We start from the raw sequence: 47986 nt of genomic DNA, 5'->3' as shown, positions 1-47986 counted from the left end.
GTCCAACTTTCGGGGTTCACTTCATTCATGGCGCCCGCTAATGGCTTACAGCTTCGCAAAGCTGCGGCGTGCCGCATCAATGGTGCGCTGAATATCTTCCTGGCTGTGTGCCAGTGACATAAAGCCTGCTTCAAAAGCAGAAGGTGCGAGGTAAACGCCTTCTTCCAGCATCAGGTGGAAGAAGCGCTTGAAGCGCTCAACGTCGCATTTTGTCACGTCGGCATAGCAGGTTACGCTCTCGGCATCGGTGAAGAAAATGCCGAACATGCCGCCAACGTGGTTGATTACCAGCGGAATGTTTTCTGCTTTTGCTGCTGCCAGCAAGCCTTCAGACAGTTGAGTGGTGAGGTCGGTCAGGGTGCTGTGCGTGCCTGGTTGAGCAATCTGCGTCAGACAAGCAAAACCGGCCGCCATGGCAATCGGGTTACCGGAAAGCGTACCCGCCTGGTAAACCGGACCCGTTGGCGCCAGTGCAGCCATCACATCACGACGACCACCAAATGCGCCCACCGGCATGCCGCCACCGATGATTTTGCCGAGGCAGGTCAGATCCGGCGTCACATCGTAATAAGCCTGAGCACCACCCAGCGCCACGCGGAAACCGGTCATCACTTCATCGATAATTAGCAGTGCGCCAAATTCATCACAGAGTGCGCGCAGGCCCGGCAGGAAGTCTGGCTGCGGAGGAATGCAGTTCATGTTGCCGGCAACCGGCTCAACGATGATACAGGCGATATCGTCAGGATACTGCTCGAAGGCTTCGCGCACGGACGCCAAATCGTTATAGGTGCAGGTCAGGGTGTGTTTAGCGAAATCAGCGGGAACACCCGGAGAATTTGGCTGGCCCAGGGTCAACGCGCCGGAACCGGCTTTCACCAGCAGGCAATCTGCGTGGCCGTGGTAGCAGCCTTCAAATTTGATGATTTTATCGCGATGGGTGAAGCCACGGGCCAGACGGATGGCGCTCATGGTGGCTTCGGTGCCGGAGTTCACCATACGCACCATGTCCATACTTGGCACCAGCTCACACACCAGCTCGGCCATTTTCACTTCCATTTCGGTTGGGGCACCGAAACTTAAACCACGAGATGCCGCTTCAATCACCGCATTGCGGATATTGGCGTTGTTATGCCCCAGCACCATTGGGCCCCATGAACCGACATAGTCGATGTAGGCTTTGCCATCGGCGTCATACAGATAAGCGCCGTCGGCGCGTTCGATGAACAGCGGCACGCCGCCCACACCGGTAAAAGCACGTACCGGGGAGTTCACACCGCCAGGGATCAGGCGTTGCGCTTCGGCATACAGGTTTTCTGACTTACTCATTGCTCGGCTCCTGCTGTTCTGGAAAAAAATTCTGGCGCCATTCTAAGGGAAGAGTCGCCTGATTAGAAAGGCAAGCGGGTGCGAAAGCCTTTTAAAGCTATACTTTAGCGCAGCGCAGGCGGCACACAGTGTCAAGCGCAGTACTTGATTGCACTGGGCGGCTGGCAGATAATAGCGGAATTAAGGTCGTTTTCTGACCTGGACGTTTACCCGGAGTAAAACATGAGTGACGACGTAGCAGCGCTGCCTTTGCAATTCACTGAAGCAGCAGCGAAAAAAGTAAAAAATTTGATCGCGGATGAAGAAAATCCAGAGCTGAAACTGCGCGTGTACATCACCGGTGGCGGTTGCAGTGGATTCCAGTACGGTTTTACGTTTGACGATCAAATGAATGACGGCGACATGACCATTGAAAAACAGGGCGTGGCGCTGGTTGTTGATCCAATGAGCCTGCAGTATCTGGTGGGCGGTTCGGTTGATTACACCGAAGGTCTTGAGGGTTCACGTTTTATCGTGACAAACCCGAACGCGAAAACCACTTGCGGTTGCGGCTCTTCCTTCAGCATCTGATCCCTTTTCTGACCGCCGTTCTGGCGGTCAGAACTTTACCACTCAACAGTCACTAATCGTGACGTCTCACGACGCTTCGCATCGCGTTTAAGCACGCTTTCGGTCACGCGCGGCTGTGCACTGAAGTGACGTCCACAATCAATCGATGGCAATGTTTGTTCGCTTTGGCGCGAGATATCGCAGCGGGAAAAGAGTGTCAGCGTGACGGCAATAGAGCCGGTGGAGGTCGCCGCGCCAATTGGCGCAGCCATCGCGAGCCCTATGGCCAGGAGCAGTGCTCTGGTCATTGATAATTCCTGGTGAAGTCAAAAGTTGCGCGTTGCGCAAAAAGGGCACCGAGCATACGTGGCCGCAGTGCCTTGTATTTTGATTTTCGACAATTTTTGCCGAATCTTTAATCTTTTTTGGTGCTATTTTTCGCCGGATGTAAATCTGCACACAGCTGTTTGGCTGCCAGCAGGATACGCGGACCCGGTCGGCTCAGCCAGTCATCGTTAATGGCAATCACCGGCACCGCCAGTTGTGGTTGCCAGAATTTCACAATATTCGCGGCTTGCGCACGGTCACCGCCAATCACAATCGCCTGGGGATGACGCGCCAGCACTTGCTCACGGCTCACCTGTGGCCAGCTTACGCGACTGTCAGCAAAGATATTTTTACCGCCACACAGCGTGATCACTTCGTTTTGCAACGTATTACGCGATGCAGTAAACAGCGGCTGTTGACCAAACTGCAAAAACAGGGGGATCGGCGTGCGTTGTTGATACTGTTGACGCAACTCATCCTCTTGCTGGCGCAGCGCCTGTGCGGCAGCCGCCGCTTGCTGAGGCTGTGGACTCCACGGTTTGAGCGCTGCTAGCGCATCAATCATCTGATCAATGGTCTGCGGATCAATCCATTCGACTTTAATGCCCAGACGTTGCAGTTGATCGATCTGCCGCTGCGGATTGCCGCCGCGCCAGGCCAGCACCACATCCGGTTTCAGCTGCAGGATGCGTTCAACGTTGATGCCCTGCCAGTTTGCCACCTGCTCTAGCTGTTGGGCCTGCGCCGGAAAATCTGAATAGGCGCTGACCGCTACCGGCGTAATGCCTGCAGCGAAAGCCAGTTCGGTGAGATGGGGCGATAGCGTGATAACGCGCGGGGCAGCGGCAAACAGGATATTGCCGATCAGCAATAGCCCCAGTAGCCAATATTTAGCCACGCGCCAGTTGTGCCAGCAGGTTTTCAACCATCAGCGACGATTGCTTAGCGGCAACAACCAGGAACTCATCAAAGCTCAGGTGGGATTCTTTGTCCGCGACATCGGAAATTGCACGCACCACTACAAACGGCACCTTGAACTGGTGGCAAACGTGACCGATGGCGGTGGCCTCCATCTCCACGGCGATCGCCTGTGGGAAGGTGGTGCGAATGCGTGCCAGTGGCTCAGCACCGTTGATGAAGGCATCACCGCTGACCACTAAACCGCGCACCGCGTTGAGATCCAGCTGCTTAATCACCTGCTCTGCAGCGGCGATCAGTTTTTCATCCGCCACAAAGGCTGCCGGGCAACCGGCCATCTGACCCGGTTCGTAACCAAATGCGGTAACGTCGGCATCGTGATAACGCACTTCATCGGAGACCACGATATCGCCCACTTTCAGTGAAGCGGCCAGACCACCCGCAGAGCCGGTATTGATCACCAGGTCGGGTTTGCACAGCTCCAGCAGCAGGGTCGTGCCGAGCGCCGCCGCGGTTTTACCGATGCCTGATTTCAGCAGAGCAACCTCAACACCGTTCAGCGTGCCGGTATAAATTTCACAACCAGCCAGCGTCAGCGTCTGACGGTTTTCGATTTTGTCACGCAGCAGGGTGACTTCCTGCTCCATCGCGCCAATAATGCCTGCTTTCATAAAGAATCTCGCTGTAGTTATGGATGTAAAGCTTAAAAGTGAGGCATAGTCTACCATGGCTGGCAGAGGATGAATTCACCAAAAAATAAGGGGTAATGATGGCGCCGATCAATTTCAAAAATAAGATCAGTTTCACCCGCCCTTATACCAGCCGCAAAGATCCTGAGGGCGAATACTTTATTACACGGCACTTTGAGAGTGACCGTGGCCGCATCATCAATTCTGCCGCGATCCGCCGTCTGCAACAAAAGACTCAGGTATTTCCACTGGAGCGTAATGCAGCGGTGCGTTCGCGTTTGACCCACTCGCTGGAAGTGCAGCAAACCGGGCGCTATATCACCAAAGAGATCCTGCAATACCTGAAAACGCAGGGCGGCGGACTGGCACATTACGGGCTGGATGAGTTTGAAGGCGCGTTTGAGAGTCTGATTGAGATGGCCTGCCTGCTGCATGACGTGGGTAATCCGCCGTTTGGTCACTTTGGTGAAGCCGCCATCAATGACTGGTTTGACGACAATCTGCCTCTTGAACTCGTGGACCCGCTGGTGGCGGGCGTGGCAGATGAGCATCAGCGCGCCGATTTTAACCAGCTAAATGCAATGATTCGTCAGGATTTGTGCCACTTCGAAGGCAATGCACAGGCGATTCGCCTGGTGCATACGCTGCTGCAGCTCAATCTTAGCTATGCGCAGGTGGCCTGTATTTTAAAATATACTGCCCCCGCATGGTGGCAGGGCGATAAGCCGGCAGAATTTAGCGTGCTGATGAAAAAACCGGGTTTTTATTTGTCCGAACGTGAATATGTGGCTGACTTACGCGCAGCCACCCATATTAAAGAGCATCATCGCTATCCACTTACCTGGATTATGGAAGCCGCTGACGATATCTCATACTGTATTGCCGATTTAGATGACGCGGTCGAAAAAGACATTTTTGATGTTGAGACCTTGTATAAGTCTCTGCTTAAAGCCTGGGGGACGGTAAATAGTGGTGATGCGTTCAGTCGCACAGTGAGCGAGGCATGGAAGGAAGCCAACCAGAAAAAACGCCGTAGCCTGAGCGATCAATTTTTCATGTCATTACGAGTTAACGTGCAAAATGTGTTGGTTAGCCATGCCGTGCGCCGTTTTGTCGATAACCTTCCGGCTATTTTTGAAGGGAATTTCAATCATGCGCTGCTGGAAGATGACGGTGATGAAGGCCGTCTGTTGAAATTATTTAAAACCGTGGCGCGCCAGCAGGTATTTAATCATCCAGAAGTTGAACAGCTCGAATTACAAGGCTATCGGGTGATAAAAGGGCTGTTGGAAATCTATCAGTCATTAATGTTGCTGGATTATGAACAATTTACTACGCTGATGAACGACGATTTTCTGCCGAAATATCCGATTGAAACGCGACTGTTTCATAAGCTTTCAGGAAAACATCGAAAAGCTTATCAGCAGCAGATGCGGGCACTGATTGTCGAGCATAAATATCAACGCTTGTTGTGGGAGCGTTATTATCGTTCGCGGTTGATTCAGGACTATATCAGCGGGATGACAGACAATTATGCGTGGGATGAGTATCGTCGTTTGATGGCCGTGGAATAAGCTGAGTTTTGTAAAGATGAAGAATAAATTTTTACCTTTGCCCAAAACTTCATTAGGAACTTCGCGCTAAAAAATTAATCTCACCATCACGACCACAGCAATGGTCTGGCCGTAAATCTTAGAGAGACACAGACAAATGAAAAAAAGCACATTAATGTTAAGTGCGCTGGCGCTTAGTCTGGGCATGGCATTGAGCCCTGTCAGTTTCGCGGCGGAAAGTGCTTCCTCCTCGAACCAACAGTTGCCAAGCCTGGCGCCGATGCTGGAAAAAGTGATGCCTTCCGTGGTGAGTATTAGCGTTGAAGGCAGCACCACGGTGAAAACCCCACGCATGCCGCAGCAATTCCAGCAATTTTTTGGTGATAACTCGCCATTCTGCCAGGACGGTTCGCCATTCCAAAGCTCGCCAATGTGCCAGGGTGGCGGTGATGGTAGCCAGGGCGGTGACAACGGCGGCGCCAACACCCAACAGCAAAAATTCCGTGCGCTCGGTTCGGGTGTCGTGATTAATGCCGATAAAGGCTATGTCGTCACCAACAACCATGTGGTGGATAACGCCACCAAAATTCAGGTGCAGCTGAGCGATGGCCGTCGCTATGACGCCAAAGTGATTGGTAAAGATCCGCAGTCTGATATCGCTCTGATTCAACTGCAGGACGCGAAGAACCTGACGGCGATTAAGATCGCTGACTCCGATGACTTACGCGTCGGTGATTACACGGTCGCGATCGGTAACCCGTATGGCCTCGGTGAAACGGTGACCTCCGGTATTGTTTCTGCACTGGGTCGTAGCGGCCTCAACGTCGAGAACTACGAGAACTTCATCCAGACCGATGCCGCCATCAACCGTGGTAACTCTGGTGGTGCGCTGGTGAACCTGAACGGTGAGCTGATCGGGATTAACACCGCGATTCTGGCACCAGACGGCGGCAATATCGGTATCGGCTTTGCTATCCCAAGTGCGATGGTGAAAAACCTGACGGCGCAGATGATCGAGTATGGCCAGGTTAAGCGTGGCGAGCTGGGCATTATGGGTACCGAGTTAAACTCGGAGCTGGCGAAAGCGATGAAAGTCGATGCCCAGCGTGGTGCCTTTGTTAGCCAGGTTCTGCCTAACTCAGCAGCGGCAAAAGCGGGTGTGAAAGCCGGCGATGTCGTGGTGTCGATGAATGGCAAACCGTTGACCAGTTTTGCCGCGCTGCGTGCAGAAGTGGGCTCACTGCCAGTGGGCACCAAACTGCAGCTGGGTCTTTTACGTGACGGTAAACCGGTGACTATCACGGTTGAACTGCAGCAGAGTTCGCAGGAAAAAGTGCAGTCCGCCACTATCTACACTGGCATTGAAGGTGCCGACCTGAGCAATATCGACAGCAACGGCCAGAAAGGCGTGCGCGTGGATAATGTGAAGGCGGGCAGTGCTGCAGCGCGTATTGGTCTGAAGAAAGGTGACGTGATTATGGGCGTTAACCAGCAGGCGATTGCCAACCTTGGTGAACTGCGCAAAATTCTCGACACCAAACCGTCTGTGCTGGCCCTGAACGTGCAGCGTGGTGACAGCAGCCTTTATCTGCTGATGCAGTAAGTCTTAGATAATTGAGTACAGGCGAGCTTCGGCTCGCCTTTTTTGTTTTTGTCAGCAGAACTGCGCCATTGGCTAGCATCAACACCATTTTAGTGTGGTCCAAATTGTGCAGATGTCCGTTTCGCAATGTGACGCCTGCCGCAATTCCCGTATTCTCTATCCGGCTATGTGCAGTTGCACAATGCCAGGCGTGCGTGGGATGCGTATTCTGTCAATTCTTCCCTTTCTCTGGAGTGATTGATGGCCACCTATCATCTCGATGCGCGACTGGCTCAGGATATTGTTGCCCGCACCATGCAAATTATTGACAGTAATGTCAACGTGATGGATGCACGCGGCCGCATTATTGGCAGCGGCGATCGTGAGCGTATTGGCGAATTGCACGAAGGTGCGCTGCTGGTGTTATCGCAGGGAAGGGTAGTGGACATTGATGAGGCCGTGGCGAAACATCTGCACGGCGTGCGTCCTGGCATCAACCTGCCGTTGCGTATTGATGGTGAGATTGTCGGTGTAATTGGCCTGACCGGCCAGCCGGCAGCGCTGCGTCACTACGGTGAACTGGTGTGTATGACCGCCGAAATGATGCTGGAACAAGCGCGGCTGTTGCACATGCTGGCGCAGGATAGCCGTTTGCGCGAAGAGCTGGTGCTGAACCTGATTCGTAGCGATACGCTTTCACCGGCGTTGAGCGAGTGGGCGCAGCGCCTGGGCATCGATCTCAATCAACCGCGCGTGGTGGCGGTGGTGGAAGTCGACAGCGGCCAGCTTGGCGTTGACAGTGCGATGTCGGAATTGCAGCAGTTACAAACACTGCTGACAACGCCGGATCGTGACAACCTGATTGCTATCGTCTCACTCACTGAAATGGTGGTGTTGAAACCGGCGCTCAACGCCCACGGCCGTTACGATCAAGACGATCATCGCCGTCGCGTGGATCAGTTATTACAGCGTATGAAAGAGAGTGGGCAGGTGCGAATGCGCATCGCGCTGGGTAATTTCTTTACCGGTCCCGGCAGTATTGCGCGTTCCTACCGTACGGCGCGCACCACCATGATGGTGGGTAAACAGCGCATGCCGGAACAGCGAAGCTTCTTCTATCAGGATTTGGTGCTCCCCGTACTGCTGGATAGCCTGCGCGGTGGCTGGCAAGCGAATGAACTGGCGCGTCCGTTGGCGAAACTCAAAGCCAATGATAATAATGGATTATTGCGGCGTACGCTGGTGGCGTGGTTCAGTCATAACGTGCAGCCCAGCGCCACGGCACGCGCACTGTTTATCCATCGTAATACGCTCGAGTATCGCCTGAACCGCATTTCCGAGCTGACCGGATTGAACCTCGGCAATTTTGACGATCGATTGCTGCTGTATGTGGCGCTGCAACTGGATGAACAGAGCTAACCCTTAGCATGGCCAGGAGAGGAAGATGTCCCGATTGAATGTGCGCCTGGTCTGGCTGTTGGCCGCCTTGCTGGTGACCGCGACCTGTCATGCCAAAGCTGTTTCGCTGGCCTTTTTATCTGGCGAAGAGATGCAACAGACGCGAACTGCGCTGCAAAATCATCAGGCTGCGCCACAAACTGAGCAGGCGTGGCAGCAACTCAAGCAGGCTGCCGATCGCGCGCTTAAACAGCCCAATCCCAGCGTGACGCAGAAAGGGATGTTACCTCCCAGCGGTTCCCGCCATGATTATCTCAGCCTGAGTGCTTACTGGTGGCCGAATCCCGACAAGCCCAATGGCTTGCCATGGGAACGTCGTGATGGTGCGGTCAATCCGGCGAGTAAAAACGATCAAAGCGATGGTGTGCGTCTGGCTCGTTTCACCGCAGACGTGCAGGCATTGGCGCTTGCCTGGTATTTCTCCGGCGAAACCCGTTATGCAGCCAAAGCCCAATCGATGATTCGCAGCTGGTTTATCGATCCCGCCACCCGCATGAATCCCAATCTTAATTATGCTCAGGGCGTGCCGGGTAAGGCTGAGGGCCGCCACACCGGTGTGCTGGATGGGCGTTACTTTGCCACGCGCATAGTGGATGCACTGCAGCTACTGCAGGATTCGCCCGGCTGGCGCCAACAGGATCAGGCTGCACTGCAGGCATGGTTTAGCGATTATCTCGACTGGCTATTGCACAGTAAGCTGGCACAAGGCGAGCGTGATGCGCCCAATAACCATGGCAGCTGGTATGCGGCTCAGGTGGCGGGTATTGCGTGGTATTTGCATCAACCTCAGGTCATTCAGCAGATGGTGGTTTTAGCTCAGGATAAAATCGCCGGGCAAATTCGTGCGGACGGAACGCAGCCACTGGAATTGGCACGCACGCGCTCGTTCCATTATAGCTATTTCAATTTGCAGGCACTGACGAGTCTTGCGCAGTTGTCACAGCGAAGCGGAACCGGCGATCTCTGGCACTATCATCAGCAGGGTGGTTCGCTGTTGAGTGCGCTGGATTACATGGCGCCTTTCAGTGATGACAGCAAAACCTGGCCATGGAAAAATCGCGATCGTGTCAGTCTGCGCTTGATTCCGCTTCTCAAGCTTACCGATAACAGCCTGAACAGCGACCGCTATCAGCGTTGGATCCATCGCGCGATCGAAACGCAATCGACGGCCAATAGCAGCCCCGCAGCGCGCGGTGCGGAAAGAGAAGCGCTGCGTGATGTGTGGTTGTTATCGCGGCCACCCACGTATCGGTGATGGGAAGGTTATATCCGAGGCTGCGTGCTGTTAAGCATTAGACTCATCGATGCCCTGTGCGCAGCATCGGCATCGCCGATCATGATCGCTTCTTAAATCTTACGGTGTTCGTCCAAAAAAATATCCTGCGCGCTGGAAGGCCAGGTAAAAAAGCATTTAAAGATGGTTTCCAGCAAATTACCGAACGGGATGTAAAAACAGTTGTCCGTTGAGTGAAAGATCAGGCGATGAAAGGCACTGTCTGCCTCCAGCCAGCGAGCAAGATCGAATTTACTCGCCGCGCAAACAGCGATCATTTCGCGAAATAACAGAGAAAGTTCGGTGCGTTGTGCCTGCGTGGCGTGTAGCGCAGCCAGTCTGGCAGCCTGCGGTTCGATAGCCTCACGGAAGGCCAGAAACTGTTGATACATTTCTGCTGTAGATTCGATGCCCTGCATCCATTCCAGCAGCTGCACATCAAGCAGATTCCAGTATGTGCGGTCGCGCACGTGTGTACCGAGTTTGGGGCGCGATTCTATTAATCCCTTCGAAGAGAGCAGCTTGAGCGCCTCACGCACGGCCGTTCGGCTGACGCCAAAGTGGCTGCACAGTTCCACTTCACTGGGCAGAACATCACCGGCTTTAAGCGTTCCTGAGAGAATTTTTTGCGCAAGGTCACCGGCGATATGAACATCCAGACCGCGCTGTCCTGAGGTGATGGCTGCGAATTGCATAGTTTTTGTTATACCTGAAGTCAGACATAACCCGATACTAGCCAGGGATTATGAATTCAGATAGGTGAAACAGGCCCAGATAAAACTGAAACAAGGCAAAAAAAAGGCCAGCATAAGCTGGCCCTGGGAACGCGGAGGGAAATTAACGACCGTTGCGGGTCAGTTGATCCAGATCGGATTCAATTTCAGCGATCTTATTCGATACCACGTTTTCCAGATGACGCAGATCGGCGAGGATTTTGCGCTTCAGATCGACTTCAACCTGATCGCGCTGGCAGATCTGGTCCAGTTCATCGATCACGTAACGCAGGTTCGGGCTGATTTCCTGTACTTCTTTATAGCCCTGGCTGGTGTGATCGGCCACAACGGTTTTACGCTGACGCGGATATTTGAATTTCACGCTTTTGGCGAAGAATTCACCTTTGTCTTTGCGGAAATAGATTTTCAGAATGTCGTTGCTGGCTTCCTGACGCAGGCTGTAACGGTCGATGTCTTCAGGAGAGCTGATACCTAAGCTTTTCAGGTTGTCGTACATAGCGTTTATATTCCATCTAAGAGTGGGTGAGCGCGCAGGACTATCATCATCATTCGGGATGCGGCAGATACGCAGCAACCGGAACGCTTACGGCATACTTAATCAACTGTAGACACAAAAACCGGGATGAACAGTGCGCGACCGGAGTTAACTGGCGCGGATTATGAACTGTTTGAAAAATAAACGCACCAGATAATTCGCGGCGCGAAGCAGGTAGTTAAGACAAGAGTGTAAAGAAAAAATTACGGGCCTGAATACAGGCCCGTTGGCGGGTGTTTTGACTCAATTCTGACTTAGTCGATGGTACGCAGCAGTTCGTTGATGCCGGTTTTCGCCAGCGTTTTAGCGTCCACTTTCTTCACAATCACGGCGCAGTACAGGCTGTAGCTACCATCTTTAGACGGCAAGTTGCCCGATACCACCACTGAACCCGCTGGCACGCGGCCGTAATGCACTTCACCAGTTTCACGATCGTAGATTTTGGTGCTCTGACCGATGTAAACGCCCATGGAGATCACTGAACCTTCTTCAACGATCACGCCTTCAACGATTTCAGAACGTGCGCCGATGAAGCAGTTATCTTCGATGATGGTTGGGTTAGCCTGCAGTGGCTCCAGAACACCGCCGATGCCGACGCCGCCAGACAGGTGAACATTTTTACCGATCTGCGCACAAGAACCTACGGTGGCCCAGGTGTCAACCATGGTGCCTTCATCAACGTAAGCGCCGATGTTGACGTAAGAAGGCATCAGCACGGTGTTACGTGCAATGAACGCGCCCTGACGCACGGCAGCAGGTGGGACAACGCGGAAGCCCGCATTTTTGAAGCGTGCTTCATCCCAGTTCGCGAACTTCATTGGGACTTTGTCGTAAAAACGGGTTTCAGCGCCTTCCATCACCTGGTTGTCATTGATGCGGAACGACAGCAGCACTGCTTTCTTCAGCCACTGATGCGTTACCCACTCTCCGTTGATCTTTTCAGACACGCGCAGTTCGCCGCTATCCAGCAGGCCGATAACCTGTTCAATGGCTTCACGGGTCACGCTGTCCACGCTGGCTGGCGTGATATCGGCGCGGCGCTCAAAGGCAGATTCGATAACGCTCTGTAACTGTTGCATATTTTTTTCCTGATTCTGTCATAACGGAATGCACGCAAAAAAGCGTACATAGTAAAATTGCCTGGCAAACATCATTCACGTTGCGGGAAAGCCAACGCACCTGCAGCGTTAAGGATGGAAGCCAGGTCACAGTTTATCGTTTGGATTAAGGGCCTCTGTCAACCGTTGTTGCAGCACATTGCGCATTTCTACATCAAGTGCGCGCCGTTCGCTGTCCGCCAGGATGAAAAGATCCTCAACTCGTTCGCCAATCGTACTGATGCGCGCGCCGTGCAGAGAAACGCCGAGGTCGGCAAACACTTCCCCTACACGCGCCAATAAGCCTGGCTGATCCAGCGCCACCAATTCCAGATAACTGCGACGGTCAGTGTGCGTCGGCAGGAAATTCACTTCGGTATCGACGCTGAAGTGCTTAAGCCGTGCAGACTGGCGACGAGTGCGCGGCGGCACCCACTCGGTTTGGGTAATCGCTTGCTCCAGTGCCTGCATAATCATCGGATGACGATCGGCGGCCAGCGGACTGCCATCTGGCTCCAGCACAATGAAGGTATCCATCGCCATGCCGTCGCGGCTGGTAAAGATCTGGGCATCGTGCACGCTCAGGTTTCGGCGGTCCAGTTCACCGGCTACTGCGGCAAACAGGTGAGGGCGGTCCGGGCTCCAGATAAAGATTTCAGTCCCACCGCGTGTGGCCTGCGGGCTGACCAGCACCAGGGGTTTAGTGAGATCGTGGTCGATCAGATGACGCGCGTGCCATGCCAGCTGATTCGGCGTGTGACGCAGGAAATAGTCAGCACGGCAGCGGCTCCAGATATGGTGCAGGCGCTCTTCGTTGAGGTTTTCCATCCGCAACAGCGCGAGGGCCTGTAAGCGATGATGACGTACGCGTTCGCGCAAGTCCGGGCTGTTTTCCATGCCACGACGCAGCTGTTTTTCGGTCGCAAAGAACAGTTCACGCAGCAGGCTCTGCTTCCAGCTGTTCCACAGGCTTTCGTTGGTGGCGCAGATGTCGGCCACGGTGAGACACACCAGATAACGCAGGCGGTTTTCATTCTGCATGACTTCAGCGAACTGCTGAATCACGGTTGGGTCCTGAATATCGCGACGCTGGGCGGTGACCGACATCAACAGATGGTGGCGCACCAGCCAGGCCACCAACTGCGTTTCCCGCGAGTTGAGCCCATGCAATTCGGCAAAATCAAGCGCGTCCTGCGCCCCCAGAATCGAGTGGTCACCGCCGCGCCCTTTGGCGATATCGTGCAGCAAGGCAGCCATCAGCAGCAGTTCGATCTGTGGCAAACGCGGCCAGAGTTCTACACACAATGGGTGCATCGGACGCGTGGCTTCGTTGGCGAAGCTTTCCAGCTTTTGCAGGACGCGAATGGTGTGCTCATCCACCGTGTAAGCATGGAACAGGTCAAACTGCATCTGGCCGACAATATTGCCCCACAGCGGCGTATACGCCCAAAGGACACTGTGGCGATGCATCGGCACCAGCGCTCGCTTTACCGCGCCCGGATGGCGCAGAATCGCCATAAAGGTGTCACGCGCTTCGGCAATCTGGCACAGCGGCTGCTTCAGATGACGACGCGCATGGCGCAAGTGACGTAGCGTGGTGGAGTAAATGCCGGTGATGTTCTCATTACGTACCATCACATAGAACATGCGCAGAATGGCCTGCGGTTCACGTTCGAACAGCGTGGGGTCACGCAGATCGATTAAATTGCCGCGCAGCTGGAAATCATCATCAATGCTGCGTGGTTTCTCGGTGGTGGAGAGTGCGAGGATCGCTTCATCAAACAGCTGCAGCAGCATTTGATTGAGCTCACCAATGCGGCGCGTCACCCGGTAAAAATCTTTCATCATGCGCTCAACCGGCTCATTGCCTTCGCCGAGATAGTTGAGCCGCTGTGCCACAGTGAGCTGGCGATCAAACAATAAGCGGTTGTCGTAGCGTGGTAACGTTAAGTGCAGCGCAAAGCGAATCCGCCAGAGGAACTCCTGGCATTCATTAATTTCATTGCGCTCGGCCTCCGTGATAAAGCCAAACCCCACCATCTCATCCATGGTGGTGGCACCGAAGTGGCGGCGCGCCACCCACTGTAAGGTGTGGATGTCGCGCAGGCCGCCGGGACTGCTTTTGATATCGGGTTCGAGATTGTAGCTGGTGCCGTGGTAGCGCTGATGACGTTCCTGTTGCTCTTCAATCTTTGCCGCAAAAAAGCGAGAGGACGGCCAGAAGCCATCGCTGAAAATGTTCTTCTGCAACTCAAGGAACAGGGCGACATCGCCTGTCAGCATGCGGGATTCAATCAGGTTGGTGGCGACAGTAAGATCGGACAAGCCCTCCAGCAAGCACTCTTCCAACGTGCGCACACTGTGGCCAACTTCGAGTTTTAAATCCCACATCAGCGTCAGGAGTTCGCTGGTGCGTTGCGCGGCCGCGTCATCCAGTGGCTGGCGGCTGAGTATCAAGACATCGATATCGGAGAGCGGATGCAGTTCACCACGGCCATAACCGCCCACCGCAACCAACGCAATCTCTTTCATTTTATCGAAGCCGTAGAAGCGCCACAGTCGGCGCAACAGACGATCGATAAATAGCGTGCGGGCATCAATCAGTGATTCAACGTCAGTACCGGCATCAAAGGCCATACCGAGATGCTGCTGGAATTGTTCCAGATAGAGTTTTAATTTGTCACGCGTCAGGGCTTCATCGGGCCAGCTGGCGGGGGAATCAGTCAGGCCTTTGTGTACTGCTTCGGTCACGCTACCACTCATCGACATGCCTCGTAAGCGCCATAAAAAAGGCCGGCATTATGCCGGCCTGGTACTGTCCTGAAGAACGTTACGCGTTGTTTTCAAGCACCGCAGTAATGGTGTCATCTTCACGCAGCGTAAGAATCTCACAGCCGTTTTCTGTCACCACAATAGTATGCTCATACTGCGCGGACAAGCTGCGATCTTTGGTTTTTACGGTCCAGCCATCCTTCATGGTGCGGATACGATAATCACCGGCATTGACCATCGGCTCAACGGTGAAAGTCATCCCCGCCTGCAACACCACGCCGCCGTCATCGGCATCATAGTGCAACACCTGTGGCTCTTCGTGGAAACCTTTGCCGATGCCGTGGCCGCAGTATTCACGTACCACAGAGAAATCCTGTGCTTCAACATATTGCTGAATCGCACGGCCCAACTCACGCAGGCGGATGCCCGGTTTAACCAGACGCAGCGCAATGTAGAGGCTTTCCTGAGTGACACGGCACAAGCGCTCGCCTTGAATAGTCGGTGTGCCGACGATGAACATCTTCGAGGTATCGCCGTGATACTCGTCTTTGATCACCGTGACGTCGACGTTGACCACATCGCCATCTTTTAATACGCGATCATCGCTCGGGATGCCGTGGCACACCACTTCGTTAACCGAAATACACACTGATTTCGGGAAGCCGTGATAGCCAAGGCAGGCTGAGATAGCCTGCTGCTTATTCGTGATGTGATCGTGGCAGAGACGGTCGAGTTCACCTGTGGTCACACCCGGCACCACGTGCGGGGCGATCATTTCCAGCACTTCAGCAGCCAGACGGCCCGCCACGCGCATTTTTTCGATTTCTTCAGGGGTTTTGATTGAAATGGCCATTAAATAATCCGCAATTGCCGACATTTTCGACAATAATGAGTTCTGTGGCAGTCATGTTAGCAGTCAGTCATTAGGCTGCCAAATCGGGATGACTCCTCGCTCAAGCTGCTAACAACTGTTGGCTTATTCCTGCGCATTATGGTATAAAGCGCGCCGACGATTCTCTGTCACCTTCGTTTCGTTGGCTGGCAGGAAACGCATAAAACTCATTATGTGTACTAAAACACACATGTATCGACACATACGCCGGGGTGCCTTGAAAGAGGTCGGTTGTATGGGATACATGGAGGCCCAACCCCAATCATACTTTAGAGGTAATCATGGCAACTGTTTCAATGCGCGACATGCTCAAGGCTGGTGTTCACTTTGGTCACCAGACCCGTTACTGGAACCCGAAAATGAAGCCATTCATCTTCGGTGCTCGTAACAAGGTTCACATCATCAACCTTGAGAAAACTGTACCAATGTTCAACGAAGCTCTGGCTGAGTTGCAGAAGATCTCTTCACGTAAAGGCAAAATCCTTTTCGTTGGTACTAAGCGCGCTGCTGCCGAATCTGTAAAAGAGTCAGCTCTGAGCTGCGACCAGTTCTTCGTTAACCACCGCTGGTTGGGTGGTATGCTGACCAACTGGAAAACTGTTCGCCAGTCAATCAAGCGTCTGAAAGATCTGGAAACTCAGTCTCAGGACGGTACTTTCGACAAACTGACCAAAAAAGAAGCACTGATGCGTGCTCGTGAGCTGGCCAAGCTGGAAAACAGCCTGGGCGGTATCAAAGATATGGGCGGTCTGCCGGATGCACTGTTCGTTGTTGACGCTGACCACGAACACATCGCAATCAAAGAAGCAAACAACCTGGGTATCCCAGTCTTTGCTATCGTTGATACCAACTCTGATCCAGATGGCGTTGATTTCGTTATCCCTGGTAACGACGATGCGATCCGTGCTGTAAGCCTGTACCTGACTGCTGTTGCGACTACCGTGCGCGAAGGCCGTTCACAGGATCTGGCTGAGCAGGCTGAAGAAGCTGCTGAAGCTTAATAAGGTTCGCTCTTTCTAAGAGCCCTTAGACATCAGATGTTATCTGTTAAGGGGGCCGCACAGGCCCCTTTTATTTATCTAAGTTTGTCACGCTTCTTTCGGGTAAGCGGGGCAGAGTAAATTTTCCGCAACAAGTTTCTGACAGTGTTAACGCACACAGAGACGAATCGAGGATTCTGGAATGGCTGAAATTACCGCTGCATTGGTAAAAGAACTGCGTGAGCGTACTGGCGCAGGCATGATGGATTGCAAAAAAGCGCTGACCGAAGCGAACGGCGACATCGAGCTGGCGATCGAGAACATGCGTAAATCTGGTGCGATCAAAGCCGCTAAGAAAGCAGGCAACGTGGCTGCTGACGGCGTGATCAAAACCAAAATCGCTGACGGTTTCGCAGTGATTCTGGAAGTTAACTGCCAGACCGACTTCGTAGCTAAAGATGCTGGTTTCCAGGCTTTCGCTGACAAAGTGCTGGATGCAGCCACTGCAGGTAAAGTGACTGATGTTGAAGCTCTGAAAGCGCAGTTCGAAGAAGAACGCGTAGCGCTGGTTGCTAAAATCGGTGAGAACATCAACATCCGTCGTGTTGCTATCCTGGAAGGTGCACAGCTGAACAGCTACCAGCACGGCGCACGTATCGGCGTTCTGGTTTCAACCACAGGTGCTGATGAAGAGCTGAGCAAGCAAGTTGCGATGCACGTTGCGGCAAGCAAGCCAGAATTCGTTAAGCCAGAAGACGTGTCTGCTGATGTGGTCGAGAAAGAGTACCAGGTTCAGCTGGACATCGCCATGCAGTCTGGCAAGCCTAAAGAAATCGCAGAGAAAATGGTTGAAGGCCGCATGAAGAAATTCACCGGCGAAGTTTCTCTGACCGGTCAGGCTTTCGTTATCGATCCAAGCAAAACTGTTGGCCAGGCTCTGAAAGAGAAAGGCGCAGACGTGATTAACTTCATCCGCTTCGAAGTGGGCGAAGGCATCGAGAAAGTTGAAGCTGACTTCGCAGCAGAAGTTGCTGCAATGTCCAAACAGTCTTAATGCTCCGAAAGAACCGCCGGAAGGCGGTTCTTTTTTGTCTGCGTTTTGCGTGGACCACTTTTCAGTCTCATCCCAATAGCTTTTTTCGCTCGCTAAGCGGATGATCGATCAGATTTAACTTCTCATTCATCATATCTTCCAGGAAGAATTGACCATGGCGACCAACGCAAAACCTGTATATCAACGTATCCTGCTAAAACTGAGTGGCGAAGCACTGCAAGGTGCCGAAGGTTTTGGTATTGACGCGAGCGTGCTTGACCGTATGGCGCAAGAGGTGAAAGAGCTGGTTGAGCTGGGCATCCAGGTGGGTGTGGTTATTGGTGGCGGTAACCTGTTCCGTGGCGCTGGCCTGGCACAGGCAGGCATGAACCGTGTGGTCGGCGATCATATGGGTATGCTGGCAACCGTGATGAACGGTCTGGCAATGCGAGACGCATTGCACCGTGCGTATGTTAACGCGCGTCTGATGTCCGCGATTCCGCTGAATGGCGTGTGTGATAACTACAGCTGGGCAGAAGCAATCAGCCTGCTGCGCAATAACCGCGTGGTGATTTTCGCCGCCGGTACTGGCAACCCGTTCTTTACCACTGACTCCGCCGCTTGTCTGCGTGGCATCGAAATCGAAGCCGATGTGGTATTGAAAGCCACCAAAGTTGACGGTGTTTATTCAGATGATCCGGTGAAAAACCCGGACGCGACGCTGTATGAGCAGCTGACCTATGGCGAAGTACTGGATAAAGAGCTGAAAGTGATGGATCTGGCGGCCTTTACATTGGCTCGCGACCATCAATTGCCGATCCGCGTCTTCAACATGAACAAGCCTGGCGCACTGCGTCGCGTAGTGATGGGTGAAAAAGAAGGCACTCTGATTACGCATTAATACCCGACGCAAGATAAAATAAGGTATATTCTGTTGGCGCGATGCAGTGGCATCGCGCAGCTTTCAGGATGATCGATGTTTATCGATACCACTTCCGGGTTGCCCGGAAATGGCCAGGTCAAACCGAATCCAAGGGTTTTAACGTGATTAACGACATTAAAAAAGATGCCGACACGCGCATGGAAAAATGCGTGGACGCATTCAAAAACCAAATCAGCAAAGTGCGCACCGGTCGTGCTTCGCCTTCACTGCTCGACGGCATTATGGTGCCTTACTACGGTACACCTACGCCATTGCGTCAGCTGGCTAGCGTCACGGTAGAAGATTCTCGTACGCTGAAAATCAACGTGTTTGACCGCTCACTGAGCCCGGCCGTTGAAAAAGCGATTATGGCATCTGACCTGGGTCTGAACCCAAGCTCAGCAGGTACCGATATTCGTGTGCCACTGCCAGCGCTGACCGAAGAGCGTCGTAAAGATCTGATCAAGGTCGTGCGTGGTGAAGCGGAGCAGGGGCGTGTTTCTGTTCGTAACGTGCGCCGTGATGCTAACGACAAGATCAAAGCACTGCTGAAAGACAAAGAGATCAGCGAAGACGACGAACGTCGCTCGCAGGATGAGATCCAGAAAATGACCGATGGCTACATCAAAAATGTTGATGTCGCATTGGCCGAAAAAGAAAAGGAACTGATGGATTTCTAATTCCATCAGATTACCTATACCCAAAATAATTCAGGGTGCAGGAAGGCGGCAAGAGAATGAATTCCCAGGAGCTTACTCAGGTAAGTGACTGGGGTGAATGAGCGTAGCCAACGCACCTGCAGCTTGAAGTATGACGGGTATAAAACGCCGTTCAGAGACGTTGTGCGACTCTGGCGGCGTTTTACATTGTGCCTGGCGCTGTTGCAGGCACGATCCACGACGTCACAGGGATAGCATGATGAAGCGATTAACTCTGCTGGGTTCCACCGGCTCGATTGGTACCAGCACGCTGGCCGTCATCGCAGCCAATCCAGATCTGTACCAGGTCACCGCGCTGGTGGCGGGTCAAAACGTAGCGCTGATGGCTGAACAGTGTCAGCAATTTACCCCACGCTATGCGGCGATGTCTGATGAAGCCTCCGCACAAGCGCTGCGTGAGCGACTGAGAGCATTGAATCTTCCTACCGAAGTGCTCTCCGGCGTTCAGGCGGCTTGCGAGCTGGCTGCACTCGATGAAGTGGATCAGGTGATGGCGGCTATTGTTGGCGCCTCCGGGCTGCAACCCACGCTTGCCGCGATTCGTGCTGGCAAAACCGTTTTACTCGCGAATAAAGAGTCACTTGTCACGTGCGGCCGCCTGTTTATGGAGGCCGTGCGTCATCACAAGGCGCAGCTGTTGCCGGTTGACAGCGAGCACAACGCCATTTTTCAGAGTTTACCCGCTTCCATACAGCATCAGTTGGGGTACGCTGATCTGCGAGAGAATGGCATTGATTCTATTCTCCTTACGGGATCGGGTGGCCCTTTTCGTGACACGCCATTAGCGGATTTGGCCGCTATGTCGCCAGATCAAGCGTGTGCGCATCCGAACTGGTCAATGGGACGTAAAATCTCCGTTGATTCGGCCACCATGATGAATAAAGGTCTTGAATACATTGAAGCCCGCTGGCTATTTAATGCCACTGACGCACAGATGGAAGTCATCCTGCATCCGCAGTCGGTGATTCACTCCATGGTGCGTTACTGCGATGGCAGTGTGCTGGCGCAGCTGGGATCGCCTGATATGCGAACCCCCATCGCGCACAGCATGGCATGGCCAGCACGTATTTCGGCCGGCGTAACGCCACTCGATTTCACGCGAATGAAGTCACTGACGTTTGCAGAGCCGGACTATGAGCGCTATCCCTGCCTGAAGTTGGCAATCGATGCTTGCTCAACAGGGCAGGCCGCCACCACCACGCTGAATGCGGCAAACGAAGTGGCCGTCGCGGCATTTCTGCAGCATCAGATTCGCTTTACCGACATCGCCGCCATCAACAGCGAAGTGCTGGCGTCCTTGATGTGCCAGGAACCGGGCAGCATTGAGGATGTGATGGAGATCGATCGGTTAGCGCGTATCTGTGCCACAGAATTGCTACCACGCTTTCGTTTAGCAGGTTGATACTTCCCGCTATTTGTTCGCTCAGGGTGAAAATGGTATAGTCGCTCGCTCGCGTTTTTCGGCCCGACATTGTTTCGATGTCATCTGGTAGCGATGCCGGGGTTTGCCGCAGGCGCAATGTATTCAGAAACCACAGCATTTCTGATGAAAGGAATTATTACGCGTTATGTCGTCCAACAATCACAACACAATCGATGACGAGTCGTACTGCACGCCACGTCACGTGGCCATCATTATGGATGGTAATGGTCGCTGGGCAAAAAATCAGGGCAAACTGCGTATTTCAGGCCACAAAGCCGGGGTAAAATCAGTACGCCGGGCCGTCAGCTTTGCGGTCAGCCATAAACTGGAAGCGCTCACGCTCTATGCGTTCAGCAGTGAAAACTGGAGCCGACCGGTACAGGAAGTGACGGCCTTAATGGAATTGTTTGTCTGGGCGCTCGACAGCGAAGTCAAAAGCCTGCACAAACACAACGTGCGTCTGCGCGTGATTGGCGATATCAGTCGTTTCAATAATCGTATTCAGGAACGCATTCGTCGCGCCGAGGAACTGACTCAGCAAAATAATGGACTCACCCTCAACATTGCTGCCAACTATGGCGGCCGTTGGGATATTATCCAGGGTGCCAGAAAACTGGCTGAACAGGTTCAGGAAGGTTTATTACGTCCTGACCAGATAACCGAAGAAAGTCTGGCTCCCTATCTGTGTATGCAGGAGCTGGCGCCGGTGGATTTAGTGATAAGGACCGGGGGAGAGCATCGGATTAGCAACTTCCTGCTGTGGCAGATCGCCTATGCTGAGTTTTGGTTTACCGATGTTCTTTGGCCTGATTTTGATGAACACGTTTTTGAAGGTGCACTGAATGCATTCTCTTCGCGGGAGCGACGCTTTGGCGGCGCGGCACCAGGCGGCGCCTGAGCAATCTGGGGGTAACCTTTGCTGAAGTCTCGTCTGATCACCGCGCTTATTTTGATTCCGCTGGTGATCGCTGCTCTGTTTTGGTTGCCGCTGTCCGGATTTGCGATTACCACCATCATCATCTGTATGCTTGCCGCCTGGGAATGGGGGCAGCTGGCGGGTATGAAGACACGTCAGCAGCGTATCTGGCTCGCCGTGCTATGCGGCCTATTGCTCTCAGTGATGCTGTTCACTCTGCAACCCTATCAACGCAATCTGCACCAGTTCCAGATGGAAGGCTCACTTTGGGCCGCGCTGGGATGGTGGATTGTCGCCCTGTTTCTCGTGCTGTTTTATCCTGCCTCTGCGGCGTTGTGGCGCACTTCGCGCCCACTCCGCGTGCTATTCGGCATCCTGACCGTGATTCCCTTCTTCTGGGGCATGATGGCGCTGCGCCAGTATCATTACGATACCGATCACTTTGCAGGAGCATGGTGGCTGCTGTTTGTGATGCTACTGGTCTGGGGCGCAGATTCTGGCGCTTACATGTTTGGCCGTTTGTTTGGTAAACATAAGCTGGCGCCAAAAGTGTCACCGGGTAAAACCTGGGAAGGCTTCTTTGGCGGCCTGCTGTCATCCGCGATTATCGCCTGGCTGTTTGCGCTGCTGGCTCCGCTTTCCGTGGCGCCGGGTACGCTGATTATCTGTGCCGTTATTGCTACGCTGGCTTCGGTACTGGGTGATTTGACCGAGAGCATGTTCAAACGTGAAGCGGGCATCAAAGACAGCGGTAACTTGATTCCGGGTCACGGTGGTATCCTCGATCGTATCGACAGCCTGACCGCTGCGGTGCCGGTTTTTGCCTGCCTGCTGCTGCTGGTGTTCCGCACCCTTTGAGGATTAGCGACAATGTTGAGCATACTCTGGAGTTTTGTCGCCTTTATCGTGGCACTTGGCGTACTTATCACCGTGCACGAATTCGGCCACTTTTGGGTCGCCCGCCGCTGCGGTGTTAAAGTCGAACGTTTCTCGATTGGCTTTGGCAAAGCGTTGTGGCGTCGTAGCGACCGTCAGGGCACTGAATACGTCATTGCCCTGATCCCGCTGGGCGGCTACGTCAAAATGCTCGACGAACGCGTAGAGAGCGTTCCCGCTGAACTCCGCCATCAGGCCTTCAACAATAAAACTGTGCTGCAGCGTGCTTCAATCATTGCGGCCGGTCCCATTGCTAACTTCATCTTTGCCGTCTTCGCTTATTGGGTCGTCTTTATCCACGGCGTACCCGGTGTGCGTCCGGTTGTTGGCGAAATTCTGAACGGTTCCATCGCGGCTGAAGCGCAAATTACCTCCGGCATGGAACTTAAAGCGGTAGATGGTATCGAAACGCCTGATTGGGATGCAGTGCGCATGGCGCTGATCGGAAAAATCGGCGACAGCAGTACCACGCTTACCGTCTCGCAATTCGGTAAAGATGCCACGCAGCAGAAGCAGGTCGATTTGCGCGAATGGCAGTTCGAACCGGATAAACAGGACCCGGTTGTGGCATTAGGGATTCGTCCTCGTGGGCCACAAATCGAAACGACCTTAGCTGAAGTGCAGGCAAATTCGCCGGCCAGCGCTGCCGGTTTGCAAGCAGGCGACAGGATCGTTAAAGTCGATGGTCAGCCGTTAACACAATGGCAGGCTTTTGCGGCGCAGGTACGCGATAATCCGCGCAAAAACATGGCGCTGGATGTGGAACGTAACGGCGAACTCGTGGCGTTGACGTTAACGCCAGAAGCGAAACCGGGCAATGAAGCGGAAGGCTTTGCGGGAGTGATTCCGCGCGTCATTCCGCTGCCGGACGAGTATAAAACGGTTAGGCAGTATGGGCCCTTTGCCGCTATCGGTGAAGCCAGTGTCAAAACCTGGCAACTGATGAAGTTAACGGTCTCAATGCTGGGCAAGTTGATTACCGGGGATGTGAAGCTGAATAATCTGAGCGGGCCAATTTCGATTGCGCAAGGTGCAGGGTTATCAGCGGAATACGGGGTGATTTACTATCTGATGTTCCTGGCGCTGATCAGCGTCAATCTGGGGATCATCAACCTGTTCCCTCTGCCGGTATTAGATGGTGGACATCTGCTCTTTCTGGCGATCGAAAAGATCAAAGGTGGACCGGTGTCCGAGCGAGTTCAGGACTTCAGTTATCGCATTGGCTCAATTCTGCTGGTGTTATTAATGGGGCTTGCACTTTTCAATGATTTCTCACGTCTGTAATAGCTGGACTGCGGACAGGCGCGGGATGTGTTAGGAAAACGCATAACAACGATGGCGATGAAAAAGTTGCTCATAGCGTCGCTGCTGTTTAGCAGCGCCACCGTTTACGGTGCAGACGATTTCGTAGTGAAGGACATTCATTTCGAAGGTCTCCAGCGAGTCGCCGTCGGCGCGGCTCTGCTCAGCATGCCCGTACGTGTCGGTGATACCATTTCTGACGATGACGTCAGAAACACCATTCGCTCTCTGTTCGCCACCGGCAACTTTGAAGATGTTCAGGTTCTGCGTGATGGAACAACCCTGATTGTTCAGGTGAAAGAGCGTCCGACCATTGCCAGCATCACTTTCTCCGGCAACAAAGCGGTGAAAGAAGATCAGCTGAAGCAGAACCTTGAAGCTTCTGGTGTGCGCGTCGGTGAAGCACTTGACCGCACCACGCTTTCTTCGATTGAGAAGGGCCTGGAAGACTTCTACTACAGCGTCGGTAAATACACCGCCAGCGTGAAAGCGATTGCGACACCGCTGCCCCGTAACCGTGTGGATCTGAAATTCGTCTTCCAGGAAGGCGTGTCTGCTCAGATTCAGCAGATCAACATCGTTGGTAACAAAGCCTTTAGCTCTGACGAATTGATCTCGCGCTTCTCACTGCGTGATGAAGTGCCGTGGTGGAACGTGGTAGGCGATCGTAAATACCAGAAACAAAAGCTGGCCGGGGATCTTGAGACTCTGCGTAGCTTCTATCTGGATCGCGGTTATGCGCGCTTCAACATCGATTCCACTCAGGTGAGCCTGACGCCAGATAAAAAAGGCATCTACATCACCGTGAACATCAACGAAGGCGATCAGTATAAGATTGCCGGCGTTATCGTGAACGGCAGCATGGCGGGTCACTCTGCGGAAATCGAAAAGATGACGCGTATTCCATCGGGTGAGCTGTATAACGGCACCAAAGTCACCCAGATGGAAGACGACATCAAAAAACTGCTGGGTCGTTATGGCTATGCCTATCCGCGTGTGGTGACACAGCCGGAAATTAACGATGCAGACAAAACCGTTAAACTGCATATCAATGTGGATGCCGGTAACCGTTATTACGTGCGTAAAGTGCGCTTCGAAGGTAACGATACGTCGAAAGATTCCGTACTGCGCCGTGAGATGCGTCAGATGGAAGGCGCATGGTTGGGCAGCGACCTGGTTGATCAGGGTAAAGAACGCCTGAACCGCACCGGTTACTTTGAAACGGTTGATGTAGACACGCAGCGCGTGCCAGGTTCTCCGGACCAGGTCGATGTGGTTTACAAAGTGAAAGAGCGTAACACCGGTACCTTCAACTTTGGTGTGGGTTACGGCACCGAAAGTGGCGTCAGCTTCCAGGTGGGTGTAACCCAGGATAACTGGCTCGGTACCGGTAATACCGTTGGCATCAGCGGGACTAAAAACGATTATCAGACCTATGCTGAATTCTCACTGACCGATCCGTACTTCACGGTCGACGGTGTCAGCCTGGGGGGTCGTTTGTTCTACAACGACTTTAAAGCGAATGATGCTGACCTGTCCGATTACACCAACAGAAGTTATGGTGTTGATGGCACGTTAGGCTTCCCAGTAAACGAGAACAACACGCTGCGTGTCGGCCTGGGTTACGTACATAACGACCTGTCCAACATGCAACCACAGATTGCGATGTGGCGTTATCTTGACTCGGTTGGCCGTCATCAGGAGTTGAATGATAAAGGTGATTTCTCTGCAGATGACTTCACCTTCAACTACGGTTGGACATACAACACGCTGGACCGCGGTTTCTTCCCGACCAGGGGTAACCGTACCAACCTGAACGGCAAAGTGACCATTCCAGGTTCCGATAACGCCTTCTACAAAGCGACGTTGGATTCTCAGCAGTACGTGCCACTGAACCGTGATGGCACCTGGGTGGTGCTGGGACGTGGCCGTGTCGGATATGGTGACGGGCTCGGTGGAAAAGAGATGCCGTTCTATGAGAACTTCTACGGCGGTGGTTCAAGTACGGTTCGTGGCTTCCAGTCCAATACCATTGGTCCGAAAGCGGCGTATCTGAACGATCACTCCTCCACCTGTAACCTGACGGATGCCAATGGCGTCTGTAAGTCAGATGATGCGGTGGGTGGTAACGCGATGGCAATTGCCAGCCTTGAGCTGATCACGCCAACGCCGTTCCTGAGCGAGAAATACGCTAACTCAGTCCGTACATCGGTGTTCATGGACGCCGGTACTGTCTGGGATACCAAATGGCAGAACACCGCAGAAACACGTGCGGCGGGCATTCCGGACTACAGCGATCCGAATAACATTCGTGTCTCTGCCGGTGTTGCACTGCAATGGATGTCGCCATTAGGTCCGCTGGTATTCTCATATGCTCAGCCGATGAAGAAAGTCGAGGGAGACAAGTCAGAGCAGTTCCAGTTTAACATTGGTAAAACCTGGTAAGGCTCTGAACAAGGAAGTGAAAATACCGTCTTGCATCCGTGTCGCGCTCTGGCGTGACACGCTGCAAACACACACGTTGAGGTAAGGAGTTTATAGTGAAAAAGTTGTTCTGTGCTGCTGCTCTGGGTGTTGCATTAGCTGCTTCTGCGGGTGCCCAGGCGGCCGATAAAATCGCCGTCGTGAACCTGAGCCAGGTATTCCAGCAGTCTCCGCAGCGTGCCGCTGTTGCTAAACAGCTTGAGGGCGAGTTCTCAAGCCGTGCTTCTGACCTCCAGGCGCAGCAGCAGAAAATCCAGGGTGAAATCCAGGATCTGCAGCGCAATGCGTCAACCATGAAGGCCAGCGATCGCACCAAGAAAGAGAAGCAGATTGCTTCTGAGCGTGCTGCTTTTGAACAGAAAGCGCAGGCTTTCGACAAAGACAACCAGACTCGTCAGATGCAGGAGCGTAACAAGCTGCTGGCTAAAATCCAGACCGCTGTTCAGTCTGTAGCGAAAAGCGATGGTTACGATCTGGTGCTGGATTCTCAGGCCGTTCTGTACTCTTCTGCTGATGCTAAAGACATCACTGCTGACGTTGTAAAACAGGTTAAATAATCGATGTCATCAATTCGACTGGCTGATTTAGCCCAGCAGTTGGATGCAGAATTGCACGGAGATGGCGATATCGCCATCTCCGGCATTGCTTCTATGCAATCCGCCACCACTGGTCAAATCACTTTTCTTGCAAACAGCCGCTACCGCGAGCAGCTCGCTCATATCCAGGCTTCAGCCGTGGTGCTGACGGAAGCGGATCTGGAGTGGTGTAAAACCGCTGCCCTGGTGGTGAAAAATCCTTACCTAACGTACGCTCGCATGGCACAACTGCTGGACACAACGCCGCAGCCCGCGCAGAATATCGCGCCCAGTGCGGTGATCGATCCGACAGCGACGCTGGGTAAGAACGTTTCGGTGGGCGCGAATGCGGTGATCGAGTCTGGCGTTGAGCTGGGCGACGACGTTGTGATTGGCGCAGGATGTTTTGTGGGTAAGCAGACGCGTATCGGTCGCGGCTCACGTTTGTGGGCTAACGTTACGATTTACCATGAGATCGAGATTGGTCAGGATTGTCTGATTCAGTCGGGTACCGTGATCGGTGCCGATGGTTTCGGGTATGCTAACGACCGTGGCAATTGGGTGAAAATCCCTCAGCTGGGTACTGTCGTGATTGGGGATCGGGTAGAAATTGGTGCCTGTACCACTATCGATCGCGGTGCACTGGATAACACTCTGATCGGCAATGGTGTTATCATAGACAACCAGTGTCAGATTGCGCACAACGTTGTGATTGGAGATAACACGGCCGTTGCGGGTGGTGTGATCATGGCGGGTAGTCTGAAGATTGGACGTTATTGTATGATTGGCGGCGCCAGCGTCATTAACGGCCATATGGAAATCTGTGACAAAGTGACCGTAACGGGCATGGGCATGGTAATGCGCCCCATCACAGAGCCGGGGGTATACTCATCGGGTATCCCACTGCAACCCAACAAAACCTGGCGTAAAACGGCAGCGCTGGTGATGAATATCGATGAAATAAGCAAACGCTTAAAAGCCATCGAACGTAAGGTCGGCAAAGACGACTAAACGCATCGCTCGCTACCCGCTTTCATAATAAAGCAGCGTGCCTTTTCACAACTTCGGCTTAACCCGAAAGCGTAAGAAGGTCTCTCAGGAAAGCGTTACGCCACCGAACTGATTTGCGGCCTGCGGAGGATCATTTTGATCTGTGCAGGCCGTGTTATTATTGCCATCAGATTTTTTAGGACAGGAAGAGTATTTTGACAACTGAAACGCATACTCTGAAAATCGAAGAGATTTTAGAACTGCTGCCGCACCGCTATCCGTTCTTGCTGGTTGACCGCGTGCTGGAATTTGAAGAGCATAAATATCTGCGTGCGGTGAAGAACGTTTCTGTTAATGAACCGTTTTTCCAGGGACACTTCCCTGGTAAGCCGATTTTCCCAGGCGTTCTGATTCTGGAAGCAATGGCGCAGGCAACCGGTATTCTGGCGTTCAAAAGCGTTGGAAAACTGGAACCCGGCGAGCTGTATTACTTCGCCGGTATCGACGAAGCCCGCTTCAAACGTCCAGTGGTACCGGGCGATCAGATGATTATGGAAGTCACCTTCGAGAAAACTCGTCGTGGTCTGACGCGCTTCAAAGGCGTGGCAACGGTAGACGGCAAGATTGTCTGTGAAGCGACCATGATGTGTGCCCGTAGCCGGGAGGCATAATTAGTGATTGATTCAACCGCCAATATTCATCCCAGTTCCGTCATTGAAGAAGGTGCCGTCATCGGCGCCAATGTTCACATCGGCCCGTTCTGCTTTGTCGGCGCTAACGTGGAAATTGGTGAAGGTACGGTGCTCAAATCGCACGTGGTGGTGAATGGCCACACGCGTATCGGTAAAGATAATCAGATCTATCAGTTTGCTTCGATTGGTGAAGTGAACCAGGACCTGAAATATGCCGGTGAGCCGACCCGTGTTGAAATCGGCGATCGCAACCGCATCCGTGAGAGCGTCACCATTCACCGTGGCACCACGCAGGGTGGCAACGTCACCAAAGTTGGCAGCGATAACCTGCTGATGGTCAATGCGCACATTGCTCATGACTGCGTGATTGGCAACCGTTGCATCTTCGCCAACAACGCCACGCTGGGCGGCCATGTGACTGTTGATGATTTCGCGATTATCGGCGGGATGACGGCGGTACACCAGTGGTGCACCATTGGTGCACACGTGATGGTTGGCGGTTGTTCAGGCGTCGCGCAGGATGTGCCTCCGTACGTGATTGCGCAGGGTAACCACGCAACACCGTTCGGCATTAACATCGAAGGTCTTAAGCGCCGTGGCTTCAGCAAAGAAGCACTGCACGCGATTCGTAATGCGTACAAATTACTGTACCGCAGCGGCAGAACGCTGGATGAAGTGAAACCAGAGATTGAAGAGCTGGCGAAACAACACAGCGAAGTGCAGCCTTTCTATGACTTCTTTGCTCGTTCAACGCGTGGATTGATTCGTTAATCCATGTCAGTGCGTCCCTTAACGATTGCCCTGGTCGCCGGAGAAACCTCCGGCGATATTCTTGGTGCTGGTCTTATCCGTGCGCTCAAAGCGCGTCATCCCGATGCTCGCTTTGTCGGCGTTGCCGGTCCGCTGATGCAGGCCGAAGGCTGTGAAGTCTGGTATGAGATGGAAGAGCTGGCGGTGATGGGCATTGTTGAAGTGCTCGGCCGCTTGCGCCGATTGCTGAAAATTCGCAAGGATTTGACGCAGCGCTTCACCGAACTCAAGCCTGATGTCTTCGTCGGTATTGATGCGCCAGATTTCAATATCACCTTGGAAGGGAGCCTGAAGCGCGCAGGCATTCGCACCATTCATTACGTCAGTCCTTCTGTATGGGCGTGGCGACAAAAACGCGTGTTCAAAATTGGCCGCAACACCAATCTTGTATTGGCGTTTCTGCCGTTTGAAAAAGCGTTTTACGATCGATTCAACGTACCTTGCCGCTTTATCGGCCACACCATGGCGGATGCCATGCCGCTGCAGCCAGATAAATCGGCGGCGCGACGTGAGCTAGGCATCGCGGAGGATGCGATCTGCCTGGGCTTGCTGCCGGGTAGCCGTGGTGCAGAAGTGGAAATGCTGAGTGCGGATTTCTTGCGTGCGGCGCAGTTGTTGCGTCAGCGTTATCCCGCACTGGAAATCGTGGTGCCGCTGGTCAATGCCAAACGCCGCGAACAGTTTGAACAGATTAAAGCTGAAGTGGCACCCGAGCTGCCGATGCATTTGCTGGATGGCAAAGGCCGTCAGGCGATGATCGCCAGCGATGCGGCGATTCTCGCATCCGGCACTGCTGCGCTGGAGTGCATGCTGGCGAAATGTCCGATGGTGGTCGGTTACCGCATGAAACCCTTTACCTTCTGGCTGGCGAAGCGTTTGGTGAAAACACCGTACGTTTCATTGCCCAATCTGCTGGCGGGTCGGGAGTTGGTCAAAGAGCTGTTGCAGGAAGAGTGCCAGCCAGAGGCACTGGCGGCTGCGCTGGAACCTCTGTTGCATGCCGGACCAGAGCGCGATGACCTGCTGAATACCTTCAACGAGTTGCATCAACAGATTCGCTGGAATGCTGATGAGCAAGCCGCGGACGCCGTACTGGAGATTGCCAATGGCTGATTTTATCTACCCAAACGCACAGCGCATTGCTGGCGTGGATGAAGTGGGACGAGGTCCGCTGGTAGGTGCCGTTGTTACGGCAGCAGTCATCCTCGATCCCGCGAATCCGATTATAGGGCTGGCTGACTCAAAGAAGCTCTCAGAAAAGCGTCGGCTGGCGCTGTATGACGAGATCAAAGAGAAAGCGCTGGCCTGGAGTCTGGGCCGTGCGGAGCCTGAAGAGATCGACCAGCTCAACATTCTGCACGCCACTATGCTGGCGATGCAGCGTGCGGTAGCGGGTCTGCCTGTTACGCCTGATTTTGTGTTGATCGATGGCAACCGTTGCCCTGCGTTAGCGATGCCATCGCAAGCGGTTGTGAAGGGCGATAGCCTGGTAAAAGAGATCAGTGCAGCCTCGATCATTGCCAAAGTTACACGCGATCGTGAAATGGCCGAGCTGGATCTGTTGTTCCCGGAATATGGATTTGCCCAGCATAAAGGCTACCCAACTGCGTTGCATATGGAAAAATTGACCCAGTTTGGTGCCACGCCACATCATCGCCGCAGCTTTGCACCGGTGCGTAATGCCCTGATTGATGCTGATGTGCTGGCCGCGCGCCAGCCGACTACGCTTTAATAGCCTGACGCTGTTTTAATCGGAAACTGATATGGCTGAACCTCGTTTTATACATCTGCGCGTACACAGCGACTATTCGATGGTCGATGGCCTGGCGAAAACTAAGCCATTGGTCAAGAAGGCGGCTGCGCTTGGTATGCCGGCGATTGCGATTACCGATTACATCAACCTTTGCGGGTTGGTGCGTTTTTACGGCAGTGCGCACGATGCAGGCATCAAACCGATTATTGGTGCGGATTTCCACGTCGCCAGCGAATTGATGGGCGATGAGCTGACACAACTCACTGTGCTTGCTGCCAATAACACGGGCTATCAGAACCTGACGTTGTTGATTTCGCGAGCGTATCAGCGTGGGTATGGTATTGCCGGGCCAATTATTGACCGTGACTGGCTGGTCGAGCTGGGTGAAGGCATCATTCTGCTCTCCGGTGGACGCAAGGGTGATGTTGGCCGCAGTCTCCTGCGCGGCAACAGTGCGCTGGTATCGCAGTGCCTCAGTTTCTATCAGGAACACTTCCCTAATCGTTATTACCTCGAACTGACGCGGACCGGACGCGCTGATGAAGAGGCTTATCTGCATGCCGCCGTTGAGTTAGCGATTGCCGAAGGTGTGCCGGTGGTGGCCACTAACGAAGTCTGTTTCCTCAACGAAGAAGATTTTGACGCCCATGAAATTCGCGTGGCGATTCATGATGGCTTCACGCTGGACGATCCAAAACGCCCACGTCATTACAGTCCTCAGCAATATATGCGCAGCGAAGAGGAGATGTGCGAGCTGTTCTCGGACATCCCGGAAGCGCTGGAAAACAGCGTAGAGATTGCTAAGCGTTGTAACGTCACGGTACGCCTGGGTGAGTACTTCCTGCCGCAGTTCCCCACCGGTGAAATGACGACCGAAGATTTCCTCGTTATGAAATCTCGTGAAGGGTTGGAAGAGCGTCTTGAATTCCTGTTTCCGGATGACAAGCAGCGTGCGGAAAAGCGGCCAGAATATGATGAACGTCTTGAGATTGAACTTAACGTTATCAACCAGATGGGCTTCCCTGGCTACTTTCTGATCGTGATGGAGTTTATCCAGTGGTCGAAGGATAACGGTATCCCGGTTGGGCCCGGCCGTGGTTCAGGTGCGGGTTCATTAGTGGCGTATGCGCTGAAGATCACCGATCTCGATCCACTGGAATTTGACCTGCTGTTCGAACGCTTCCTTAACCCGGAACGTGTCTCAATGCCTGACTTCGACGTCGATTTCTGCATGGAGAAGCGCGATCAGGTGATCGATCATGTCGCCGAGATGTATGGGCGCGAAGCGGTCTCGCAGATCATCACTTTCGGTACCATGGCGGCGAAAGCGGTTATCCGCGACGTAGGGCGCGTGCTCGGTCATCCGTATGGCTTTGTCGATCGCATCTCCAAGTTGATCCCGCCCGATCCTGGGATGACGCTGGATAAAGCCTTTGAAGCGGAACCGCAGTTGCCGGAAATCTACGAGGCAGATGAAGAGGTCAAAGCGCTGATCGATATGGCGCGCAAGCTGGAAGGTGTCACGCGTAACGCCGGTAAACATGCCGGTGGGGTGGTTATCGCACCGACCAAAATCACTGATTTTGCGCCGCTTTACTGTGACGAGAATGGCCAATTCCCGGTAACCCAGTTTGATAAAAATGATGTGGAATACGCCGGGCTGGTGAAGTTTGACTTCCTCGGCTTGCGTACGCTGACCATCATCGACTGGGCGCTGAAGATGATTAACCCGCGCCGCGCCAAAGAAGGGTTGGAGCCGATTGATATCGCCGCCATCCCGCTGGATGACAAGAAAAGCTTCGATATGCTGCAACGCTCGGAAACCACAGCGGTTTTCCAGCTTGAATCACGCGGCATGAAAGATCTGATTAAGCGTCTGAAGCCGGACTGCTTTGAAGATATGATCGCACTGGTGGCACTGTTCCGCCCAGGACCGCTGCAATCGGGCATGGTTGATAACTTCATTGACCGTAAGCACGGCCGTGAAGAAATTTCGTACCCGGATATTCAGTGGCAGCACGAAACCCTGAAGCCGGTACTGGAACCAACCTACGGCATCATCCTGTATCAGGAACAGGTGATGCAGATCGCTCAGGTGCTGTCGGGTTATACCCTGGGTGGTGCGGATATGCTGCGCCGTGCAATGGGTAAAAAGAAACCCGAAGAGATGGCTAAGCAACGTTCGGTGTTCCAGGACGGTGCAGAAAGCATGGGCGTGGACGGTGAACTCTCGATGAAGATCTTCGATCTGGTAGAGAAGTTTGCCGGTTATGGCTTTAACAAGTCGCACTCGGCAGCCTATGCTTTGGTGTCTTACCAGACGCTGTGGCTGAAAGCGCACTACCCAGCAGAATTTATGGCCGCGGTAATGACCGCCGATATGGACAACACCGAGAAGGTCGTTGGCCTGGTGGATGAGTGCTGGCGCATGGGCTTGAAAGTGCTGCCGCCCGATATCAACTCCGGTCTGTATCCGTTCCATGTGAATGATGAAGGCGAAATCGTTTACGGCATTGGCGCCATTAAAGGCGTGGGTGAAGGGCCGATCGAAGCGATCATTGAAGCGCGTAATGAAGGCGGCTACTTCAAAGAGCTGTTCGATCTCTGCGCGCGTACCGACACCAAAAAGATCAACCGCCGTGTGATGGAAAAGCTGATCATGTCCGGCGCATTTGATCGCCTCGGTCCGCATCGCGCAGCCTTGATGAGCGCGCTCAGCGATGCTTTAAAAGCTGCGGATCAGCACGCAAAAGCAGAAGCCACCGGACAAGCCGACATGTTTGGTGTGCTGGCCGAAGAGCCTGAGCAGGTGGAGAAGTCATACACCAACATCACGCCATGGCCGGAACAGATTCAACTGGACGGTGAGCGTGAGACGCTGGGTTTGTATCTCACCGGCCACCCAATTAATCAGTATCTTAAAGAAATTGATCGCTACGTTGGCGGCATGCGCCTGAAGGACATGCATCCGACGGATCGTGGTAAAGTAACCATCGCGGCGGGGCTGGTGATTGCCGCCCGCGTGATGGTCACGAAACGCGGCAACCGAATTGGTATTTGTACTCTCGACGATCGCTCTGGTCGTCTGGAAGTGATGTTATTTACCGATGCGTTAGATAAATACCAGCAGTTGCTGGAGAAAGACCGTATCCTGATCGTCAGTGGACAGGTCAGCTTTGATGACTTTAGCGGTGGCCTTAAAATGACCGCTCGAGAAGTGATGGACATCGACGAAGCGCGGGAAAAATACGCGCGCGGACTTGCTATCTCGCTGACGGACAGGCAAATTGATGACCAGCTTTTAAACCGTCTCCGCCAGTCTCTGGAGCCTCATCGCTCCGGGACCATTCCGGTGCATCTCTATTATCAGAGAGCAGATGCGCGGGCGAAGCTGCGCTTTGGTGCAGCGTGGCGTATTTCGCCCAGCGATCGTTTACTCAACGATTTGCGGTCGTTAGTAGGATCGGAGCAGGTGGAACTGGAGTTTGACTAAAACAGGAACATTATGAGTCTTAATTACCTGGATTTTGAACAGCCAATCGCAGAACTGGAAGCGAAAATCGACTCGCTGAAGTCAATTGGCCGTTCGGATGAGAAACACGATATTAATCTGGATGAAGAAGTGCAGCGTTTGCGCGAAAAAAGCGTTGAGCTGACCCGTAAAATCTTCTCCGATTTAGGTGCATGGCAGGTTGCGCAGCTCGCGCGTCACCCGCTGCGCCCTTATACGCTGGACTATGTCCGCAACGCGTTTGATGATTTCGATGAGTTGGCTGGCGACCGCGCTTATGCCGATGACAAAGCGATTGTCGGCGGGATTGCCCGTCTTGATGGTCGTCCGGTGATGGTCATTGGCCATCAGAAAGGCCGTGAAACCAAAGAGAAAATCCGTCGTAACTTCGGTATGCCAGCACCAGAAGGCTACCGTAAAGCGCTGCGACTGATGGAAATGGCTGAACGCTTTAAAATGCCACTGATCACCTTCATCGACACCCCGGGTGCATACCCTGGTGTGGGCGCCGAAGAGCGTGGACAATCAGAAGCCATCGCACGCAATCTGCGTGAGATGTCAGGTCTGAAAATTCCGGTCATCTGTACTGTGATTGGCGAAGGCGGTTCCGGTGGTGCGCTGGCGATTGGCGTGGGCGACAAAGTGAACATGCTGCAGTACAGCACCTACTCGGTGATTTCACCGGAAGGCTGTGCTTCTATTCTGTGGAAAAGCGCTGATAAAGCGCCTTTGGCTGCTGAAGCGATGGGCATCACCGCCGATCGTCTGAAAGAGCTGAAGCTGATCGACTCGATCATCCCTGAACCTCTGGGTGGCGCGCATCGTCAACCAGTGGATATGGCGGCAAGCTTGAAAAAGCAACTGCTGGCGGATCTGGCGGATCTCGACGTGCTGAGCACGGAAGAGCTGCTTAACCGTCGTTATCAGCGCCTGATGAGCTACGGCTACGCGTAAGCCTGCTTGCTCATAAAGAAAAGCGGACTCCGGTCCGCTTTTTTTATGTCCGTTGATGACTGAGCGCGATCGTACGGACCGCTATGAGTCGGGCAGCAATGACAGTCTAACCGGACAGAGAAGGCCAGGCCGAAGAGCAAAGCGTCCGGGCCATGGACGGCCCGGCCGATCTGCATGGATGCGTTGTTCCTTTGCGATCGGGCTGGCCTTTTCTGGCCTTAGCACCCAACTCTCAGCACCCCCCTAAACAACGGTCTCTCGCATCCCAGCCTTACATCTACTATCAACAACACCGCATTCCAGAACATTCACCTCTCACTTTTCGCTATCCTTATTCAGTGCCATAACACCACAGGAGGTGAGCATTGAATATTATCGCGATCATGGGACCGCACGGCGCGTTCTACAAAGATGAACCGATTCGTGAACTGGACGCAGCCCTCAAGCTGCAAGGGTTCCAGACCGTCTATCCCAACAATGCCAGTGACCTGCTGAAACTGATAGAACACAACCCGCGTATCTGCGGCGTGGTTTTTGACTGGGACGATTACAGTCTGGCGCTGTGCAGTGACATCAATCAACTCAACGAATATCTGCCGCTGTATGCCTTTATCAACACCCATTCGCAGATGGATGTCAGCATTAACGAAATGCGCATGGCGCTGCAATTCTTTGAGTACGCGCTCAATGCCGCTGACGACATCGCCTTGCACATCCGCCAGTACACCGACGAATACATCGATAAAATCATGCCGCCGCTGACTAAAGCGCTGTTCACCTATGTGAAAGAGGGCAAATACACCTTCTGTACGCCGGGCCACATGGGCGGCACCGCCTTCCAGAAAAGCCCGGTGGGCAGCCTGTTCTATGACTTCTACGGTGCAAACACGCTCAAGGCGGATGTCTCCATCTCTGTCACCGAACTGGGGTCTCTGCTCGATCACACTGGCCCGCACCTCGAAGCAGAAGAGTATGTAGCGCGTACTTTTGGTGCTGAACAAAGCTATATGGTGACCAATGGCACCTCAACATCGAACAAAATTGTTGGGATGTACGCTGCACCCGCAGGCAGTACGGTGCTGATTGACCGTAACTGCCACAAATCACTCACCCATCTGTTGATGATGAGCGACATCATCCCGATCTGGCTCAAGCCGACACGCAACGCACTTGGTATTTTGGGCGGTATCCCGCAGCGGGAGTTCACGCGTGATAGCATTCAGCAGAAAGTTAATCAGACACCACGCGCCAGTTGGCCGGTGCATGCCGTCATCACCAACTCCACTTACGATGGCCTGTTATATAACACCCAGTACATCAAAGAGACGCTGGATGTGCCGTCGATTCATTTCGATTCAGCTTGGGTGCCGTACACTAACTTCCACCCGATCTACAGCGGCAAAAGCGGTATGAGCGGGGAGCGTATTCCCGGCAAAGTGATTTATGAAACGCAGTCGACGCACAAACTGCTGGCGGCGTTTTCGCAGGCCTCGCTGATTCACATCAAAGGTGATTACGACCACGACACCTTCAATGAAGCCTACATGATGCACACCACCACATCGCCGAGTTACGCGATTGTCTCATCGATTGAAACGGCGGCGGCGATGCTGCGCGGTAATCCGGGCAAGCGATTGATCAATCGCTCAGTTGAGCGCGCTCTGCATTTCCGTCGTGAGATTCAGCGACTGCGTGAAGAGTGCGATGGCTGGTTCTTCGACATCTGGCAGCCTGAGCAGATCGATGAAGCTGAGTGCTGGCCGATCCAGCCAGGCGAAGAGGACTGGCATGGATTCACCCATGCCGATCGTGATCACATGTACCTCGATCCGATCAAAGTCACCATCCTGACGCCCGGAATGAGTGAATTGGGGAAAATGGCGGATGAAGGCATTCCTGCGGCGCTGGTGGCGAAGTTCCTCGATCAGCGCGGCGTGGTGGTAGAGAAGACCGGGCCGTACAATTTGCTGTTCCTGTTCAGCATCGGTATCGATAAAACCAAAGCCATGAGCGTGCTGCGTGGTCTGACTGAATTCAAACGCGCCTACGATCTTAATCTGCGGGTGAAAAATATGCTGCCGGATCTTTATGCCGAAGATCCCGATTTCTATCGCAATATGCGCATTCAGACGTTGGCGCAGGGCATTCATAATCTGATCCGACAACACGATCTGCCACGTCTGATGCTGAAGGCGTTCGACGTATTACCAGAATCAAAAATGACGCCGCATCAGGCCTTCCAGCGCCAGGTGCAGGGGCAAGTCGAAACCGTCGATATCCGTGAGTTAGTGGGCCGGGTCTCTGCCAACATGATTCTGCCTTATCCGCCGGGCGTGCCGTTGGTGATGCCAGGCGAGATGATCACGGAGGAGAGCCGTGCAGTGCTCGATTTTCTGCTGATGCTCTGCACTATTGGACGGCACTATCCTGGATTTGAAACCGATATCCATGGTGCAACGCTCACCGACGATGGGCGCTATCTGGTGCGTGTACTACGTGAGGAAAACAGCCGTTAACTTCGGACAATTGCCTCTTTTCAGCGCGCTACCGAGCACGTAGGCTTAGCGGCTGATTCTTTAGGAGCCGCTATGCTGCAGATAAAACAGATCCACCACATTGCCATTATTGCCACCGATTATCAGCGCAGTAAGGCGTTTTACTGTGACGTGTTAGGTTTTGATTTGCTGGGTGAGTATTACCGCGCCGAGCGTGATTCGTGGAAAGGGGATCTGGGACTAAACGGGGTTTATACCATCGAACTGTTCTCGTTCCCCTCGCCGCCGCCACGCGTCAGTGGGCCGGAAGCCTGCGGTCTGCGTCATCTGGCGTTTTGTGTTGATGATGTTGAACAGTCGATTGTGGCGTTGGCTGCGAAAGGCGTGGTGTGCGAACCCATCCGCATTGACGCCCTGACCGGCAAAGCGTGCACTTTCTTTCCGGATCCAGACGGTTTGCCGCTGGAGCTGTATCAAGCGTAAACTAGCCACCGCTGCGGGCCGCAATCAGGCGGTTCGCGTTGACGGATTACGCTATGTCCTTTTCCCATCTTGCTTCGTTACTGACACCCGACGCCCGCTGTGTGCTGGCGTTCAGTGGCGGGTTGGATTCCACCGTATTGATGCATCAGCTGGTGAGCTGGCAACGCCAGGTGCCCGAGTTGCAGGTGCGCGCGTTGCACGTCCATCATGGATTAAGCCCAAATGCGGAGCGCTGGGCGTCACATTGCCTGCATATCTGCCAGCAGTGGCAGATTCCCTGCGAAATATTGCGCGTTCAGGTGGATGGTCGTGTAAGGGGCATTGAGGCGGCGGCCCGGGAAGCACGCTACCAGGCGTTATTTCATCAGCTGCAACCCGGTGAGCACTTACTTACGGCTCAGCACCTTGACGATCAGTGTGAAACGCTGTTGTTGGCGTTAAAAAGGGGCAGTGGACCAGCAGGATTGGCGGGGATGCCCATCCAGCGTCAGGTGGGGAAACATTCGCACCTGCGTCCGTTGCTGGATATCAGTCGTCAGCAACTCGAAGCCTATGCGACGGAACACGGCTTAGGCTGGATTGAAGATGAGAGTAACGCCGACAGCCGCTATGACCGTAATTTTCTTCGTCAGGACATTCTGCCGTTGCTGCAGACGCGCTGGCCACATTTTAGCGCCGCCAGCGCCCGCAGTGCCGCGCTGTGTGGTGAGCAGGAGCAATTGCTGGATGAACTGTTGGCAGAACAGTTGGCCCAGCTCACTGATGAACAGGGCGCACTGCATTTTCCGCCATTGCTGGCGATGAGCGAAGCGCGACGGCATGCACTTTTGCGTCGCTGGATTGCACAGCAGGGCGGCGCGATGCCTTCACGTGATGCCTTAAAACGTATCACCGATGAAGTGATGTGTAGCCGTGAAGATGCCAATCCCAGCCTGAGTTTTGCTGCCTTTACACTCCGCCGTTATCGCCAGCGGCTGTATTGGCTTAACGCGCATGCATCGCTGAGTCAGCACTCGCTAACCTGGCATGATCGTGAACAAGCGCTGCGGCTGCCCGAGAATTTAGGCGTATTACAGGCAAATCCGGCGATCGCCACCTTGCGTCAGCCCACCGGGGACGAATCGATCAACGTTCGTTTTCAGGCCAGCGGCTATTATCATCTGCTGGGCCGCGCCGGAGGGCGGGAGATAAAAAAACTGTGGCAGGAGTTAGGTGTGCCACCCTGGCAGCGTGAACGTATTCCTTTGATTTACTACAACCAGACGCTGATCTGCGCACCGGGACTTTTTGTTACCCGAGAGGGTGCGGCCAGTGATGAGCAAGGCTGGCAAGCGATCTGGTTACAACAACAATAAGATGGAGAGCAATGATGAAACATTGGATAGCGGCAGCACTGCTGACCGCTGCGTTGCCGGCTTTTGCCGACGGCGATGTGAATGCAGGCGCGCAAAAAGCAGCAACCTGCCTGGCGTGTCATGGTGCGGAAGGAAAAAGTGCTGTGCCGCTTTATCCCAATCTTGCCGGACAACATGCGCCTTACCTGCTGCACTCCTTGCAGGCATATAAAAAAGGGGAGCGCAGCGGTGGTCAGGCCGAAGTGATGAAAGCGTTTGTGGCAGGATTGAGCGATCAGGATATGGAAGATTTATCGGCGTATTACAGTTCGCTGAAGCCGTAAGCGAGGAGGGCGGGATAGCATTCCCGCCCGGATGTGGTAGTTATTCGTCTTCGCTAACGATGACGGTGCCCAGCTCGGGATGACTGAAGCTGGCGATATGGTCAAGACGCAGTTCGCGGGTTTCACCGGAGAGATCGACCGTCAGGTACTCCACGTTTTTACGTGAGACCATGTCAACAGCTTTCGCCTTAAGCTGATCGCCGTTTTTTAACTCCAAAGACAGCGTCCAGTGTTTGGTGCAGGCGAGCTCGAGGCTATCGTAGTCATCGCAGTTGATGGGTTTGTAGGCTTCATTCGTCAACATAGTCGCTCACCAATAAGTTAGCAGCAGCATAAGCTGCTTGTTCCCTGACAGAAGAGTTTAGCGCAGAATTAGCGGCAATATCGTTGAGTGCGTTTAGCGCGCAACCTATCGCGTCTGGCACATACCCCAGGTCGCCACTGCCGATTTCGGCATACTTCTGGCGAACTAACTCACAATACTTTTGCACATACACCCCCTCAGCAGAGCTTAAATACTCTGGTTGATAAGCGACTATATCACAGGATTTTCATGGAAATCAGCCAGGGGAAGCCGCGATCTGTGCAAAGAAAAGTGTAAAAGTGACACACAGCGCTGGCCTTAAGCAGGAAGGCGGCGCACAAAAGGTTAAGTTGATGAACAGGTTATTCCGCGACACAACATCGTTCTTAAAGGCAGGTGACAGATGATCGTGCTGTCGCGTTCAGTCTCACTTGCAGACAACGAGGTCGAGCTCAGTGCCATTCGTGCACAAGGTGCCGGCGGGCAGCATGTGAATAAAACGTCCACCGCTATCCATCTGCGTTTTGATATCCATGCCTCTTCGCTGCCACCGTTCTACAAGGAACGTCTATTGGCTGCGAGCCACCATTTGATCACGGCAGAAGGCGTGGTGATCATCAAATCTCAGGAGTATCGCAGCCAGGAAATGAATCGCGAGGCGGCCCTGCAGCGGCTGATCAATCTGATTCGTGAGTTAACCACGGTGGAAAAAACTCGGCGAGCGACACGACCCACGCGTGCCTCTAAAGAGCGGAGGCTGGAGGGGAAATCACGGCGCAGTAATGTGAAAGCGATGCGGGGAAAAGTGCAATGAAAAACGCCTCCAGCTGGAGGCGTTTCAGTATTACTTGTTCAGCGCTTTTGCCAGGAACTCGACAATATCGTGCTGTTTGATCATCTGCTTCTCGCTGGATGAACGTGCCTTGTACTCGATCTCTTCGTTATCGAGGTTACGGTCACCGATGACGATGGTGTGTGGCACGCCAATCAGTTCCATATCAGCGAACATCACGCCTGGACGCTCTTTGCGGTCATCCAGAATCACATCAATGCCTTTGGCACGGAGTTGGCTGTACAGCTCTTCTGCCAGCTCCTTCACGCGGAACGATTTCTGCATGTTCATTGGCAAAATCGCCACTTCGAACGGTGCCAGCGCAGCCGGCCAGATGATGCCGCGTTCGTCATGGTTCTGCTCAATGGCCGCGGCGACAACACGGGTGATACCAATGCCGTAGCAACCCATGGTCATAATCTGGTTACGACCCTCTTCACCCTGAACGGCAGCTTTCATTGCGTCAGAATATTTGGTACCCAGCTGGAAGATGTGACCCACTTCGATACCACGTTTGATCTGCAGTGTGCCTTTGCCATCCGGGCTCGGATCACCTTCGACGACGTTACGGATATCTTCAACACGGGCTTCTGGCAAATCGCGTACCCAGTTGATACCGGCGAAGTGCTGACCATCAATGTTCGCGCCTGCGGAGAAATCGCTCATCTTTGCCACGGTGCGGTCGGCAATCACTGGCATGTTCAAACCCACCGGGCCGATTGAACCAAAGCCTGCGCCAACGGCTGCACGAATCGCTTCTTCACTGCCCATCTCCAGTGGAGAGGCAACGATATCCAGATGCTCGGCTTTAATTTCGTTTAGCTCGTGATCACCGCGAACCAGCAAGGCAACCAGTGCATGGCCGCTCTCTTCAGTACCTTTCACAATCAGCGTCTTCACGGTTTTCTCAACCGGGATCTGATGTTGCTCGACCAGCTCAGCAATGGTTTTCGCGTTTGGCGTAGCAAACTGCGTCATCGCCTGAGTTGCCGCTGGACGTTCACCCGCTGGCGCCACGGCTTCCGCTTTTTCGATGTTGGCGGCGTAATCGGATTCGCTGGAGAAGATCACATCATCTTCACCGCTCTGCGCCAGCACCTGGAACTCGTGAGAGCCGCTGCCGCCAATCGAACCGGTATCCGCTTGCACCGCACGGAAATCCAGCCCCATACGGCTGAAGCTCTGGCTGTAAGCGCGATACATCGCATCATAGGTTTCCTGCAAGGATTCCTGTGAGATGTGGAAGGAGTAGGCATCTTTCATGATGAACTCACGTGAGCGCATCACACCAAAACGAGGACGTACTTCGTCACGGAATTTGGTCTGGATTTGATACAGATTCAGCGGCAGCTGTTTGTACGAGCTCAGCTCGTTGCGGATCAAATCGGTGACCACTTCTTCGTGAGTTGGCCCCAACACGAACGGACGCTCGTGGCGATCTTTAATGCGCAGCAGTTCTGGGCCGTACTGCTCCCAACGGCCGCTCTCTTCCCATAAATCGGCAGGCTGAACCACCGGCATGGAGATCTCAATCGCACCCGCGTTGTTCATCTCTTCGCGTACGATGTTTTCAACTTTTCGCAGCACGCGAACACCGGTCGGCAGCCAGGTATAAAGACCAGAAGCCAGTTTACGGATCATACCGGCGCGCAGCATCAGCTGGTGGCTGATCACTTCCGCATCGGATGGCGTCTCTTTCAGAGTAGAGAGCAGATATTGAGTAGTACGCATTGATTACGATTCCAGTTGTACGGAAGGACACGGACAAAAATTTTTCTGGCGGCTAGTGTACCAGCGAGATCATTCACTCAAAAGCTTGTTTTAGCGTGGATCGAGAGCGATCACTTCTGTGCCGATATCATCGATACGCCAGCGCACGTTAAAGTCGAGTAGCCAGGCAGCATACTCACGATCTTCCGCTTCACCTTTACGGTAAGCTGGGCGGGGATCCTGCGCTAAAACGTCAGCGATAAAACGTGCCAGATGGGGATAGTTTTTCTGCTGCTGGATTTGGTGCTGCGCCAGAGCAGAGAAACGCACAGGCATGGTGGCATCGGGGGCGCTCTGCGCAAAGCCGGCACGGGCATCGGGCAGGGCTTCAGCAAACGGCAGATACGGTTTGATATCGACTACCGGTGTGCCATCGACTAAATCCAGACTGCCGAGTTGCAAAATCACCTGCTGCTTATCACATCGAATGCCTTTCAACTCGACCAGCGACATGCCAATGGGGTTAGGGCGAAAGGTGGATCGGGTGGCGAAAACCCCCATGCGCGCGTTGCCGCCTAAGCGAGGAGGGCGCACGGTTGGGCGCCAACCGCCTTCCATGGTCTGATGGAAAACAAACAGCACCCAAAGATGGCTGAAGGCTTCAAGCCCTCGCACCGCTTCTGGCTGATTATAAGGCGGCAAGAGATGCAACTCGCCGCCGCCATCCTGAACTAAGCCAGGCTGGCGCGGTACGGCAAATTTTTCTTTCCACGGCGAACGAATAACGCCGATTTGCGCAAAGGCAAAATCACTCATTGATTGGAAACTTTCAGTGCTGAGCCCTGGCAAATGGCCTGGCGATAGCAGCCTGGCGTGCTGGTGACGATTTCGCATTTATGCAGCAATATCGCGTTCGCTTTCATCCCGGCAGCTTTAATCTGCAGACGCTTACGTGCGGTATTGATATTCGGTGGCGAATCCTGGCGGCTGCTTTGGCAATCATCGGCAGAGACTTCGCCCAGATCGCGGAACGGATTACTGACCAGATCGGTGGCATCGGTATAAATTTTTACCGGTGCAGGACGTGGAGCTGGCTTACGTTCTGGTTGGCTGGATGATTGTTGCGGGCGGGCAGGAGCACTGCTTATTGGGTGATATTCACGGACACACCCGGTTAGCATCAATGCTAACAAGCAGAGCGGTAAAAAACGCATGGCAACATCCTCAGTAGTAAAAAGTGGCGTTATTGAAACAAGGACGGGATTAAATAACAAGTCAGCAAAAAGAAAGGGCGGCCGAAGCCGCCCTGGATGGCATCAAAGGCGAAAATTACCAGCCTTTTACTGCACCACCGTTGAAGATTTTGTTCGCGGCTTCAGAAACTTCATCAGACTGATATGCCTGAACAAATTTCTTCACGTTTTCCGCATCTTTATTATCTTCACGGCTGACGATCAGGTTTACGTAAGGAGAATCTTTATCTTCAACAAAGATGCCATCTTTTGCTGGCGTCAGACCAATCTGGCTGGCGTAAGTGGTGTTGATCACCGCCAGCGCAATCTGCTGATCGTCCAGTGAACGTGGAAGCTGTGGTGCTTCCAGCTCAACAATCTTCAGGTTTTTAGGGTTCTCAACGATATCCAGAGAGGTTGGCAGCAGGCCCACGCCATCTTTCAGTTTGATCAGGCCAACTTTCTGCAGCAGCAGCAGTGAACGACCGAGGTTGGTTGGATCGTTAGGAATCGCAACCTGTGCACCGTTTTGCAGTTCATCCAGTGATTTGATTTTCTTTGAATAGCCGGCAATCGGATAAACGAAGGTGTTACCCACTGGTACAAGCTTGTAGCCACGGTCTTTGATCTGCTGATCCAGATAAGGCTTATGCTGGAAGGCGTTAACATCGATATCGCCTTTGCTTAATGCTTCGTTCGGCAGCACGTAATCGTTAAAGGTCACCAGCTCAACGTCCAGACCGTATTTCTCTTTAGCGACCTTCACTGCGGTTTCAGCAACCTGCTGCTCAGCACCGACAATCACACCCACTTTAATGTGGTTTGGATCTTTAGCTTTCTGATCGCATCCTGCCAGCGCAATTGCGCCAATCAGAGCACCCACAGCGGCAATCTTTTTAAATGTGAAAGACATATCCCTTCCTTAATAGAGGACTATTGATGTTGTTTACTTATTTATGTGACACAGCACGGACAATGCGGTCGCCACAGAATTGAATGAGATACACCAGAACAACCAGCAAAATCAGCACGGTATTCATCACAGTGGCGTTATAGCCAATGTACCCATACTGATAGCCAATCTGACCCAAGCCACCTGCGCCGACCGCGCCGCCCATGGCGGAGTAGCCGACCAGCGTAATCAGAGTAATTGTAGCGGCATTCACCAGACCCGGCAGGGCTTCGGGTAGCAGCACTTTACGTACGATCTGCAGGGGAGTAGCGCCCATCGCGCGTGAGGCTTCAATCAAACCGGTTGGCAGCTCTAACAGCGCATTCTCAACCATACGCGCAATAAAGGGAGCGGCACCCACTGTCAATGGCACGATAGCGGCCTGCAAACCAATGGAGGTGCCGACAATCATGCGCGTGAAGGGAATCATCCACACCAGCAATATAATGAAGGGGATTGAACGGAAGATATTCACCACCGCTGAGAGCACGCGATAGAGTGTGCCATTGGCCAGAATTTGCCCTGGGCGAGTGACATACAGCAGCACGCCGACGGGCAGGCCGAGTACAAAACCAAAGAAACCAGAGACGAAGGTCATCATCAGCGTTTCCCAGACGCCACGCGTCAGTAACCATAGCATCGCTTCAGACATAACCCAGTACCTCTACTTTCACATGATTTTCTTTCAGCCAGGCAATCGCTGCCTGTGTATCTGTTTCACTGCCATCCATCTCGGCCAGCATGATGCCGAACTTCACGCCGCCGGCATAATCCATCTGGGCACTGATGATGTTGTTATTCACATTGAAGCGACGAGCAGCTTCTGACAGCAGCGGCGCATCTACTGATTTGCCGGTGAACTCCAGACGCAACAGCGGGACGCTTTCAGCTGTGGCTTGCGGTGTCATACGTTGCTGGTAATCGTCTGGGATATCCAGATGCAGCGTCGATTGAATGAATTGCTGGGCCAGTGGCGTTTTAGGATGTGAGAACACTTCACTGACGCTGTCTTTCTCAATCAGTTCGCCATTACTGATAACAGCAACCTGGTCGCAGATGCGTTTCACCACATCCATCTCATGAGTGATCAGCAGAATAGTGATCCCCAGACGGCGGTTGATGTCTTTTAATAATTCTAAGATGGAACGTGTGGTTGCTGGGTCGAGGGCGCTGGTGGCTTCATCACACAACAAAACTTTTGGATTAGTGGCCAGCGCACGCGCAATCGCCACACGCTGTTTTTGCCCACCGGAAAGATTCGCAGGCCAGCTGTCGTGCTTATCTGCCAGCCCAACTAACTCCAGCAGTTCAGTCACGCGGTTTTTGATCTGCTCACGTGATAAGTTGCCTAATTCGAGCGGCAGCGCAACGTTACCGGCGACGGTACGTGAGTTCATTAAATTGAAGTGCTGGAAAATCATGCCAATCTGGCGGCGTGCCAGCGTCAGTTTTGAGGAGGAGAGAGCAGTCATATCCTGACCATCAACCAGAACGCGTCCTGATGTCGGACGCTCAAGCAAGTTAACGCAGCGGATCAGCGTACTTTTACCGGCACCGGAAGAACCGATGACGCCATAAATCTGTCCAGCAGGCACGTGCAGGCTGACGTTGGAAAGCGCCTGAATGGTGCGTGAACCTTGCTGGAACACTTTGGTAATGTTTTCGAGTTTAATCATTAGTTTAATAGTTATCGTGTTGCGTTGTCCGTGGTGTATCGGGTTTCACGCGATCGCGCTGCGTGAAATTTGGATGGATGTTAAGGCATCCAGACGGCTAAATCAATCGAAGTCATTCAATCTGCCATTCTCTCTATATATGCAATCATGCGATACTGTGCGGCATTATTTGCAGCAGGAGTTTCTACGTGTCGAACAAAGTCCCCGCTATTTTTCTAGATCGTGATGGCACCCTGAATGTCGATCATGGTTATGTTCACGAAATCGATAATTTTGAATTCATCGATGGCACCATTGAAGCGTTGCAGGCGCTAAAGAAGATGGGCTTCGCGCTAGTACTGGTGACCAACCAGTCCGGTATTGCGCGTGGCATGTTTACCGAAGACCAGTTTATGCAGCTCACCGAATGGATGGATTGGTCGCTGGCGGATCGTGATGTCGATCTTGATGGCATCTATTTCTGTCCTCATCTGCCAGATGCAACAGTAGAAGAGTATCGCCAGGTATGTGATTGCCGTAAGCCGCAGCCGGGTATGCTGCTCTCTGCGCAGAAGCATCTGAATATCGATATGGCTGCTTCTTATATGGTCGGTGACAAAATAGAAGATATGCAGGCAGCCGCAGCAGCAGGTGTGGGCACTAAAGTGTTGGTGCGTACGGGTAAGCCAGTTACCGCTGATGGCGAAAATGCAGCAGATTGGGTGCTTAATAGCCTGTCAGAGCTGCCTGGACGCATTAAAAAGGGCTGATTTAGGCGGTTTTGTGCAATTTTCAAGCGAACGAATAAAAACTTGAAAATTGCCCTTGCGCTTCCTCAGAACCTGCCTATAATGCGCCACCACTGAGACGGCAAAGCGGCAACGCAGACGGCTCAGCAGGGAGTGAAGTAATTCACCCCGCCGGAGAAAAACGCTGAAAA

The 47986-nt window shown here is 53.3% G+C and carries 46 protein-coding genes; 28 read left to right on the top strand and 18 right to left on the bottom strand.

What is annotated here, in order from left to right:
* Positions 1-45 precede the first annotated feature (45 nt).
* Positions 46-1326 carry a glutamate-1-semialdehyde 2,1-aminomutase gene (gene hemL / locus VI01_RS02090; RefSeq protein WP_038648963.1) on the bottom strand — a complete coding sequence of 427 codons (1281 nt, stop codon included), beginning with the start codon at positions 1324-1326 and terminating at the stop codon, positions 46-48.
* 222 nt (positions 1327-1548) lie between these two features.
* Here hemL and erpA point away from each other — a divergent pair, with 222 nt between their 5' ends.
* Positions 1549-1896 (top strand): iron-sulfur cluster insertion protein ErpA, encoded by a 348-nt coding sequence (gene erpA, locus VI01_RS02085; RefSeq protein WP_034829523.1) that lies wholly within the window; start codon positions 1549-1551, stop codon positions 1894-1896.
* Positions 1897-1931: 35 nt separating this feature from the next.
* On the opposite strand, the gene VI01_RS02080 is transcribed toward erpA, so the two are convergent.
* The 3 genes from VI01_RS02080 to mtnN all read right to left on the bottom strand — a co-directional run bounded on the left by VI01_RS02080 (position 1932) and on the right by mtnN (position 3791).
* Positions 1932-2183 (bottom strand): hypothetical protein, encoded by a 252-nt coding sequence (locus VI01_RS02080; protein WP_038648961.1) that lies wholly within the window; start codon positions 2181-2183, stop codon positions 1932-1934.
* Between the two features lie 107 nt (positions 2184-2290).
* Positions 2291-3100, bottom strand: coding sequence for a vitamin B12 ABC transporter substrate-binding protein BtuF (btuF, locus tag VI01_RS02075; RefSeq protein ID WP_045813813.1), 810 nt, complete (start codon positions 3098-3100; stop codon positions 2291-2293).
* Positions 3093-3791: a 5'-methylthioadenosine/S-adenosylhomocysteine nucleosidase gene (gene mtnN / locus VI01_RS02070; RefSeq protein ID WP_045813812.1), complete on the bottom strand. Its 699-nt coding sequence runs from the start codon at positions 3789-3791 to the stop codon at positions 3093-3095. The genes btuF and mtnN overlap by 8 nt, the downstream gene beginning before the upstream one ends.
* A gap of 98 nt (positions 3792-3889) precedes the next feature.
* On the opposite strand from mtnN, the gene dgt reads away from it, so the two are divergent.
* The 4 genes from dgt (at position 3890) to VI01_RS02050 (ending at position 9657) form a co-directional block, all read left to right on the top strand.
* Positions 3890-5383, top strand: coding sequence for a dGTPase (gene dgt, locus VI01_RS02065; RefSeq protein ID WP_038648953.1), 1494 nt, complete (start codon positions 3890-3892; stop codon positions 5381-5383).
* 136 nt (positions 5384-5519) lie between these two features.
* On the top strand, positions 5520-6965 hold the full coding sequence (gene degP / locus VI01_RS02060; protein ID WP_038648951.1) for a serine endoprotease DegP: 1446 nt from the start codon (positions 5520-5522) through the stop codon (positions 6963-6965).
* A gap of 240 nt (positions 6966-7205) precedes the next feature.
* Positions 7206-8363 (top strand): CdaR family transcriptional regulator, encoded by a 1158-nt coding sequence (locus tag VI01_RS02055; protein ID WP_038648948.1) that lies wholly within the window; start codon positions 7206-7208, stop codon positions 8361-8363.
* 25 nt (positions 8364-8388) lie between these two features.
* Positions 8389-9657: an alginate lyase family protein gene (locus tag VI01_RS02050; RefSeq protein WP_045813811.1), complete on the top strand. Its 1269-nt coding sequence runs from the start codon at positions 8389-8391 to the stop codon at positions 9655-9657.
* Between the two features lie 92 nt (positions 9658-9749).
* On the opposite strand, the gene VI01_RS02045 is transcribed toward VI01_RS02050, so the two are convergent.
* The 5 genes from VI01_RS02045 to map form a co-directional block, all read right to left on the bottom strand.
* Positions 9750-10370, bottom strand: a complete 621-nt coding sequence (locus VI01_RS02045; protein WP_045813814.1) for a FadR/GntR family transcriptional regulator — start codon at positions 10368-10370, stop codon at positions 9750-9752.
* A gap of 142 nt (positions 10371-10512) precedes the next feature.
* Positions 10513-10905: a DUF3461 family protein gene (locus VI01_RS02040; protein WP_034829501.1), complete on the bottom strand. Its 393-nt coding sequence runs from the start codon at positions 10903-10905 to the stop codon at positions 10513-10515.
* A gap of 293 nt (positions 10906-11198) precedes the next feature.
* Positions 11199-12023, bottom strand: a complete 825-nt coding sequence (dapD, locus tag VI01_RS02035; RefSeq protein WP_038648942.1) for a 2,3,4,5-tetrahydropyridine-2,6-dicarboxylate N-succinyltransferase — start codon at positions 12021-12023, stop codon at positions 11199-11201.
* Positions 12024-12149: 126 nt separating this feature from the next.
* Positions 12150-14804, bottom strand: coding sequence for a bifunctional uridylyltransferase/uridylyl-removing protein GlnD (gene glnD / locus VI01_RS02030; RefSeq protein ID WP_038648939.1), 2655 nt, complete (start codon positions 14802-14804; stop codon positions 12150-12152).
* 67 nt (positions 14805-14871) lie between these two features.
* Positions 14872-15666 carry a type I methionyl aminopeptidase gene (gene map / locus VI01_RS02025; RefSeq protein ID WP_045813810.1) on the bottom strand — a complete coding sequence of 265 codons (795 nt, stop codon included), beginning with the start codon at positions 15664-15666 and terminating at the stop codon, positions 14872-14874.
* A 320-nt stretch (positions 15667-15986) separates the two neighbouring features.
* Between map and rpsB the strand changes: the two genes are divergently transcribed.
* From rpsB to VI01_RS01915, 21 genes are all read left to right on the top strand, one after another.
* Positions 15987-16706 (top strand): 30S ribosomal protein S2, encoded by a 720-nt coding sequence (gene rpsB, locus VI01_RS02020; RefSeq protein ID WP_038648935.1) that lies wholly within the window; start codon positions 15987-15989, stop codon positions 16704-16706.
* Between the two features lie 181 nt (positions 16707-16887).
* Positions 16888-17739, top strand: coding sequence for a translation elongation factor Ts (gene tsf, locus VI01_RS02015; RefSeq protein ID WP_045813809.1), 852 nt, complete (start codon positions 16888-16890; stop codon positions 17737-17739).
* 154 nt (positions 17740-17893) lie between these two features.
* Positions 17894-18619, top strand: a complete 726-nt coding sequence (gene pyrH / locus VI01_RS02010; RefSeq protein WP_034829488.1) for a UMP kinase — start codon at positions 17894-17896, stop codon at positions 18617-18619.
* A gap of 143 nt (positions 18620-18762) precedes the next feature.
* A complete protein-coding gene (gene frr / locus VI01_RS02005) occupies positions 18763-19320 on the top strand; it encodes a ribosome recycling factor (protein ID WP_038648929.1) in 558 nt (185 codons plus the stop codon).
* A 238-nt stretch (positions 19321-19558) separates the two neighbouring features.
* On the top strand, positions 19559-20761 hold the full coding sequence (ispC, locus tag VI01_RS02000) for a 1-deoxy-D-xylulose-5-phosphate reductoisomerase (protein ID WP_196250123.1): 1203 nt from the start codon (positions 19559-19561) through the stop codon (positions 20759-20761).
* 166 nt (positions 20762-20927) lie between these two features.
* Complete coding sequence (gene ispU, locus VI01_RS01995) at positions 20928-21680, top strand: (2E,6E)-farnesyl-diphosphate-specific ditrans,polycis-undecaprenyl-diphosphate synthase (RefSeq protein ID WP_034829480.1); 753 nt, start codon at positions 20928-20930, stop codon at positions 21678-21680.
* Between the two features lie 18 nt (positions 21681-21698).
* Entirely contained in the window at positions 21699-22556 is an 858-nt protein-coding gene (gene cdsA / locus VI01_RS01990; RefSeq protein WP_038648924.1) for a phosphatidate cytidylyltransferase, read from the top strand.
* Between the two features lie 12 nt (positions 22557-22568).
* Positions 22569-23918 carry a sigma E protease regulator RseP gene (rseP, locus tag VI01_RS01985; RefSeq protein ID WP_045813808.1) on the top strand — a complete coding sequence of 450 codons (1350 nt, stop codon included), beginning with the start codon at positions 22569-22571 and terminating at the stop codon, positions 23916-23918.
* Positions 23919-23969: 51 nt separating this feature from the next.
* The gene (bamA, locus tag VI01_RS01980; protein WP_045813807.1) at positions 23970-26381 is read left to right on the top strand and encodes an outer membrane protein assembly factor BamA; all 2412 of its coding nucleotides are present in this window, start codon (positions 23970-23972) and stop codon (positions 26379-26381) included.
* A 95-nt stretch (positions 26382-26476) separates the two neighbouring features.
* Entirely contained in the window at positions 26477-26977 is a 501-nt protein-coding gene (locus VI01_RS01975; RefSeq protein ID WP_034829472.1) for an OmpH family outer membrane protein, read from the top strand.
* Between the two features lie 3 nt (positions 26978-26980).
* Positions 26981-28006, top strand: coding sequence for a UDP-3-O-(3-hydroxymyristoyl)glucosamine N-acyltransferase (gene lpxD / locus VI01_RS01970; RefSeq protein WP_045813806.1), 1026 nt, complete (start codon positions 26981-26983; stop codon positions 28004-28006).
* Positions 28007-28200: 194 nt separating this feature from the next.
* The gene (fabZ, locus tag VI01_RS01965; protein ID WP_013507953.1) at positions 28201-28656 is read left to right on the top strand and encodes a 3-hydroxyacyl-ACP dehydratase FabZ; all 456 of its coding nucleotides are present in this window, start codon (positions 28201-28203) and stop codon (positions 28654-28656) included.
* Between the two features lie 3 nt (positions 28657-28659).
* Positions 28660-29448 carry an acyl-ACP--UDP-N-acetylglucosamine O-acyltransferase gene (lpxA, locus tag VI01_RS01960; RefSeq protein WP_045813805.1) on the top strand — a complete coding sequence of 263 codons (789 nt, stop codon included), beginning with the start codon at positions 28660-28662 and terminating at the stop codon, positions 29446-29448.
* 3 nt (positions 29449-29451) lie between these two features.
* Entirely contained in the window at positions 29452-30600 is a 1149-nt protein-coding gene (gene lpxB, locus VI01_RS01955) for a lipid-A-disaccharide synthase (protein ID WP_038648907.1), read from the top strand.
* Positions 30593-31219, top strand: a complete 627-nt coding sequence (gene rnhB / locus VI01_RS01950) for a ribonuclease HII (protein ID WP_045813804.1) — start codon at positions 30593-30595, stop codon at positions 31217-31219. The genes lpxB and rnhB overlap by 8 nt, the downstream gene beginning before the upstream one ends.
* Positions 31220-31250: 31 nt before the next feature.
* Entirely contained in the window at positions 31251-34733 is a 3483-nt protein-coding gene (dnaE, locus tag VI01_RS01945) for a DNA polymerase III subunit alpha (protein ID WP_045813803.1), read from the top strand.
* A 12-nt stretch (positions 34734-34745) separates the two neighbouring features.
* Positions 34746-35705 (top strand): acetyl-CoA carboxylase carboxyl transferase subunit alpha, encoded by a 960-nt coding sequence (gene accA / locus VI01_RS01940; RefSeq protein ID WP_034829454.1) that lies wholly within the window; start codon positions 34746-34748, stop codon positions 35703-35705.
* Between the two features lie 365 nt (positions 35706-36070).
* Complete coding sequence (locus VI01_RS01930) at positions 36071-38221, top strand: lysine decarboxylase LdcC (protein ID WP_045813801.1); 2151 nt, start codon at positions 36071-36073, stop codon at positions 38219-38221.
* A gap of 72 nt (positions 38222-38293) precedes the next feature.
* Positions 38294-38683 carry a VOC family protein gene (locus tag VI01_RS01925; protein WP_038648896.1) on the top strand — a complete coding sequence of 130 codons (390 nt, stop codon included), beginning with the start codon at positions 38294-38296 and terminating at the stop codon, positions 38681-38683.
* Between the two features lie 53 nt (positions 38684-38736).
* The gene (gene tilS / locus VI01_RS01920) at positions 38737-40038 is read left to right on the top strand and encodes a tRNA lysidine(34) synthetase TilS (RefSeq protein WP_045813800.1); all 1302 of its coding nucleotides are present in this window, start codon (positions 38737-38739) and stop codon (positions 40036-40038) included.
* A gap of 14 nt (positions 40039-40052) precedes the next feature.
* Positions 40053-40361: a cytochrome c gene (locus VI01_RS01915; protein WP_045813799.1), complete on the top strand. Its 309-nt coding sequence runs from the start codon at positions 40053-40055 to the stop codon at positions 40359-40361.
* Positions 40362-40401: 40 nt separating this feature from the next.
* Here VI01_RS01915 and rof read toward each other — a convergent pair whose 3' ends face one another.
* Entirely contained in the window at positions 40402-40665 is a 264-nt protein-coding gene (gene rof / locus VI01_RS01910) for a Rho-binding antiterminator (RefSeq protein ID WP_038648888.1), read from the bottom strand.
* Positions 40652-40852 carry a YaeP family protein gene (locus VI01_RS01905; protein WP_013507964.1) on the bottom strand — a complete coding sequence of 67 codons (201 nt, stop codon included), beginning with the start codon at positions 40850-40852 and terminating at the stop codon, positions 40652-40654. Before VI01_RS01905 ends, rof begins: the two co-directional genes overlap by 14 nt.
* A gap of 216 nt (positions 40853-41068) precedes the next feature.
* Between VI01_RS01905 and arfB the strand changes: the two genes are divergently transcribed.
* Complete coding sequence (gene arfB, locus VI01_RS01900; RefSeq protein WP_038648886.1) at positions 41069-41479, top strand: alternative ribosome rescue aminoacyl-tRNA hydrolase ArfB; 411 nt, start codon at positions 41069-41071, stop codon at positions 41477-41479.
* Between the two features lie 30 nt (positions 41480-41509).
* Here arfB and proS read toward each other — a convergent pair whose 3' ends face one another.
* The 6 genes from proS to metN all read right to left on the bottom strand — a co-directional run bounded on the left by proS (position 41510) and on the right by metN (position 47067).
* Positions 41510-43228, bottom strand: a complete 1719-nt coding sequence (gene proS, locus VI01_RS01895) for a proline--tRNA ligase (protein ID WP_045813798.1) — start codon at positions 43226-43228, stop codon at positions 41510-41512.
* 90 nt (positions 43229-43318) lie between these two features.
* Positions 43319-44023: a tRNA (N6-threonylcarbamoyladenosine(37)-N6)-methyltransferase TrmO gene (gene tsaA, locus VI01_RS01890; protein ID WP_045813797.1), complete on the bottom strand. Its 705-nt coding sequence runs from the start codon at positions 44021-44023 to the stop codon at positions 43319-43321.
* Positions 44020-44421, bottom strand: a complete 402-nt coding sequence (gene rcsF, locus VI01_RS01885; RefSeq protein WP_045813796.1) for an Rcs stress response system protein RcsF — start codon at positions 44419-44421, stop codon at positions 44020-44022. The genes tsaA and rcsF overlap by 4 nt, the downstream gene beginning before the upstream one ends.
* 115 nt (positions 44422-44536) lie before the next feature.
* The gene (locus tag VI01_RS01880) at positions 44537-45352 is read right to left on the bottom strand and encodes a MetQ/NlpA family lipoprotein (RefSeq protein WP_034829430.1); all 816 of its coding nucleotides are present in this window, start codon (positions 45350-45352) and stop codon (positions 44537-44539) included.
* A gap of 37 nt (positions 45353-45389) precedes the next feature.
* Positions 45390-46043 (bottom strand): methionine ABC transporter permease MetI, encoded by a 654-nt coding sequence (locus tag VI01_RS01875; protein ID WP_034829428.1) that lies wholly within the window; start codon positions 46041-46043, stop codon positions 45390-45392.
* Complete coding sequence (gene metN / locus VI01_RS01870) at positions 46036-47067, bottom strand: methionine ABC transporter ATP-binding protein MetN (protein WP_045813795.1); 1032 nt, start codon at positions 47065-47067, stop codon at positions 46036-46038. The genes VI01_RS01875 and metN overlap by 8 nt, the downstream gene beginning before the upstream one ends.
* Positions 47068-47255: 188 nt before the next feature.
* On the opposite strand from metN, the gene gmhB reads away from it, so the two are divergent.
* A complete protein-coding gene (gmhB, locus tag VI01_RS01865) occupies positions 47256-47816 on the top strand; it encodes a D-glycero-beta-D-manno-heptose 1,7-bisphosphate 7-phosphatase (protein ID WP_045813794.1) in 561 nt (186 codons plus the stop codon).
* On the opposite strand, the gene VI01_RS25660 is transcribed toward gmhB, so the two are convergent.
* On the bottom strand, positions 47784-47986 hold a 203-nt coding region (locus VI01_RS25660; RefSeq protein WP_231638440.1), incomplete at its 5' end, for a hypothetical protein. The two genes, gmhB and VI01_RS25660, sit on opposite strands and share 33 nt — an antisense overlap.

This window comes from Pantoea sp. SM3, from assembly GCF_000963995.1.
Lineage (GTDB): Bacteria > Pseudomonadota > Gammaproteobacteria > Enterobacterales > Enterobacteriaceae > Pantoea > Pantoea rwandensis_B.
The sequence above is the reverse complement of the archived record's forward strand: the minus strand, read 5'-3'. Positions and strand labels throughout refer to the sequence as shown.

Bases quoted from the DNA above. Each gene is read 5' to 3' on its own strand.
- hemL (WP_038648963.1), bottom strand. From the start codon at position 1,326: ATGAGTAAGTCAGAAAACCTGTATGCCGAAGCGCAACGCCTGATCCCT.
- erpA (WP_034829523.1), top strand. From the start codon at position 1,549: ATGAGTGACGACGTAGCAGCGCTGCCTTTGCAATTCACTGAAGCAGCA.
- VI01_RS02080 (WP_038648961.1), bottom strand. From the start codon at position 2,183: ATGACCAGAGCACTGCTCCTGGCCATAGGGCTCGCGATGGCTGCGCCA.
- mtnN (WP_045813812.1), bottom strand. From the start codon at position 3,791: ATGAAAGCAGGCATTATTGGCGCGATGGAGCAGGAAGTCACCCTGCTG.
- dgt (WP_038648953.1), top strand. From the start codon at position 3,890: ATGGCGCCGATCAATTTCAAAAATAAGATCAGTTTCACCCGCCCTTAT.
- degP (WP_038648951.1), top strand. From the start codon at position 5,520: ATGAAAAAAAGCACATTAATGTTAAGTGCGCTGGCGCTTAGTCTGGGC.
- VI01_RS02055 (WP_038648948.1), top strand. From the start codon at position 7,206: ATGGCCACCTATCATCTCGATGCGCGACTGGCTCAGGATATTGTTGCC.
- VI01_RS02050 (WP_045813811.1), top strand. From the start codon at position 8,389: ATGTCCCGATTGAATGTGCGCCTGGTCTGGCTGTTGGCCGCCTTGCTG.
- VI01_RS02045 (WP_045813814.1), bottom strand. From the start codon at position 10,370: ATGCAATTCGCAGCCATCACCTCAGGACAGCGCGGTCTGGATGTTCAT.
- VI01_RS02040 (WP_034829501.1), bottom strand. From the start codon at position 10,905: ATGTACGACAACCTGAAAAGCTTAGGTATCAGCTCTCCTGAAGACATC.
- dapD (WP_038648942.1), bottom strand. From the start codon at position 12,023: ATGCAACAGTTACAGAGCGTTATCGAATCTGCCTTTGAGCGCCGCGCC.
- glnD (WP_038648939.1), bottom strand. From the start codon at position 14,804: ATGAGTGGTAGCGTGACCGAAGCAGTACACAAAGGCCTGACTGATTCC.
- map (WP_045813810.1), bottom strand. From the start codon at position 15,666: ATGGCCATTTCAATCAAAACCCCTGAAGAAATCGAAAAAATGCGCGTG.
- rpsB (WP_038648935.1), top strand. From the start codon at position 15,987: ATGGCAACTGTTTCAATGCGCGACATGCTCAAGGCTGGTGTTCACTTT.
- tsf (WP_045813809.1), top strand. From the start codon at position 16,888: ATGGCTGAAATTACCGCTGCATTGGTAAAAGAACTGCGTGAGCGTACT.
- pyrH (WP_034829488.1), top strand. From the start codon at position 17,894: ATGGCGACCAACGCAAAACCTGTATATCAACGTATCCTGCTAAAACTG.
- ispC (WP_196250123.1), top strand. From the start codon at position 19,559: ATGAAGCGATTAACTCTGCTGGGTTCCACCGGCTCGATTGGTACCAGC.
- ispU (WP_034829480.1), top strand. From the start codon at position 20,928: ATGTCGTCCAACAATCACAACACAATCGATGACGAGTCGTACTGCACG.
- rseP (WP_045813808.1), top strand. From the start codon at position 22,569: ATGTTGAGCATACTCTGGAGTTTTGTCGCCTTTATCGTGGCACTTGGC.
- bamA (WP_045813807.1), top strand. From the start codon at position 23,970: ATGGCGATGAAAAAGTTGCTCATAGCGTCGCTGCTGTTTAGCAGCGCC.
- lpxD (WP_045813806.1), top strand. From the start codon at position 26,981: ATGTCATCAATTCGACTGGCTGATTTAGCCCAGCAGTTGGATGCAGAA.
- lpxB (WP_038648907.1), top strand. From the start codon at position 29,452: ATGTCAGTGCGTCCCTTAACGATTGCCCTGGTCGCCGGAGAAACCTCC.
- rnhB (WP_045813804.1), top strand. From the start codon at position 30,593: ATGGCTGATTTTATCTACCCAAACGCACAGCGCATTGCTGGCGTGGAT.
- dnaE (WP_045813803.1), top strand. From the start codon at position 31,251: ATGGCTGAACCTCGTTTTATACATCTGCGCGTACACAGCGACTATTCG.
- accA (WP_034829454.1), top strand. From the start codon at position 34,746: ATGAGTCTTAATTACCTGGATTTTGAACAGCCAATCGCAGAACTGGAA.
- VI01_RS01925 (WP_038648896.1), top strand. From the start codon at position 38,294: ATGCTGCAGATAAAACAGATCCACCACATTGCCATTATTGCCACCGAT.
- tilS (WP_045813800.1), top strand. From the start codon at position 38,737: ATGTCCTTTTCCCATCTTGCTTCGTTACTGACACCCGACGCCCGCTGT.
- VI01_RS01915 (WP_045813799.1), top strand. From the start codon at position 40,053: ATGAAACATTGGATAGCGGCAGCACTGCTGACCGCTGCGTTGCCGGCT.
- rof (WP_038648888.1), bottom strand. From the start codon at position 40,665: ATGTTGACGAATGAAGCCTACAAACCCATCAACTGCGATGACTACGAT.
- arfB (WP_038648886.1), top strand. From the start codon at position 41,069: ATGATCGTGCTGTCGCGTTCAGTCTCACTTGCAGACAACGAGGTCGAG.
- proS (WP_045813798.1), bottom strand. From the start codon at position 43,228: ATGCGTACTACTCAATATCTGCTCTCTACTCTGAAAGAGACGCCATCC.
- tsaA (WP_045813797.1), bottom strand. From the start codon at position 44,023: ATGAGTGATTTTGCCTTTGCGCAAATCGGCGTTATTCGTTCGCCGTGG.
- rcsF (WP_045813796.1), bottom strand. From the start codon at position 44,421: ATGCGTTTTTTACCGCTCTGCTTGTTAGCATTGATGCTAACCGGGTGT.
- VI01_RS01880 (WP_034829430.1), bottom strand. From the start codon at position 45,352: ATGTCTTTCACATTTAAAAAGATTGCCGCTGTGGGTGCTCTGATTGGC.
- VI01_RS01875 (WP_034829428.1), bottom strand. From the start codon at position 46,043: ATGTCTGAAGCGATGCTATGGTTACTGACGCGTGGCGTCTGGGAAACG.
- metN (WP_045813795.1), bottom strand. From the start codon at position 47,067: ATGATTAAACTCGAAAACATTACCAAAGTGTTCCAGCAAGGTTCACGC.